This window comes from Neisseria sp. P0013.S005 (assembly GCF_051958425.1).
Lineage (GTDB): Bacteria > Pseudomonadota > Gammaproteobacteria > Burkholderiales > Neisseriaceae > Neisseria > Neisseria subflava.
This window is the reverse complement of sequence record NZ_JBQCVL010000012.1, coordinates 1-44254: the sequence shown is the minus strand read 5'-3', so window position 1 is coordinate 44254 and position 44254 is coordinate 1. Positions and strand designations below refer to the sequence as shown.

Annotated in this window: 44 protein-coding genes and 3 tRNA genes; 17 read left to right on the top strand and 30 right to left on the bottom strand. The window is 50.3% G+C overall.

Going from position 1 to position 44254, the window contains the following annotated elements:
- Window positions 1-201: 201 nt before the first annotated feature.
- Window positions 202-1392 carry a succinyldiaminopimelate transaminase gene (gene dapC / locus ACTHTA_RS10115; RefSeq protein WP_308888463.1) on the top strand — a complete coding sequence of 397 codons (1191 nt, stop codon included), beginning with the start codon at window positions 202-204 and terminating at the stop codon, window positions 1390-1392.
- Between the two features lie 47 nt (window positions 1393-1439).
- Here the strand turns inward: dapC and ACTHTA_RS10110 are convergent, their stop codons facing one another.
- From ACTHTA_RS10110 to ACTHTA_RS10080, 7 genes are all read right to left on the bottom strand, one after another.
- Complete coding sequence (locus ACTHTA_RS10110) at window positions 1440-1610, bottom strand: rubredoxin (protein WP_003680460.1); 171 nt, start codon at window positions 1608-1610, stop codon at window positions 1440-1442.
- A gap of 84 nt (window positions 1611-1694) precedes the next feature.
- Window positions 1695-2786 carry an acyl-CoA dehydrogenase family protein gene (locus ACTHTA_RS10105; RefSeq protein WP_308888465.1) on the bottom strand — a complete coding sequence of 364 codons (1092 nt, stop codon included), beginning with the start codon at window positions 2784-2786 and terminating at the stop codon, window positions 1695-1697.
- 125 nt (window positions 2787-2911) lie between these two features.
- Window positions 2912-3460, bottom strand: a complete 549-nt coding sequence (locus tag ACTHTA_RS10100) for a carboxymuconolactone decarboxylase family protein (protein WP_154954121.1) — start codon at window positions 3458-3460, stop codon at window positions 2912-2914.
- Window positions 3461-3609: 149 nt separating this feature from the next.
- Window positions 3610-4032: a YidB family protein gene (locus ACTHTA_RS10095; RefSeq protein WP_154954120.1), complete on the bottom strand. Its 423-nt coding sequence runs from the start codon at window positions 4030-4032 to the stop codon at window positions 3610-3612.
- A 163-nt stretch (window positions 4033-4195) separates the two neighbouring features.
- Window positions 4196-4651, bottom strand: coding sequence for a Holliday junction resolvase RuvX (ruvX, locus tag ACTHTA_RS10090; RefSeq protein WP_308888468.1), 456 nt, complete (start codon window positions 4649-4651; stop codon window positions 4196-4198).
- A complete protein-coding gene (locus ACTHTA_RS10085; protein ID WP_308888469.1) occupies window positions 4644-5192 on the bottom strand; it encodes a YqgE/AlgH family protein in 549 nt (182 codons plus the stop codon). The genes ruvX and ACTHTA_RS10085 overlap by 8 nt, the downstream gene beginning before the upstream one ends.
- 27 nt (window positions 5193-5219) lie before the next feature.
- Complete coding sequence (locus ACTHTA_RS10080) at window positions 5220-5765, bottom strand: CreA family protein (RefSeq protein WP_313971384.1); 546 nt, start codon at window positions 5763-5765, stop codon at window positions 5220-5222.
- Between the two features lie 173 nt (window positions 5766-5938).
- Here ACTHTA_RS10080 and ACTHTA_RS10075 point away from each other — a divergent pair, with 173 nt between their 5' ends.
- The 4 genes from ACTHTA_RS10075 (at window position 5939) to ACTHTA_RS10060 (ending at window position 11969) form a co-directional block, all read left to right on the top strand.
- A complete protein-coding gene (locus ACTHTA_RS10075; RefSeq protein ID WP_440364294.1) occupies window positions 5939-7855 on the top strand; it encodes a peptidoglycan DD-metalloendopeptidase family protein in 1917 nt (638 codons plus the stop codon).
- 214 nt (window positions 7856-8069) lie between these two features.
- Complete coding sequence (locus tag ACTHTA_RS10070; protein ID WP_440364293.1) at window positions 8070-9542, top strand: S41 family peptidase; 1473 nt, start codon at window positions 8070-8072, stop codon at window positions 9540-9542.
- 93 nt (window positions 9543-9635) lie between these two features.
- Entirely contained in the window at window positions 9636-11012 is a 1377-nt protein-coding gene (gene radA, locus ACTHTA_RS10065; RefSeq protein WP_440364292.1) for a DNA repair protein RadA, read from the top strand.
- 150 nt (window positions 11013-11162) lie between these two features.
- Complete coding sequence (locus ACTHTA_RS10060; protein WP_308888393.1) at window positions 11163-11969, top strand: DUF4198 domain-containing protein; 807 nt, start codon at window positions 11163-11165, stop codon at window positions 11967-11969.
- A gap of 55 nt (window positions 11970-12024) precedes the next feature.
- On the opposite strand, the gene ACTHTA_RS10055 is transcribed toward ACTHTA_RS10060, so the two are convergent.
- Both ACTHTA_RS10055 and ACTHTA_RS10050 read right to left on the bottom strand, forming a co-directional pair.
- Window positions 12025-12585 carry a pseudouridine synthase gene (locus ACTHTA_RS10055; protein WP_308888394.1) on the bottom strand — a complete coding sequence of 187 codons (561 nt, stop codon included), beginning with the start codon at window positions 12583-12585 and terminating at the stop codon, window positions 12025-12027.
- Window positions 12586-12665: 80 nt separating this feature from the next.
- A tRNA-Ser gene (locus tag ACTHTA_RS10050) sits at window positions 12666-12758 on the bottom strand.
- Window positions 12759-12957: 199 nt separating this feature from the next.
- On the opposite strand from ACTHTA_RS10050, the gene ACTHTA_RS10045 reads away from it, so the two are divergent.
- From ACTHTA_RS10045 to ACTHTA_RS10010, 8 genes are all read left to right on the top strand, one after another.
- Window positions 12958-13470, top strand: a complete 513-nt coding sequence (locus ACTHTA_RS10045; protein WP_308888395.1) for a hypothetical protein — start codon at window positions 12958-12960, stop codon at window positions 13468-13470.
- 52 nt (window positions 13471-13522) lie between these two features.
- A complete protein-coding gene (locus tag ACTHTA_RS10040) occupies window positions 13523-14140 on the top strand; it encodes a 4'-phosphopantetheinyl transferase family protein (protein WP_308888396.1) in 618 nt (205 codons plus the stop codon).
- Window positions 14141-14233: 93 nt separating this feature from the next.
- Window positions 14234-16552 carry an MMPL family transporter gene (locus ACTHTA_RS10035; protein WP_308888397.1) on the top strand — a complete coding sequence of 773 codons (2319 nt, stop codon included), beginning with the start codon at window positions 14234-14236 and terminating at the stop codon, window positions 16550-16552.
- A gap of 134 nt (window positions 16553-16686) precedes the next feature.
- Complete coding sequence (locus tag ACTHTA_RS10030) at window positions 16687-17925, top strand: NAD(P)/FAD-dependent oxidoreductase (protein WP_308888398.1); 1239 nt, start codon at window positions 16687-16689, stop codon at window positions 17923-17925.
- A gap of 97 nt (window positions 17926-18022) precedes the next feature.
- The gene (locus tag ACTHTA_RS10025) at window positions 18023-18541 is read left to right on the top strand and encodes a hypothetical protein (protein WP_308888400.1); all 519 of its coding nucleotides are present in this window, start codon (window positions 18023-18025) and stop codon (window positions 18539-18541) included.
- Between the two features lie 3 nt (window positions 18542-18544).
- Window positions 18545-19747 (top strand): beta-ketoacyl-ACP synthase, encoded by a 1203-nt coding sequence (locus ACTHTA_RS10020; protein ID WP_313971586.1) that lies wholly within the window; start codon window positions 18545-18547, stop codon window positions 19745-19747.
- Between the two features lie 173 nt (window positions 19748-19920).
- Window positions 19921-22143, top strand: coding sequence for an NADP-dependent isocitrate dehydrogenase (locus ACTHTA_RS10015; RefSeq protein WP_440364291.1), 2223 nt, complete (start codon window positions 19921-19923; stop codon window positions 22141-22143).
- 58 nt (window positions 22144-22201) lie between these two features.
- Window positions 22202-22795, top strand: a complete 594-nt coding sequence (locus ACTHTA_RS10010) for a LolA family protein (RefSeq protein ID WP_003685091.1) — start codon at window positions 22202-22204, stop codon at window positions 22793-22795.
- 55 nt (window positions 22796-22850) lie between these two features.
- Here the strand turns inward: ACTHTA_RS10010 and ylqF are convergent, their stop codons facing one another.
- The 17 genes from ylqF to ACTHTA_RS09925 all read right to left on the bottom strand — a co-directional run bounded on the left by ylqF (window position 22851) and on the right by ACTHTA_RS09925 (window position 37198).
- Window positions 22851-23792, bottom strand: coding sequence for a ribosome biogenesis GTPase YlqF (gene ylqF / locus ACTHTA_RS10005; RefSeq protein WP_308888333.1), 942 nt, complete (start codon window positions 23790-23792; stop codon window positions 22851-22853).
- A gap of 93 nt (window positions 23793-23885) precedes the next feature.
- Window positions 23886-24122, bottom strand: coding sequence for a lipoprotein (locus ACTHTA_RS10000; RefSeq protein WP_003684875.1), 237 nt, complete (start codon window positions 24120-24122; stop codon window positions 23886-23888).
- Between the two features lie 34 nt (window positions 24123-24156).
- Entirely contained in the window at window positions 24157-25011 is an 855-nt protein-coding gene (gene rapZ / locus ACTHTA_RS09995) for an RNase adapter RapZ (protein WP_308888332.1), read from the bottom strand.
- The gene (gene hprK, locus ACTHTA_RS09990; protein ID WP_003685274.1) at window positions 24992-25954 is read right to left on the bottom strand and encodes an HPr(Ser) kinase/phosphatase; all 963 of its coding nucleotides are present in this window, start codon (window positions 25952-25954) and stop codon (window positions 24992-24994) included. The genes rapZ and hprK overlap by 20 nt, the downstream gene beginning before the upstream one ends.
- A gap of 3 nt (window positions 25955-25957) precedes the next feature.
- Entirely contained in the window at window positions 25958-26407 is a 450-nt protein-coding gene (gene ptsN, locus ACTHTA_RS09985) for a PTS IIA-like nitrogen regulatory protein PtsN (protein WP_003680500.1), read from the bottom strand.
- 294 nt (window positions 26408-26701) lie between these two features.
- On the bottom strand, window positions 26702-27541 hold the full coding sequence (gene ubiA, locus ACTHTA_RS09980) for a 4-hydroxybenzoate octaprenyltransferase (protein WP_372340633.1): 840 nt from the start codon (window positions 27539-27541) through the stop codon (window positions 26702-26704).
- Window positions 27542-27769: 228 nt separating this feature from the next.
- On the bottom strand, window positions 27770-28264 hold the full coding sequence (locus ACTHTA_RS09975; RefSeq protein WP_308888331.1) for a chorismate--pyruvate lyase family protein: 495 nt from the start codon (window positions 28262-28264) through the stop codon (window positions 27770-27772).
- The gene (gene bioD / locus ACTHTA_RS09970) at window positions 28254-28910 is read right to left on the bottom strand and encodes a dethiobiotin synthase (protein WP_308888330.1); all 657 of its coding nucleotides are present in this window, start codon (window positions 28908-28910) and stop codon (window positions 28254-28256) included. Before bioD ends, ACTHTA_RS09975 begins: the two co-directional genes overlap by 11 nt.
- Window positions 28907-30196 carry an adenosylmethionine--8-amino-7-oxononanoate transaminase gene (gene bioA / locus ACTHTA_RS09965; RefSeq protein ID WP_308888329.1) on the bottom strand — a complete coding sequence of 430 codons (1290 nt, stop codon included), beginning with the start codon at window positions 30194-30196 and terminating at the stop codon, window positions 28907-28909. The genes bioD and bioA overlap by 4 nt, the downstream gene beginning before the upstream one ends.
- Before the next feature lie 52 nt (window positions 30197-30248).
- Window positions 30249-31154, bottom strand: a complete 906-nt coding sequence (locus ACTHTA_RS09960; protein ID WP_308888328.1) for a DMT family transporter — start codon at window positions 31152-31154, stop codon at window positions 30249-30251.
- A 194-nt stretch (window positions 31155-31348) separates the two neighbouring features.
- A complete protein-coding gene (gene trpB / locus ACTHTA_RS09955; protein ID WP_308888327.1) occupies window positions 31349-32551 on the bottom strand; it encodes a tryptophan synthase subunit beta in 1203 nt (400 codons plus the stop codon).
- 111 nt (window positions 32552-32662) lie between these two features.
- On the bottom strand, window positions 32663-33073 hold the full coding sequence (locus ACTHTA_RS09950) for a hypothetical protein (RefSeq protein ID WP_283121897.1): 411 nt from the start codon (window positions 33071-33073) through the stop codon (window positions 32663-32665).
- Between the two features lie 4 nt (window positions 33074-33077).
- On the bottom strand, window positions 33078-33680 hold the full coding sequence (locus tag ACTHTA_RS09945) for a DNA glycosylase (RefSeq protein ID WP_283121896.1): 603 nt from the start codon (window positions 33678-33680) through the stop codon (window positions 33078-33080).
- 36 nt (window positions 33681-33716) lie between these two features.
- Window positions 33717-34337: a phosphoribosylanthranilate isomerase gene (locus ACTHTA_RS09940; protein ID WP_308888326.1), complete on the bottom strand. Its 621-nt coding sequence runs from the start codon at window positions 34335-34337 to the stop codon at window positions 33717-33719.
- 303 nt (window positions 34338-34640) lie between these two features.
- On the bottom strand, window positions 34641-36866 hold the full coding sequence (locus tag ACTHTA_RS09935; protein ID WP_440364290.1) for a DNA internalization-related competence protein ComEC/Rec2: 2226 nt from the start codon (window positions 36864-36866) through the stop codon (window positions 34641-34643).
- 168 nt (window positions 36867-37034) lie between these two features.
- Window positions 37035-37109, bottom strand: a tRNA-Glu gene (locus ACTHTA_RS09930).
- 12 nt (window positions 37110-37121) lie between these two features.
- Window positions 37122-37198, bottom strand: a tRNA-Arg gene (locus ACTHTA_RS09925).
- A gap of 115 nt (window positions 37199-37313) precedes the next feature.
- Here ACTHTA_RS09925 and ACTHTA_RS09920 point away from each other — a divergent pair.
- On the top strand, window positions 37314-38705 hold the full coding sequence (locus ACTHTA_RS09920) for a 3'-5' exonuclease family protein (RefSeq protein ID WP_308888324.1): 1392 nt from the start codon (window positions 37314-37316) through the stop codon (window positions 38703-38705).
- 196 nt (window positions 38706-38901) lie between these two features.
- The gene (locus tag ACTHTA_RS09915) at window positions 38902-39693 is read left to right on the top strand and encodes a Cof-type HAD-IIB family hydrolase (RefSeq protein ID WP_154954091.1); all 792 of its coding nucleotides are present in this window, start codon (window positions 38902-38904) and stop codon (window positions 39691-39693) included.
- A gap of 66 nt (window positions 39694-39759) precedes the next feature.
- On the opposite strand, the gene ACTHTA_RS09910 is transcribed toward ACTHTA_RS09915, so the two are convergent.
- From ACTHTA_RS09910 to ACTHTA_RS09895, 4 genes are all read right to left on the bottom strand, one after another.
- Entirely contained in the window at window positions 39760-39966 is a 207-nt protein-coding gene (locus ACTHTA_RS09910) for a DUF2788 domain-containing protein (protein WP_003680520.1), read from the bottom strand.
- Between the two features lie 86 nt (window positions 39967-40052).
- Window positions 40053-41222 carry an O-succinylhomoserine sulfhydrylase gene (gene metZ / locus ACTHTA_RS09905; RefSeq protein WP_308888323.1) on the bottom strand — a complete coding sequence of 390 codons (1170 nt, stop codon included), beginning with the start codon at window positions 41220-41222 and terminating at the stop codon, window positions 40053-40055.
- Between the two features lie 113 nt (window positions 41223-41335).
- On the bottom strand, window positions 41336-41896 hold the full coding sequence (locus tag ACTHTA_RS09900; RefSeq protein ID WP_107769264.1) for a DUF3465 domain-containing protein: 561 nt from the start codon (window positions 41894-41896) through the stop codon (window positions 41336-41338).
- 121 nt (window positions 41897-42017) lie between these two features.
- Window positions 42018-42818 (bottom strand): hypothetical protein, encoded by an 801-nt coding sequence (locus ACTHTA_RS09895; RefSeq protein WP_308888322.1) that lies wholly within the window; start codon window positions 42816-42818, stop codon window positions 42018-42020.
- Between the two features lie 162 nt (window positions 42819-42980).
- Between ACTHTA_RS09895 and ACTHTA_RS09890 the strand changes: the two genes are divergently transcribed.
- Together ACTHTA_RS09890 and ACTHTA_RS09885 are read left to right on the top strand one after the other, a co-directional pair.
- Window positions 42981-43232 carry an NGO1151 family protein gene (locus ACTHTA_RS09890; RefSeq protein WP_003680526.1) on the top strand — a complete coding sequence of 84 codons (252 nt, stop codon included), beginning with the start codon at window positions 42981-42983 and terminating at the stop codon, window positions 43230-43232.
- 76 nt (window positions 43233-43308) lie between these two features.
- Entirely contained in the window at window positions 43309-44112 is an 804-nt protein-coding gene (locus ACTHTA_RS09885) for a basic amino acid ABC transporter substrate-binding protein (RefSeq protein WP_308888321.1), read from the top strand.
- Window positions 44113-44254: the final 142 nt, after the last annotated feature.

The window sequence follows — 44254 nt, the reverse complement described above, 5'->3', positions numbered from 1 at the left end:
TGCAGGTAGTGGAGTACGGCTTGGTATTTGAAGTGTAATGTATATTTGCTCATAAAAAAACTGCACCTTGTGAGTTGAAGGGGGTGTGTCCAACTTTTGGGGTGCAGTTCACATTTAAACCCTGTTTTCAGACGGCCTTTTTATCCCAATCTATCTAAAAAATGCTAAGATTGTTGCCTGAATTTATCCGGCTGAAACATCATGAACCCATTATTGAACCATCTCAAACCCTATCCTTTCGCCCGCCTGCGTGAAGCTATGCAAGGCATTGATGCACCCGAGGGTGTAACGCCCATTCATCTGCAAATCGGCGAGCCGAAACACCCGACGCCCAAAGTCATCACCGACGCGCTAACCGCCTCCCTGCACGAACTGGAAAAATATCCGCTGACCGCAGGCCTGCCCGAACTGCGCCAAGCCTGTGCCGAATGGGTGGGCCGCCGTTATGATGGTTTGAGCCTCAATCCCGACAATGAAATCTTGCCGGTATTGGGCAGCCGGGAAGCTTTGTTCTCTTTTATCCAAACCGTTTTAAATCCGGCTTCAGAAGGCCCCAAACCGGTCGTTATCAGCCCCAATCCTTTCTATCAAATTTACGAAGGCGCGACTATTTTGGGCGGCGGCGAAATCCATTTTGCCAACTGTCCGGCGCCCAGCTTCAACCCTGATTGGAGCAGTCTGCCCGAAGACGTATGGCGGCGCACCAAAGTCCTGATCGTCTGCTCGCCCAACAACCCGAGCGGCAGCGTCCTGCAATTAGAAGACTGGAAAGAAATTTTTGATTTGCAAGACAAATACGGCTTCGTTATTGCCTCTGACGAATGCTATTCCGAAATCTATTTTGACGGTAACAAACCAATCGGCGGCCTGCAGGCTGCGGCGCAATTAGGACGCGGCACGCGCAACATTATTATGTTTACCAGCCTGTCCAAACGCTCCAACGTCCCCGGTTTGCGTTCCGGCTTTGTCGCAGGCGATGCCGAGTTGCTCAAAAACTTCCTGCTCTACCGCACCTACCACGGCAGCGCGATGAGCATTCCCGTCCAACGCGCCAGCATTGCCGCTTGGAACGATGAAGAACACGTCATTGACAACCGCCGCCTCTACCAAGAAAAATTCGACCGCGTCATCCCTATTTTGCAACAGGCGTTTGATGTCAAACTGCCTGACGCGTCGTTCTACATTTGGCTGAAAGTTCCCGATGGCGACGACTTAGCATTTACGCGCAACCTGTGGCAAAAAGCCGCTATCCAAGTGTTGCCCGGCCGCTTCCTCGCCCGCAATACCGAACAAGGCAATCCGGGCGAAGGCTACGTCCGCATCGCTCTGGTTGCCGATGTGGAAAGCTGCGTCAAAGCGGCTGAAACCATGGTTGCTTTATACCGCCGATAAAACAAAGGCCGTCTGAAATTTCAGACGGCCTTTTTAAATCAACCAAGTTATATCACGAAATCCAACAGATAAAAATCTTCTTTGCCTACGCCGCACTCAGGGCATTTCCAGTCGTCGGGAATGTCCTCAAACTTGGTTCCGGCAGGCAAGCCGTGCTCAGGGTCGCCGAGGTCTTCGTCATAAATCCAGCCGCAAGGGCCGCACATATATTGAGCCATTTTGTGTTCCTTCTATTTTAAAAGGCCGTCTGAAACCGTATTTTCAGACGGCCTTTCGTGTGTTTTATTGTTGATATTTTGAATTTATTGCGCTGCTTCCAAAGCGGCGATTTCTTTACGCAGGTGTTTGATGGCCGGTGTTACGATGGCGACGAACATGGCCTCGCGGACGCGGCGTTGCGCCGGACTGCGCATCAGATAACCTTTCGCGCCTGCATGCAATGCGGCAGATTGAGTGGCGTTCAGTGCCAATACAGCAGCGGCTTCACGCAGTTTCAAAGTTGCCAACGTATCAGGTTTATTGTTCCATGCATTATCGGCAAGGCGTTCGGTTTCCGCCCATGCGCCGTCCAACGCGGCTTTCAAATCATCGTAGCTGTGGTCGAGGTAAGCGTTCACTTCCGCGTTCACTACATTGGCTATGCGGATAATGTCAAGCGCACCGTCAATCACACCGGCGCCGATACCTATTTGCAGCAAGATGAAACCGGCTTTAATGGTTGGAATATAAGACTGGAACTGCTCAGGCGTAGCAATCACATCTTCATCGGGAATAAACACGTCTTTAAAATTCAGGCTGTAAGTGCGCGTGCCTTCCAAACCGCAAAACTCAGGGCAATCTTGCAGGGTAACGCCTTCCCATTGACCGCCGGTAATAAACATCACATAGCTGTCGCCGACTTGGGCGGTATTCGCCCAAATATGGTCTTCGCCGATATTGGATACCCAAGGCAAAGCGCCGTTGACTTTGTAGCCGCCCTCGACGCGCTCGGCTTGCAGGTTGTGTTTTTCAATGCCGGCAAGGTGTTTAACGGTATTGGACATGCCCGTACCGGCCAAAACTTTGCTCTGCAGAATATCGGCAAAATATTTGTCTTTAACTGCTTGATTGGGCGATTGGTGCAGATACCACGCGCAAGCCGCCTGACACCATGCGCTGAACGAAGTGGCGCCGCATTCTTTACCGATTTCGCGCAATACGGCGATTTGCGTTGCCAAACCCAAACCGTTACCGCCTTCTTCAACCGTACCGGTCGCGGCAAAACCGCCGATTTTGCCCAATTCCAGCATAAATTCTTTCGGGTACAGGCCTTTGCGGTCGATGTCGTCCACCAATGGTTTCAGCTTACTTTTAACGAGTGCGGCAACATTGTTCAGTAAAGCTTCGCGTGTCATGATTTTTTCCTCTGAATAAGGTTTGAAGCGTAGATGGTTCTACTCATGAATTATTCTTGGCAACAAGGATATCCCTTGCTTTTTACTAAAAGGCCGTCTGAATTTTCAGACGGCCTTTGATGAAATTAGGCAAATGCCTGCAATTCAGGGTTGATTTCAGTTTTGGCAAGGTTGTTGACGTAGTTGCACAAGGTTGCCAAAGCAACGCCCATGACGACTTCAACGGCTTGCTGTTGGTTGTAGCCTGCATCAAAGAAAGCTTTCAGCTCGTCATCGGATACCGCACCTTTTTTCGCCATAACGGCTTGGGTGAATGTCGCCAAAGCACCCAGTTTGGCATCGTCAAACTCGCCTGCAGCCAATGCGCGTGCGGCTTTGATGGATTGTTCGGACAGCAGTTTTTTCAGGGTAGCCAGTTTGGTGTGGCCGGCAACGCAGAAACCGCATTCGTTGGTACGGGCAGCAATGATTTGAATAACTTCAACTTCGCCGTCAGTCAGGCTGTTGGCCGCATTCAGCTTGCCAACTTCTTGGTAAAACGCCAAAGCTTCGGGCGCATTGGCCAAAACGCCGATCAGGTTAGGAATAAAGCCGTTGTTTTTCAATACGGCTTCAACGCGTGGTTTAGCAGCTTCAGGAGCGGTTTCAACTGTGTGTATGGTCAAGCGGGACATGTGTATAACCTTCTTATCTGGTGAAATGAAGTGCCCATCATAAGCCATCCGCCTTCATCAGAAAAAGACTTATTGGTTATTTACCGCGAACCAAAAGTTATAAGGCCGTCTGAACGGATTCAGACGGCCTTATCAAATGATTCAACTCATTATTTCATAAAGTTTTTCAGCAGCATAGAAGCGATGTCGTCCAAGCCGAAGCCATCCGCATCTTGAGCCGTGCCGTTAGGCGTGGCTTTATCGACCAAGTCAGGCAATACTTTTGCCAACAAATCGCCTGCTTGACCGGCATCCACGCCGAATTTTTGCGCGATTTGGTTTACCGTATCGCTGCCCAAAGCATTTTGCAGATCGCTACCGGACACAGGCAGATTGCTGGATTGGTTGGAAACCCAGCTGCTCAGGGTATCGCCCAAACCGCCTTGTTGCAGTTGGTTGATCAGGTTGCCCACGCCGCCTTGTTGTTTCACCAAATCCATCGCCATATCGGTCAGAGAACCTTGTGCGCCGTTTTCGCTGTTGCCACCCAACACTTGAGTAGCCGCATTCAAAAGATTATCCATGAGTGCCATGACTTTTTCCTTGTATTTGTGTCTAAAAAAGAAAACGGAGTGTAGCAAAATTTGCACTGGAAAAAATCAGGCTTAACCAAACTAAACTTCTTTTATCCCCAAGCCGTAACAAAACAAAGGCCGTCTGAAACCCGGTTTCAGACGGCCTTTATAATGAATAATGCTATTCTTCGCGGCCATTGAAATACTCGGCCGCGCCACCTTCAAAAAACCCTTGCAAAATCGCCTGCGCCGCTACTTGGTCAAGTACGGATTTTTGTTTTCGGCCAAATACTTGAGCTTCAGCAAGCAGGCTTTCCGCGTATAGGGAAGACATCTTTTCATCCACCCAATAAACCGGCAAATTAAAACGTCCGTGCAACCGGCGGCCAAACTTGCGGCTCAAACGGGTCAGCTCATGCTCCGTGCCGTCGGTATGTGTCGGCAGTCCAACCACAAAATACTTGGGTTGCCATTCTTTGACCAGCTTGGCAATAGCCTCGAATTTTTCATCATTGCTGTTGCCAGTTACCGTTGCCAACGGATGGGTCATGCCCAACTCGGCATCCCCCTGCGCCACGCCGATACGCGCCTCGCCGAAGTCAAAGGCCAAAACCGTGCCTTTAGGTGCATCAGGCATGGCCGACTCCTGAAACCAAGGCATTCGGATTGACGCCCAATTTTTCAAAAGCGGCGGCATAACGGAGTTCGTAAGGCACATCAAACAGAATATGCTCGTCCGCAGGGACGGTCAGCCAAACATTTTCTGCCAGCTCGCGTTCCAACTGCCCTTTACCCCATTTTGAATAACCAATGCTGATCAAAGCCTTATCAACCGCACCTTCTTTAGACAAGTTTTCAATCACATCGCGCGAAGAAGTCAGCGCCACGTTATCGGTTACCACCATGCTGTTTTGCCAGCGGCCGATCGGCGTATGCACGACATAGCCGCGCTCAATCTGAACCGGCCCGCCCATCATCACGTTTTCATGTTGCAGGCGCAACGGGATATTGCGATCTGCGGCGGCGAAAATCATGTCCATGGTAATCGGCGAAGGCTTGTTGATGATGATGCCCAGCGCACCTTCTTCATCGTGTTCGCACACATAAATAACCGTATCCGTAAAAAACGGATCGTCCATATGAGGTATGGCAATCAGGAAATGGTTGGCTAAATTCATATTCTTTTAATCTATAAGCTGATTTTATTATTTTTGTCCGTCGGCAACCGGCGCGTCCACCACGCACGCACCGTAAACCGCACCGCCTGCCGGTACCGGCGTATCGGTTTTCGCATGGGCAAAACACGATACCGCGCTCAAAGAGTTTTTCGGAGAGCCTTGAACGATTTTATCGCTGTACACCAAATAAGCGAAAGACTTACGTTTCGGGTCGTAATAGCGGATAATCTGCTGGCTCTTAAATGCTATGCTGGCGCTGCGTTTGAACACTTGTCGCGGTTTCAAAACCGCAGCCTCGTTATAACGGATGACTTCCGCACTTTGCACGCAGGAAACCGATGCGTCGCTGGCATCTTCTTCCAGATTGACCGTTTCTTTCAAACCGCCTTTTTTCGCGTACGAAATATAACAGGCAACCCCCTGCACATCAGGATCGTCAAAACCTTCCACTTCAATACGGTCGTTTTTACCCAGCATATGAAACACCGTACTGGCGCGTCCGATTTTATCGGTATTGTCACCGCAAGCCGCCAAAACCATGGCACCCAACACTACTAATAAACATTTTTTCATAATATCCTGTCGATGCAGACTGTCAGTTTCCAGGCAGACTAAACCCTGTCCGCCCACTCTATCGTTACTATATAAGACCGTTCGTCCATATTGCAACCCGATATTATTTTCAGACGGCCTGACAGACAGTATAATCCGTCCTATTGTTCCTACTTTGATAGCAAGATCGAACCATGCGTTACAAACCCCTCATTCTCGCCCTGTTGCTCAGTTTCTCCCTGCCAACCTATGCTGCCAAAGACGCGCCGAAAGAAAAAGCGGCCGCCGTCAAAAAAACTGCGCCCATAAAAAAAGAGAAAGAAGCCGCTAAGGCAGATGTAAAAAAAGAAACCTCAAAAAAACAAGCGGTAAAAGAAAAAGAGGAAGACAAAAAAGCGGTTAAAGCCAAAGCTTCCAAAGAGAAGGAACCCTCTGACAAAAACGAACGCGCTTCAGCCAAAAACAAAACGGCTAAATCCGCCGAAGCAGCTGCCGACAATAAAAAGGCCAACCGCAAAGCCGAAGAGCCTAAAGAAACGGCAAAAGACAAAAAAGCCGCAGCCGCAAAATCCGGCAAAGCCAAAGAACAAGACAAGAAACCTGTTGAAGATAAAAAAGACAGCAAAGCCAAAGAACCCGTAAAAAAAGCAGACACGAAGGAAACCAAAGCTAAAGAGCCTGCTAAAAAAGCGGCCGAGGATAAAAAAGACGGCAAAAAAACCAAAGAGCCCGTAAAAAAAGCAGCCGAAGACAAAAAGGCCGACGCTAAAGAAGCCAAAGAGCCTGCTAAAAAAGCTGTTGAAGACAAAAAAGACGCTAAAAAAGACACAAAAACCAAAGAGCAAAACAAAAAAGCCGAGCCTAAAGTTGAGCCTAAAGCCGCTTCTTCAGCCGAAAACGATTTCAAAGCAGCCGTAACTGCCGCCGCCAACGATATGGAAACCAAAAAATCCTTTGCCAAACGCAACGAGGGTTTCATTATCCATGTCAATGCCACGCTCAAACAGCTGCAACAAACACGCAACAACCTCTCCGGCATCAACCGCAAACAACGCGACGCATGGGAAAAATTCCAAAAACTTAATGCCGATGCCAACCAGTTGAAAGCCGAAGTTTCCAACACGCGCGCCCAAATTTCGCGCTTTGTGTCCGGCAACTATAAAAACAGCCAGCCCAACGCGGTCGCCCTCTTCCTGAAAAACGCCGATGCCGGTCAAAAGACCCGCTTCCTGCGTTACACGCGTTATATCAACAACGCCAACGACCAAGTCATGAGAGACTTGGAAAAACAACAGAAAGAGCTGGCCGCGCAAGAGCAAAAAATCAACAATGAATTGGCTTACCTGAAAAAACTGCAAGCCAATATCCAAGCTTCGTTACGTCAACAAGGCGTAACCAATACCGCAGAACAAGCCGAAAGCCGCCGTCAAAACGCGCAAATGGCCAAAGAAGCGCAAAAGAAAATCAACCACAGAGAAAACGAGCAACGCCTCAACAATCTCTTGAAAGATTTGGAAAAACGCAAAGCCGAGCAACGCAAAGCCGAAGCCGAAGCACGTAAAAAAGCCGCAGAAGCCCGTTTGGCCGCCGCCGAAAAAGCCCGCAAAGAGCAGGCTGCCGCCCAACAAAAAGCCGAAGCCGAACGCGCCGCCATGTCCACGCTCACTGACGAAGACATGAAACTGCAAGCCCCGAACACCCAAGGCTTTACCGTCAGCAACGCCAACAGCTTCAGCCGTATGCAAGGCCGTCTGAAAAAACCGGTCAACGGCACATTGGCAGGCCTGTTCGGTCAAGACCGCGGCGATGGCGAAGTTTGGAAAGGCGTGTTCTACAATACCGTTCCTGCTCCGGTCAGCAGCATTGCCTCAGGCACGGTTACTTTTGCCGGCGAACTTGAAGGCTACGGCAAAGTAGTCGTCCTCGACCACGGTGACGGCTATGTCAGCATTTACTCCGGCCTAAACGAAATCGACATCGCCCAAAACTACGCCGTCAATGCCGGCAGCAAGATTGGCACCAGCGGCACTTTGCCGTCGGGCGAAACCGGCCTTTACCTTGAAGTCCGCTACAACGGACAAGTCATGAATCCGCTTTCCTGGATTAACTGATGTTTCAGACGGCCTGAGTGAGTTTTCCCCTTCAGGCCGTCTGAATTTCATCATAAACTACAATAAAACACGATTTTCACGCCTGTTCAGCACATTAAACAACAAACTTTTACCTTAAACTTATTGTTCCAAGCGTTTAAATCACATAAAGTCAACGGGTTCAGAGAAAACAAAAACCACTTTGCTTACCGTACACAAAAAGAAAGTCAAACGAATGTCAACAAAATCCACTTTGAAAAAAGTTGCAATCTACACTCTCGGCGCGTTTAGCGGCATCGCCCTCAGTCTGAGTGTACAAAGTTTTGCCGCCGAAAAAGACAAAAAAGACAACGAGGCCCTGCCCGTGCAAACCATCCGCACCATGGCAGAAGTGTACGGCCAAATCAAAGCCAATTATTACCAAGACAAACCCGACGCCGAGCTCTTTGAAGGCGCAATGAAAGGCATGGTGTCCGATCTCGATCCGCATTCCGAGTATATGGACAAAAAAGGCTATGCCGAAATGAAAGAATCCACCAGCGGCGAATTCGGCGGTCTGGGCATGGAAATCGGACAAGAAGACGGCTTCGTCAAAGTCGTTGCCCCGATTGAAGATACTCCGGCAGAACGCGCCGGCGTGAAAAGCGGCGACTTCATCGTCAAAATCGACAATACCTCTACGCGCGGCCTGACCGTCAGCGAAGCCGTCAAAAAAATGCGCGGCAAACCGGGTACCAAAATCACCCTGACCCTTTCACGCAAAAATGCCGACAAACCCATCGTCGTCAACCTGACCCGCGCCATCATCAAAGTCAAAAGCGTACGCCATCACCTGCTTGAAAAAGACTACGGCTACATCCGCGTCTCCCAATTCCAAGAGCGCACCGTTGCCGCGCTCAACGAAGCCGCACAAGCCCTTGTCAAAGAAAACAAAGGCCCGCTCAAAGGCATCATCCTCGACTTGCGCGATGACCCGGGCGGCCTACTCAATGGCGCAGTCGGCGTATCCGCAGCCTTCCTGCAACCTGACGTAACCGTTGTCAGCACCAAAGGCCGCAACAAAAAAGAAGGCATGATACTCAAAGCAACTGCCGAAGACTACATCACCACCAGCGGCAAAGACCCGTTGGCCGGATTACCTGCCGAGCTGAAAACCATTCCTATGACCGTCCTGATTAACGCAGGCTCTGCCTCCGCTTCCGAAATCGTTGCCGGCGCATTGCAAGACCACAAACGCGCCGTCGTCGTCGGCACACAAAGTTTCGGCAAAGGCTCAGTGCAAACCCTGATTCCGCTTTCCGGCGGCAGCGCAGTCAAACTGACCACCGCCCTTTACTACACGCCAAACGACCGCTCGATTCAGGCGCAAGGCATTGTTCCTGACGTTGAAGTCAAAGACAAAGACCGCGCCTTTGAAAGCCGCGAAGCCGATTTGGTCGGCCATATCGGCAATCCGTTGGGCGGCCAAGACGTCAACAGCAGCACTGAAACACCTGCCAACGCAGAAACCAAAGCCGATAAAGACAAGTCTAAAAAAGACAAAGACGAAGACATCTCCAGCCGCCGCATTCCAAATCCGGCCAAAGACGATCAACTCCGTAAAGCCCTGGACTTGGTGAAAAATCCAGCCGAATGGCAAAAATCTTTGGGCTTAGCAGCGAAAAAACCTGCACCGAAAAAAGATGCAGATAAAGACAGCAAAAAATAAACCTGTTATTTCTCAATAAAAAAGGTCGTCTGAAAACGATATCAGTTTTCAGACGACCTTTTCACACATCAAATATTCCACAGGGAAAACATCATGGCAAAAGCCCCCAAAACCATCTACCAATGTTCCGAATGCGGCGGCACTTCCCCGAAATGGCAAGGCAAATGCCCGCATTGCGGCGAGTGGAACACGCTTCAGGAAAGCCTTGCCGCGCCCGAGCCGAAAAACGCCCGTTTCCAATCTTGGGCGGCGGACACTTCGACCGTCCAATCCCTCTCCGCCGTAACCGCCACCGAAGTGCCGCGCAATCCGACCGGCATGGGCGAACTCGACCGCGTATTGGGCGGCGGTTTGGTCGACGGCGCGGTCATCCTGCTTGGCGGCGACCCCGGCATCGGCAAATCCACGCTGCTGTTGCAAACCATCGCCAAAATGGCACAAAGCCGCAAAGTGCTGTACGTTTCCGGCGAGGAATCCGCCCAACAGGTCGCCCTGCGCGCGCAGCGTTTGGAACTGCCCACCGAAGGCGTGAACCTGCTTGCCGAAATCCGCATGGAAGCGATTCAAGCGGCGTTGAAACAGCATCAGCCCGAAGTCGTCGTTATCGACTCCATCCAAACCATGTATTCCGACCAAATCACTTCCGCCCCCGGCTCCGTGTCGCAGGTACGCGAATGTGCCGCCCAACTGACCCGTATGGCGAAACAAATGGGCATCGCCATGATACTGGTCGGACACGTTACCAAAGACGGGGCGATTGCCGGCCCGCGCGTGCTGGAGCATATGGTCGATACCGTACTGTATTTCGAGGGCGACCAGCATTCCAACTACCGCATGATACGCGCCATCAAAAACCGCTTCGGCGCGGCAAACGAACTGGGCGTGTTCGCCATGACCGAAAACGGTTTGAAAGGCGTGTCCAACCCGTCCGCCATCTTCCTCGCCAGCTACCGCGACGACACGCCCGGTTCGTGTGTTTTGGTCACGCAGGAAGGCAGCCGCCCGCTTTTAGTCGAAATTCAGGCATTGGTCGATGATGCACACGGCTTCACCCCCAAACGCCTCACCGTCGGCCTCGAACAAAACCGCCTCGCCATGCTGCTCGCCGTCCTCAACCGCCACGGCGGCATTGCCTGCTTCGACCAAGACGTATTCCTCAATGCCGTCGGCGGCGTCAAAATCGGCGAACCTGCCGCAGACCTAGCCGTCATCCTCGCCATGCTCTCCAGCTTCCGCAACCGCCCCATGCCTGAAAAAACCGTCGTATTCGGCGAAATCGGCTTAAGCGGCGAGGTCCGCCCTGTTGCACGCGGACAAGAGCGGCTCAAAGAAGCGGAAAAACTCGGCTTCAAACGCGCCATCGTTCCCAAAGCCAATATGCCGCGCAATGCCAAAGAATTTCCAAACCTGAAAATATACGGCGTCAGCAGTTTGCAGGAAGCGATTGACGTTTGTCGTGATGGGGACTAAACCGTTTCGATAATCTGATTCAAAAAACAATCAACTAAAAGGCCGTCTGAAAACTTTCAGACGGCCTCTCTTTAAATTTAAATAATTTTGTTATATTATAACGAACGATTTATTCTATCTTTTCTACACATCGAAAATCGGAGAGAAATCTTGAAAAACACTGCTTTGCTTATCGCATCCGCCTTCCTGTTCAGCACTGCCGCACACGCACATCGCGTTTGGGTTGAAACCGCCCACACACATGGCGGCGAATACCTTGAAGCCGAATTGGGCTATGGCGAATTCCCGGAGCTTGAGCCGATCGCCAAAGACCGCCTGCACATTTTCAGCAAACCCATGCAATTGGTGACTGAAAAAGGCAAAGAAAACATGATTCAAAAAGGCACATACAATTACCAATACCGCAGCAAATTGCCGGTCAAAGACGGCAGCTACTTGGTAACCGCCGAATACCAACCGACTTTCTGGTCAAAAAACAGCGCGGGCTGGAAGCAGGCAAGCATCAAAGAAATGCCTGATGCAAGCTATTGCGAGCAAACCCGTATGTTCGGTAAAAACATTGTCAATGTCGGCCATGAAAGTGCGGATACCGCCATCATCACCAAGCAAGTCGGCCAACATTTAGAAATCGTACCTTTGGACAACCCTGCCAACATCCACGTCGGCGAACGCTTCAAAGTCCGCGTCCTCTTCAATGGCGAGCCGCTGCCCAACGCTACCGTTACCGCTACATTTGACGGCTTCGACACCAGCGACCGCAGCAAAACCCATAAAACCGAAGCCCAAGCCTTCTCTGATACCACCGATGACAAAGGCGAAGTCAGCATCATTCCATTGCGCCAAGGTTTCTGGAAAGCCAGCGTAGAACACAAAGCCGATTTCCCTGATCAAAGCGTGTGCCAAAAACAGGCGAACTACACTACTTTAACCTTCCAAATCGGTCATTCACATCATTGATTTTTCCATAACAAAAGGCCGTCTGAATATTTCAGACGGCCTTTATTCATCCTATTTAAGGACGATGCGGCGCAAACTGCCATTGTCCCAATTCCAAATTCAAATCAAACAGATTCAGACGGCCTATTGCCACACGGACCAAGCGTAAACACGGAAAGCCTGCTTTCGCCGTCATCCTTCGCACTTGACGGTTTTTCCCTTCCAAAATTTTGATTTCCACCCAAAAATCAGGCACAGATTTGCGCACGCGAATCGGCGGCACGCGTGGCCATAAAACATCCGCTTCGCCCTCTTCCAATACCCTGACCTCGGCCGGACGGGTGACAAAATCACCTAAATCTACGCCATGGCGCATCAAATCCAATTTGGCTTCATCAGGAGAACCCTCCACCTGTGCCCAATAAGTTTTAACCTGCTTAAATTTCGGGTCGGCAATCTGCGCCTGCAAACGGCCATTATTGGTCAGCAGCAACAAACCCTCGCTGTCCGTATCCAAACGTCCGGCCGGATAAAATCCCGGTTTCTCGACAAAATCCTTAAGACACTGATGTTTTTCATGTGCAGAAAACTGGCAAATCACGCCATAAGGCTTGTTTAGAATAATCAAATCGTTCATTTCATACTTTCAGACGGCCTTGGTTTTCAAGAAATTCCGGATAATAAAAAAGACACCGTATAAACGGTGTCTTTCATATTTGGCGGAGTAAGAGGGATTCGAACCCTCGATGCAGGTTGACCCCACATGCTTCCTTAGCAGGGAAGTGCCTTCAGCCTCTCAGCCATTACTCCTAAGGAAGACCGCAATATACGCTTTCTCCCTTCCTTCGTCAAGCATTACCGCCTCAAACTTTCTTAACGCCATGAAATCATTTAAATAAAAATATAATATTTTTTTGCATAACCCTATTTTTATACTTCTTTCATATATGTTAAAATGATTCTGCTTTCTGTAAACTTTTTCTACGCCCATTATTACAAAGGAGTTCGTATGTTACGTTTTTCTGCTTTGGTTGCCGTATCCGCCCTGATGCTTGCCGCCTGCTCACAATCCGGCAATTCCCAACCATCTACTTCCTCCTCTCAAACTTCTACTCAAAAAACAACTGCAGCCGGTTCTGCCTGCCGCAGCATGGGTGAAGGCTATAAAGTCAATGGCAAAGGTCAAAACGATATCTATATGTGTAAAGTCGATGTGGCTTTGAACTCTGCCGAAGCCAAATCCGCTTTGGATCCTAGCATCCGCGTTCACTACGGCAGTACGTCCGGCGCGACTTTGACTTCCCGTCAAATCTCCAACTCAGTCGGCAAAACCCCTGATGAAACCTGCCAACGCGCATTCTTAAGCGCGGTTAAACGCTTCCAAAGCACTGCACTTCGTAAAAAAGCCAAATCCGTTCATCTGGTTAGCTACTTTGACAAAGTAACCAAAGGCGGTAACGAGTACGAATGCCACATCGCTACATTCAACAGCCGTGTGGTTTTGAAAGGCAGCTTCCACTAAGCAATGTCAAAAATGCCGGACTTCAATATGAAGTTTGGCATTTTTCTATTTTATGGATACAACACCCCTTCACTGCCTGCTGGCCGATCCGTCTTTTGCCGCCTGCTACGACCATGCGTCTCTAAACGCAGCCGATTCCCAACGTTTGGCTGCCACGCCGCAACTGGCGCAGCGTCAAGACTGGCAAGTCAGCCGCGCGTTAAAACAGCAAACCGATTTAGCGACTGTATCGCTGAGCCACAGCCAAGGCTTTGCCGCTTTATTGTGCGCGCCTCAGTCCTTAACAGCCGGAGTCGATATCGAATTTATCCGCCCGCGCGATTTCAAAGCGTTGTCGGCTTTGGTCTGCACACAGGAAGAACAAGACTACTTGGAAACGGCAAACTGGCCGTCTGAAACGTTTTACCGATTGTGGTGTTTCAAGGAAGCATTGATTAAAGCGGCGAATTTGGATTTCCCGTCAGACATGAAATCGGTCGGCTATGTTTTCGATTCAGGGCAACCCGTCGGTTTACGCGCAGGAAAGCAAACCGATTGGCACGGCACAAGCGTGATTTTGGCGGATACGATGGCACTTGCCTGCGTTTGGAAGGGAAAAGCCATCGCCCTGCAATGGCAGTTTTTCGGTTCGCTCAAGCCCAATGATTTAACCGACCGGCAAACTATCTAACAACTGACAAAATAATAATAATCTGATTTAATTTACTGCACTTTTACTTATTCCACACCCCAACAGCAGCATTTGCAAAAGGCCGTCTGAACGATGAATCTTCGCCTCCTAAACCGCCTCTATACTGCCCTTATCCTGTTTCTTACCCTGTTTTTGGTTTATGCCTTTGCTTCACAAGCGCGCATCCAAACCGATTTGACCGCGTTGTTGCCAAGCGAGCAGCAACCCGATGCCTTACTGACGGCCGCGGATAAAGCCGCAGAAGCGCAGCTCAATTCACAAGTCATTTTGCTTGCAGGCAGTACCGATGCCGAAACCGCTTTTCAGACGGCCTCACAAATTGCCGACGCATGGCGCAAAAGCGGCGTATTTGAACAAGTCGACAGCAGCATTACGCCGAATTTGGACAAAGTGCGGGCAGATATGCAGAAACTGAGCTTGGCGGTTTTGCCGCAAGATGAAATACGCCTGCTGTTTGAGCAGCCGCAAGCCTATTTTCAAGCGCGTGCAGAAGCCGCGGCCAATCCGTTTGCCGCCCCCTCGCCTTTGTCTTTAGAACAAGACTGGCTGGGCTTCGGACGCTTTGTTGCCGACAAAGCCAATCCACAAAGCCGTTTGCAGTGGGACATGAATAACGGCATGCTGTTTGCCGAAGACAAAGGCAAAACTTGGGTATTTTTACGCGGACGGCTCGCCGGCGGCGATCAATTTTCCGGCAACGATGCCCTCTTGCCGCTGATGACGCAAAGCCGTCAAATCGCTTCGGAAAACGGCGCGGAAACCTTAAGCGCAGGTGGCGCATTGTTCGCCGCCGTATCCAAAGCAGCCGCAGAAAAAGAAAGCCGACTGATGAGCATGGTCGGGCTTGGGCTGACCTTTGCGCTGCTGTTGTGGGTCTTCCGCAGCGGCCGGGTATTTTTGCTGTCCTTGCCACTGGCAGCCGGTATGTTGACCGGATTGGCGGTTGCGCTATTAACCTTCGGCGAAGTGCATATCCTGACCATCGTCATCGGCACCAGCCTGGTGGGTATGTTGGTAGATTTTCCATTGCACTGGCTTGCTCCGTCGGTATTCGGGCCGTCTGAAAAGACCGTTTGGCAGGCTGAATCGGCAATGAAACATGTCTTGCCGAGTTTTGCCGTCAGCCTGACGATTACCGTCTTGGGCTACGCACTGCTGTGGTTCACTCCTTTACCTGTATTACGCCAAACTGCGGTATTTTCAGGCTTCGCTTTATTTGGCGCGTTTGGTGCCACCGTTTTATGGCTGCCGCCGCTGCTTCACCGCTACCGTGCCAAAACCGTGCCTTTTGCCGCATTAACCGAAAAGCTCTATTCCTTGTCAGGCCGCCTGAAAAACCGCCTGCACAAACGCGGCTGGTTAATCGTGGGCGGAATTTTGCTGACAGTCGGACTGTGGCGCAGCGACTGGCGTGACGACATCCGTCAATGGGTCAATATGCCGACCGCGATGTTGACCGAAGTACAACAAATCGGCCAGTTGAGCGGCACAGATTTTGGCGGCAAATATTTGGTGGCCGAAGCACAAAGCGAAGATGCCCTGTTGAAAAAAACCGCCGAACTCAGCCGCTCCCTGCAGCCCTTAATCGCGCAAGGCAAACTGTCCGGCATCCAATCGCCCGACCAATTCATCCTGCCAACAACGGAACAACAAAAACTGCAAAACCGCCTGCGCGAATTGACTAAGTTGCCTGATAGCTGGAAACCACTTACAGAAATCGGTATTCCGCGCAAAACCGTGCGCGATGCTCTGCTGCAAGCTGCCAATACGCAACCATTGTCGCTTTCAGACGGCCTGAATACCGATTTGGCAGAAGCTTGGCGTTCCTTGTATTTGGGCGAAGTGGAACCAGGCCGTTTTGCTGCCGTCGTGCGTTTGAACGGCATGACCGATGAAGCCGCCGTACGCGCCGTAGCGCAACACGTCTCCGGCGTACACTGGGCAGACAAACGCGCCCACTTAAATGAGCTGTTCCACCACACGCGCAATCAGGCCGCATGGTTGAAACTGGCTTCCTATGCGTTGGCATGGCTGCTCTTGTGGAAAATGTTTGGTTTCAAACGCGGCAGCAAAATCCTTGTCGTACCGCTGGCTGCGGCCATTTGCACCATTGCCGTACTCGGTTTGGCAGGCATTCCCGTCAGCCTGTTTGCCATGTTCGGCCTGCTTTTAGTGTCCGCCATCGGCGTGGACTATGCCGTTTATGCCGCTACTGCACACCACAGCGCCCCGGCAAAATTAGGCGGTATGCTGCTTGCCGCCGCGACGACAGCCATTTCCTTTGCCCTGCTCGCCATCAGCAGCACACCCGCCGTTGCCGCGTTCGGCATGACGGTTACCATCGGCGTGGCATTCAATATTTGGCTGGCAGGCACATTGTTGAAAAATTAGACAAAAGATGAAGACGATTGAAATTGAAGCGATATTTTGTTTCAACTTCTATCGCCAAATTGCAAAAGGCCGTCTGAAAAATTTCAGGCGACGGATTAAACATTATTTATCATTAAAATCAAAGGCATTTTCAAATGTCTGTAGAATTTGACGTTGCCGTTATCGGCGCAGGCCCTTCAGGTTCGGTTGCTTCTGCTTTGCTGAACAAACAAGGCTTTAAAGTTTGCGTATTGGAAAAACAACATTTCCCGCGCTTTGTCATCGGCGAAAGCCTGTTGCCGCATTGTATGGAAATGTTGGAAGAAGCCGGTTTTGCCGACGCAGTGCATGCCGAGCCCAGCTTTCAATTTAAAGACGGCGCGGCGTTTTCATGGGGCAGCCGTTACACAGATTTCAACTTTACTGAAAAATTTTCAGACGGCCCCGGTACTATTTATCAAGTGCGCCGCGGCATCTTCGACAAAATCCTGATTGATGAAGCGGCAAAACAAGGCGTCGATGTCCGCTTCGGATATGGTGTAACCGCGTTTGACAACAGCGGCGATGTAGCACGTTTGAGCGTTGCGACCGATACAGGCGAAAACTATGAACTGACCGCCAAATTTGTTTTGGATGCCAGCGGTTACGGTCGTGTCCTGCCCCGCCTTTTGGACTTGGAAAGCCCGTCCGAGCTACCTCCGCGCCAAGCCCACTTCACACATATCGACGACAACATCACCAGCCCGAAATTCGACCGCAATAAAATCCTGATCAACACGCATCCTGAACATCGCGATGTTTGGATTTGGCTGATTCCTTTCGGCGACAACCGCTGCTCCATCGGCGTTGTCGGCACACCCGACAAACTGGCAGGCGAATCAGAAACCGTGTTGAAAAAATTTGTGTACGAATGCCCGATGCTGGCGGAAATCTTGGATAAAGCCATTTGGGAAAACGACTTCCCATTCCGCTCTATCCAAGGCTACTCCGCCAACGTGAAAACCTTATACGGCAAACATTTCGCCCTTTTGGGCAATGCTGCCGAATTTCTCGACCCTGTCTTCTCCTCCGGTGTGACCATTGCCCTGCACTCTGCCAAACTGGCTGCCGATTTACTGGGCAAACAGCTCAAAGGCGAAGCCGCAGATTGGCAAACCGAATTTGCCGACCAACTGATGATCGGCGTGAACGCGTTCCGCACTTATGTAACCGGCTGGTACGATTTCCGCTTCCAAAACGCCATCTATGCGCCCAACCGCAGCCCTGAAATCAGCCGCATGATTTCATCTATTCTGGCAGGCTACGCTTGGGATACGGACAATCCATTCGTGGAAAAATCCGAGCAACGCTTATCCACACTTGCCGCATTGGTGGGCGATTTGAAGGTAGAATAAGGACGAATGCCTTTCAGACGGCCAAACCCGAAAACAGAACAGGCCGTCTGAAACTTTATCCACACCATTAAATATTTTGACCGATAGATAAAACCTTATGCGATTTATCCCTTTGCTTGCCGCACTGCTGCTTTCCGCATGCATGACCTCGCTCCCCCATCCGCAAACGCTGCCGCCGCTTTCCAAAGAAGGCCAATGGTTTAAACTCGAGCAGACCAATGCGGCGGGGCAGACCGTTCAAACCAATCTCTTGGCAGTCGAGCCTCATTCAGACGGCATCCGCTTTGTCCAAACCGATGCACTGGGTGCGCCGGTATCGCGTCAATCGGTCAGCACCAAAGGCTGGAAAAACGACGGTTTTGTGATGCCCAATGCCGCTTCGCGCCGACTATTTGCCGCCCTGTTGCCGCTTTTGGCCGCCGAACACGCCGCCACGCTTTACCCTGAAGCCCGTCAACAAAATGCCACTAATCAAGGCTTCTGCCCTGATGGCAAAGGTGCGGTATTCAGCTATCGCGAGCGTGATTTGTGGTGTGTCGCCCATCATTCCGAACAATTCCTTATCGGCTTCCCCGACCAAACTTTCTGGACGGTCAGCCCGATTGCAGAAGACTAATCCATGAATACTCCTGTTTATCTTAGCCGTCCGGCACTGACCAGCGCATTGGGCAGCGGCTTGCAAGTTCATGCCGATGCCTTACTTAGGCCGTCTGAAAACACGCCCTTGACTTTTTCAGACCAATGGGTAAAAGGCAAAACGCATGCTTTCGGTGCAGTCAAAGAAACCCTGATGCCTCTGCCCGACAACATTCCCGAAGCGCATCGCAGCCGCAACAACCAGCTTATCCTGCACGCGCTTTCGCAAATAGACGGACTGATTCAGACAGCCATTGCCCGTTACGGTAAAGAAAGGGTTGCTGTCGTTACCGGTACGTCCACCAGTGGCGCAGACGAAAATATTCCCTTGTTCCAACACGTTGTCCAAGGTGGTGAGTGGACGGATGTTCCGTTCAAACAGCAGCAACACACCATGGCTTCGCCCTCCGAATTTATCACCCAAGTTTACGGTTTGGACGGCTTGCGCTATACCGTCTCCACCGCCTGCACTTCCGGCGCACGCGCGCTCATCAGCGCAGCCCGACTGCTTCGTGCCGGATTGTGTGATGCCGTGATTTGCGGCGGCGCGGATACGCTTTCTCCGCTGACGATTAATGGTTTTGCCTCTTTGGAAGTGCTTTCAGACGGCATCGCCAAGCCCTTTTCCGCCAACCGCAACGGCATCAATATCGGCGAAGCGGCCGCATTTTTCGTGATGACGCGCGATGCCGATTTTGACGGCGAAATGCAATTGCTCGGCTATGGTGCAAGCAGCGATGCCTACCATATGTCTTCGCCCCGCCCCGACGGTTTGGGTGCAGCACAATCTTTTCAGGCCGCTTTGGATAAAGCCGGTTTGAAAGCGGAAAACATCGGCTGGATCAATCTGCACGGTACCGGCACGCAACACAACGACAGCATGGAAAGCCGAGCCGTTGCCGAAGTATTTGGCAGCCACACCCTTTGCACCTCAACCAAACCGTCCACCGGTCACACTTTAGGCGCAGCCGGAGCGATCGAAGCCGCATTTGCCTGGTTGATGGCCAACTGCCAATACAATCCGGAAGGCAAACTACCACCGCAACAATGGGACAACGTACCCGATTCCGAGCTACCAAACATCGCTTTGACCGACGAAAACAGCCGCTGGCCGTCTGAAAAACGCATTGCCGCCAGCTCGTCATTTGCCTTCGGCGGCAGCAATGCCGTTTTGATTATCGGATAAGTCCTTAATATTTAGGTCGTCTTTTCAGACGGCCTTTTTCTTTTCCGCAACTTAAAAAACAATAACATCAAAACAACAACCAAATCCGCCGAAATATGCCATAATAGGCTTAGCACGTTTCATCTCGCGATGTGCCCGAAAAGAAAAACTTAACCTACATAGAGAATAATCCCATGACTAAATCCACCATTATCTATACCTACACCGACGAAGCTCCTGCATTGGCCACTCAATCCCTATTGCCAATCGTGCAGGCGTTTACCCGCCATGCCGGTATCGAAGTCAAAACCAGCGACATCTCTCTCTCCGGCCGTATTTTGGCGACGTTTCCAGAATACCTGACCGAAGCGCAACGCGTACCTGATGCGCTTGCCGAATTGGGCGAACTGGTGAAACAACCTGATGCAAACGTAATCAAACTGCCGAACATCAGCGCATCCGTACCTCAACTGACCGCCGCGATTAAAGAATTGCAGTCTAAAGGCTTTGCCGTTCCCGACTATCCTGCCGACCCTCAAACCGATGAAGAAAAAACCGTACGCGAACGCTACGACCGCATCAAAGGCAGCGCGGTAAACCCTGTCCTGCGTGAAGGCAACTCCGACCGCCGCGCGCCTAAGGCAGTGAAAAACTTTGCGAAAAAACATCCGCACAGCATGGGCGCATGGACGAAAGACTCCAAAACCCACGTTGCCACCATGCAAAGCGGCGACTTTTTCCATAACGAACAATCCGTTACCGTACCCGATGCGACTTCCGTATCCATCGTGTTCACCGACAAACAAGGCAACAAAAAAGAGCTGCGCGAGCCCGTTGCCCTGAAAGCCGGCGAAATCATCGACGCGACCGTGATGAGCAAAAAAGCCCTGCTCGCCTTCCTTGCCGAACAAGTAAAAGATGCGAAAGCAAAAGGCGTATTGTTCTCGCTGCACATGAAAGCCACCATGATGAAAGTGTCCGACCCGATTATCTTCGGACACGCCGTCAAAGTATTCTTCGCACCCGTCTTTGAAAAATTCGGCGACAAACTGGCTGCCGCAGGCGTCAACGTCAACAACGGCTTCGGCAACCTGCTTGCCAATCTGGACAAACTGGATGCGGACACCCGCGCTGCCGTCGAAGCCGAAATCGCCGCCGTTTACGCCGCCAACCCTGATTTGGCGATGGTCGATTCCGACAAAGGCATTACCAACCTGCACGTTCCTAGCGATGTCATCGTCGATGCTTCTATGCCTGCGATGATTCGTAACTCCGGCCGTATGTGGGATAAAGACGGCAAAGCGCAAGACACCAAAGCCGTGATTCCTGACAGCAGCTACGCCGGCGTTTACCAAGCAACCATCGACTTCTGCCGCGAACACGGCGCATTTGACCCGACAACCATGGGTACCGTTCCTAACGTCGGCCTGATGGCGCAAGCAGCCGAAGAATACGGTTCACACAACAAAACTTTTGAAATCGAAGCCGACGGCCAAGTTCAAGTCATTGATGCAGCAGGTAATGTCCTGATGCAACACGACGTTGAAGCCGGCGATATCTGGCGTATGTGCCAAACCAAAGACGCTCCGGTTAAAGACTGGGTACAACTCGCCGTCAACCGCGCCCGTCTGAGCAACACGCCCGCCGTATTCTGGCTCGACGAAAACCGTCCGCACGATAAAAGCCTGCTCGCCAAAGTCAAAGCCTACCTTGCCGAACTGGATACCGACGGCCTCGACATCCGCGTTCTCGCCCCCGAAGAAGCCGCCAAGTTCAGCTTGGGTCGTCTGAAAAACGGCGAAGACACCATTTCCGTAACCGGTAACGTCCTGCGCGATTATCTGACCGACCTGTTCCCGATTTTGGAACTCGGCACCAGCGCGAAAATGCTGTCTATCGTTCCATTGATGAATGGCGGCGGTATGTTTGAAACCGGCGCGGGCGGCTCCGCACCGAAACACGTCCAACAATTCCTCGAAGAAAACCACTTGCGTTGGGACTCTTTGGGCGAATTCCTCGCGCTCGCCGTATCGTTTGAACATCTGGCGCAAAAAACCGGCAACGCCAAAGCCCAAGTCCTCGCCGACACGCTGGATGCCGCCACCGAAAAACTGCTGTTGAACGACAAATCGCCTAAACGCAAAGCAGGTGAACTCGACAACCGCGGCAGCCATTTCTACCTCACCCTCTATTGGGCGCAAGAATTGGCAGCGCAAGACAAAGATGCCGAACTGAAAGCCGCATTTGCGCCATTGGCAGCAGCTTTGACTGCCGACGAAGCCAAAATCGTTGAAGAACTCTCTGCTGTACAAGGCAAAGCGGTCGACATCGGCGGCTACTACGCAGCCAATCCTGAAAAAGCCGCACAAGCGATGCGTCCAAGCGCAACCTTTAATCAGGCCTTGTCAACCTTATAATTAAAGCAATAAAAGGCCGTCTGAACTTTCAGACGGCCTCAGACCTTATGGAAGCACAATGAAAAAAACCATTCTTTCTCTTACTCTCCTCATCAGCGCTCCGGCTTTGTGGGCATTTTCCCCTGCCGAATTGGCACAAACCCTGCAAAAACCGCAAAACGTGCAAGGCAATTTTGTCCAACAACGCCAGCTAAAATCCCTCAGCAAACCCATGACCACCAGCGGCAGCTTTACCCTTGTCCCACAAAAAGGCCTGCTCTGGAAAATGCAAAAACCATTTGAAACCACCCTGCGCGTGCGTTCAGATGGCATCATGCAATGGAACGGCAGCCAATGGGTCAACCCAAACGCCAGCAAGCTCAACGGCCAAAGCCGCCAAATCAAACTCTTCCTCGACCTTTTGGGCGGCAATACCCAAGGCTTGGAAAAACAATTTGATTTGAAATTAAACGGCAACGAGAAAAAATGGACGTTGACCTTAACTCCGAAAACCGCCATTACCCGTCAGATCTTCAACCGTATCGAAATCAACGGCGATACGCTGGTACGAAAAATCGAATTGGACGAAAAGCAAGGCGACAAAACCATCATGCAGTTCAACCAAATCCAAACCGATAAAACCTTGGACAGCTTCAGCCGTACCGCCCTCTAAATTGTCTATTCCAACAAAAGGCCGTCTGAAAATAGATTTCAGACGGCCTTTTATATTAATCGGCTGAAGGCTGCTGCCCTTTTCTTTCCGCCTTTCTGGCTTCGCGAATGGCTTTAAGTTCGGCCTCTTTCTGTCTGGCTTTTTTCAGCCAAGTTTCCCATTGGTTTGGCGTTTCCAGCGTAATTCTGCCAATTTTGCCTTCGCGGAAATCGATCAGGATATTTTCAGCGGCCTTTTGGTAGTTGACCCGTCCGCCGCTCAAAACCGCACCGCGTTTCTTGGCAATCCACTCCAGCCAAGAAGTATCGTCCCAATGGCTGCTTGGATCTTTGTCGGCTTGATAGCGCTCTTGCAACAGGGCCAGATAATGGCGGCGGAGGTAATCCAAAAGCTCAAGCGCCACTTCTTCTTCGTCCAGCGCGTTGCGTCCGACTGCACCGCCGGCCGCAAGGTTGTAGCCGCCTTCTTCAACAATAATTTTCGGCCACAACATACCGGGGGTATCGTAAAGCCAGAAATCGTCGGCAAGGAAAAGGCGCTGTTCGGCTTTGGTAATACCGGGTTCGTTACCGGTTTTGGCAGATTTTTTGCCGATCATGCCGTTAATCAAGGTAGATTTGCCGACGTTGGGGATACCGCAAATCAGGACACGCAGCGGCTTCTCGATACCTTGGCGATGCGGAATCATGGCGCGGCAGGCTTGGGTAATTTTGCCATGCGCGCCGGTTTCGGAAGAATCAAGCGCAATGGCGCGGGTATCTTGGCGGCTGTTGTAATGTTCGAGCCAAACTTTGGTGCGCTCGGGATCGGCAAGGTCTTGTTTATTTAAGATTTTCAGTTTTGGCTTGCCTTTGGACAACTGGGCAAGCAAAGGGTTTTCGCTGGAGGCAGGCATACGCGCGTCCAACATCTCAATCACCATATCAACGCTTTTAATGCGTTCGGCAATGGCTTTTTTTGCCTTGTTCATGTGGCCGGGAAACCATTGGATAGCCATGTCTTTTTATTCTTTCTATTCGTATCTGAGGCCGTCTGAAAAATCATTGTTTTTCAGACGGCCTCAGTATTTGGATAATCGGTCAATCAGGATTTAGAGGTTGCCATGCTCGTAGCTGTAATAACCTGCTTCATCCATACATTGCTCAAACGTTTTGGATGTATTGCCACGTTTGGTTCCATTTTGAACTTGTGATTTGCAGGTATTGATTTGGCGGGAAACTTCGGCTTCGCTCGCGCCGGTACGGTGCCAACGGTAAGCAGTGACAGGCTCTGTTGCACAGGCGGTCAAGATAAGCAGGGATAATGCGGTCAGACTGATTTTTTTCATGGTTTCTTCCTTTAAGGCCGTCTGAAACGGCAAGTTAGCGTCCTGCCAAGCTCTGTGCCTGACGGTGGCGGACAAGGAGTTCGTAACGGCCTTTGAGGCGCTCGGCCAGTTTTTCCACAACATAAACGGAGCGGTGCTGACCGCCGGTACAACCAATGGCAATCGTCACATAACTGCGGCTCTCTTGTTGCAGGCGCGGCAACCAGCGGCTAATAAAATGGTCGATGTCATCAACCATTTCTTGAGCCAACGGCTGCTGACCCAAATAATCTTGAATGGGCTTGTCCATGCCGGTAAAGGGGCGTAATTCCGGATCGTAATACGGATTGGGCAGGCTGCGCATGTCAAACATAAAGTCGGCATTGTTGGGAACGCCGTATTTGAAACCAAAGGATTCAAGAATGACCAGCAAACCGACACGTTCAATATTGAGCCATTGTTGCACGGCATAACGCAACTGCTGTGCGTTCATTTTGGACGTATCGATACAATATGCGATGTCTCTAAGCGGGAAGAGCCATTCGCGTTCTTTTTGCAGGCTTTCCACCAAAGTCAGGTTTTGACCGGACAAAGGGTGTCCGCGACGGGTTTCTGAGAAGCGGCGAACCAAAACGCCCTCTTCCGCTTCAACAAACAGGACTTCGACTTGATGCCCTTCATTACGCAAATATTGGATTTGCTCTTGCGCTTCCTGAATATTGATACCGGAACGAATATCAACGCTGACACCAAGCTGAGTTTCTTCGCCGCGTTCAATATGGTACAACACCAGCGAAGGCAACATTTCCAAAGGCAGATTATCAACGCAATAAAAACCTGAATCTTCGAGTTGTTTGAGGGCTACGGATTTTCCTGAGCCGGATAAGCCGCTAATCAGGACGATTTTCATGATTTTGTTCGTTTTCTTTGAGTTGTGTTTGATGGCGTTCGAGGAATTCTTTGGTGCTGTCTTTACCGCGCAATTGAAGGATGTAATTGCGCACTGCAGCTTCAACCAATACTGCTAAATTTCGACCGATTGCAACAGGCAGGGTAACGGAACGGACGCTGACGTTGAGGATAGATGCTGTTTCGGTACGGATGCTCAATCGATCGAGTTGTTTCATGTATCCGTCGTCGGCCGGAACCAAATTGATAATCAGCTGGAGGATTTTTTTCGGACGGATAGAGGTTTCGCCAAAAATATGGCGGATATTGAGTATGCCCAAACCGCGTACTTCGAGGAAATCACGCAGCATAGGCGGACAACGGCCTTCCAGCATTTCCGGGCCGGTACGGAAAAGTTCGACCGCATCATCGGCAATCAGGCTGTGGCCGCGCGAAATCAGCTCCAATGCCAATTCGCTCTTACCCAAGCCGGATTGTCCGGTAATGAGTACGCCCACTTCAAATACATCCAAAAATACGCCGTGCTTGATGGTGGAAGTAGCCAATGTACGTTGCAGATAAATCCGCAAAACGTCCATCAGGTGCGGACTTTCCTGCTTGGAAGTCAGCAAGGGGATACTGTTGGTATGGCAATAATCGCGCAATTTGGGCGAAACCGGCAAGCCGTTGGCGACGATAACCAAAGACATGGGAATATCGAAAAGCTCGCCGAAATCATAGTTGAGCTCGCCCGTTTCCAAGCGGCGCAAATATTCGGCTTCAGCTACGCCGACAACTTGAATTTGGTTGGGATGGATAAAGTTTAAGTGGCCGACCAAGGCCAAGACGGGTTTATCGGCTTCGACACCGATACGGTTGTCCGCGCCGGAATTACCGGCAGCCCAAGCAAGTTCGAGTTTGTGCTGATTGTCGGAAAACAGGCGGCGGACAGATATGCTGGGCATGAATTACTCTTCGCTCAGGAGTGTACGTACTTCTTCGGCAGAAGTAGCGGCCATCAATGCTTCACGGATGGCTTTTTGAGAGAATCTGCCGGCAAGTTTGGACAAGACTTCCAAATGTTCGCCGGTAGCGTTTTCAGGCACAAGCAGGATGAAAATCAGGGAAACGGGTTTGCCGTCGGGCGCATCAAAGGCAACCGGCTCTTTGGTGCGGATAAAAGCACCGGTGGCTTTTTTCACGCATGCGTGACGGCCGTGAGGAATCGCCACCCCCTGCCCCAAACCGGTCGAACCAAGTTTTTCACGGGCAAACAGGCAGTCGAACACGTTGGTATTCGGTAATTCTGCTTCATTCTCCAGCAGCTGTGCGGCCTCTTCAAACAGACGCTTTTTGCTGCTGACTTCCAAATCCAAAACGATATGGGACAAAGGTAAAATTTCGCCGATCAGGCTCATGTGTATCTCTTTTAAATGTCGCAAAACAATGGGATTGTACCGATTGTCGGTGCAAATCTCAATCCTGAAGGCGTAATTTACACTCGCCCTGCTAACATTTTCCATGTTGTTTTTGATATTTTTTAACGAGCCAAAAATAATCCAACTATTTGTTTATATAGAATTTAAAATAAAAATCCTATCACTAGCCAAACTATACTTCAAATGAAAAGGGGTATGTCCGGCATACCCCTTTTCCCTTTTTTCAGACGGCCTCAACCTAGTTTTTTAAAACAGTTTGGAAACCAAAAACAACTAGAAATAATGGCAGACCAATCCGCAAAACCACGCCAAACCGATGCGGTTGTTGGCCAAAAACGTTTGGAAACACAACTGGCGGTCGCGCGTACGGATGGCGGCATACTGCTGATACTGCCAATAAACGGTTACCGGCAATACCAGCCAATAAGGCCAAGTTGCGCCGATTTTGATACCCAATACCGCCATCAATACGGTAAACCAAAAATGGCAAAGCATAGAGGCGGTAATATCGTGATGGCCAAATGTGATTGCCGAAGTTTTAATGCCGATTTTCAAATCGTCTTCTTTGTCCGCCATGGCATAAATGGTGTCGTAAGCCAGCGTCCATAAGGCATTGGCGGTAAACATCAGCCATGCTTCGGGAGGCACTCGGTCTTGTACGGCGGCAAAGGCCATGGGAATGCCGAACGAAAATGCCAGCCCCAAATAAAACTGCGGCAACGGGAAAAAGCGTTTGGTAAAGGGATATGTGACGGCCAAGAACAAGGCCGGAAGGCTCATCAGCCAAGTAAAGCGGTTAAGCGGCACCAAGCATAAAGCCGCCATAAGACACAGCATAACGGTTAAAAGCAGCGCTTCAGTTTTGGAAACCAAACCTTTGGCAAACGGGCGGTTTTTGGTACGCTCTACTGCGCCGTCAAAATTGCGGTCGGCAAAGTCATTCACGACGCAACCTGCGCTGCGCATCAAAAATGTGCCTGCGGTAAAGGCAATAAAAATATCCGCGTCAGGAACGCCTTTAGACGCAATCCACAATGCCCAATAAGTCGGCCACAGCAAAAGCAGTGTGCCAATGGGTTTGTCGACGCGCATCAGCTTGGCGTATATCACCATCCGTCCGACAGCGTAACGCGGTAGAAATTGTAGGAAAAAGCGCCTTATGTTCATTGATGTAATGTGTCGTTGTTTATGTGTCGATTCGGAAGGAAAGGCTTTTTTAGAGCCTTAGCTCTTATTATAATTTATTGCCGTCTGAAATTAAACAGATCTTAACAATTTAATTTATTGTATTATAACAGAATTATGACAAACATCGGTGATTGGTTTTATTTTCAGACGGCCTTAGCGGTATAAATCTATTAATTTCAATAAGAAATATTCTGTTAATTCCAATGTTTCACCATTCCAATCGAAATACGAACGGCGCGCGGTAACAGGCCGTCTGAAAGATGGATGGTCGGAATCTTCAAAACGAAGAAACTCAAAATCCGAACGTTTCAACGGCAATGTACCGTCAAACAGGCGCTCGCCCAAAGGCTGCGTTCCGCAATCCAATAATTCTGTCCATAGACGGCTATCCGGCCGGCACGCGCTTCTGGCTTGTATCACTGTTTCGCCGTCCAGTTTGAGCAAAACATCGCGCACAAAGATTTCATCGCTATTGTCCGCACCCTTCGTCAAACCCAAATACACAGGCTCAACTGAAAAATCCTTGCCGGAAGCACGCAGAGCGGCAGTTAGCGAAGAAACAGTTAGTAGATGTTCAGCATTAGACGACAAAAGACTTGAAGCTTCGGCATACGAACAAAGCGTGCCACGCGGTATATCAAGCTCCATCTGACACCTCTGTCTTGGCCAACTCCTGCCATTTGGCTTCGGGAAACTCATCTTTCAGACGGCCTTTAAGGTATTCCAAAGTGTCGCCGGCAACGGTTTCATCTTTGCTGTCGTGAATATGGTTGAAAATCAGGCTGTACAACTGGATGCCGTATTGTTTGAGCGCGGCGAAGCTGAGTAGGGTGTGGTTGATGCTGCCGAGCCGTCCGCTGGTAACGAGGATGACGGGATAAGCCTGTTGCTGAATATAATCAATGGTTAACAGATTTTCCGTCAGTGGCACCATCAATCCACCTGCACCTTCAACCAACACGATTTCGTATTGCGCCGCCAATTCTTGCGTGGCGGTACGGATTTTCTCCAAGTCCAAATCCCTGCCGTCCAGTCGGGCAGCAAGGTGGGGCGAAGCCGGATAGCTGAAGATTTCGGGCATGGTCAGCCCTTGTTTGTCGGCTTCCTGCATGGGTATGCCCATGATTTTGCGGTGGACGGCGATGTCGTCGGCGATGTTTTGGCAACCGGTTTGCACGGGCTTTTGCGTGATCACGCTTTTGCCCTGCTGCAACAATTTTTTTGCCAATACACCGGTGGCGACGGTTTTGCCGATGTCCGTGTCGATACCGCTGACGAAGTAAACGCCTTTCATTTGCTGTGTTCCTTCAAGATTTGCACGGTTTTGTCGGCAAGTTCGGTTAAGAGGTCGTCTGAAATAATATAAGGCGGCATGAGGTACACCAGCCTGCCGAATGGGCGCACCCAAATGCCCTGCGCCACGCAGTCCGCTTGAAAACGCGCCATATCCACGCCTTTTTCCAGCTCGATCACGCCGATGGCACCCAAAACGCGCACGTCTTTCACGCCGCGAATGTCCCATGCGGTTTTCAGACGACCTTTTAAGATGCTTTCGATGCGGCGGATATTTGCCTGCCAATCTTGTGACAAAAGCAGCCTGACCGAAGCGCAGGCAACGGCACACGCCAGCGGGTTTGCCATAAATGTCGGTCCGTGCATGAACACGCCCGCTTCGCCGCGCGAAATTGTTTCGGTAACTTTTTGCGAAGTGACTGCTGCCGCCAGCGTCATATAGCCGCCGCTCAAACCCTTGCCGATACACATAATATCCGGCACGACCTCCGCGTGCTCGCAGGCAAACATCTTGCCCGTGCGCCCGAATCCGGTGGCGATTTCGTCAAAAATCAACACAATATCAAATTCATCACACAAATCGCGCAAACCGCGAAGATACTGCGGATGATAAAAATACATGCCGCCCGCACCCTGCACGACCGGCTCTAAAATAAAGGCGGCGATATCCGCATGATGCGCTTCAAACAAGGCGCGGACAGGCTGCAAATCCGCCCCGTCCCATTCATCGTTAAAACGGCTTTTCGGATTATCGACAAAATAACGCTGCGGCAGAGCGCTGCCGAAAATATGGTGCATTCCCGTTTCCGGATCGCAGACGGACATCGCGTTCCAAGTATCGCCGTGATACCCGCGCCGCACCGTCGCAATATTCTGTTTCGCCGTCAAACCACGCGCCTGCTGGTACTGCACCGCCATCTTCAGCGCGACTTCCACCGAAACCGAACCCGAATCTGCATAAAAAATACGATCCAGCCCCTGCGGTAAAATCCCGACCAACAACTTGCCCAGCTCCACCGCCGGCTCGTGCGTCAAACCGCCGAACATCACATGCGACATTTGCTTAATCTGCGCCTCAACCGCCTGATTCAAAACAGGATGATTATAGCCGTGTATCGCACACCACCAAGACGACATCCCGTCAATCAGCCGCGTGCCGTCCGCCAATTCGATATGCACGCCCTCCGCACGGCGAACCGGATAAACAGGCAACGGGTCGGTCATGGATGTATAGGGATGGAGCAGATGGGCGCGGTCGAAATCGAGCAGGGAGGAATGTTCAGACATGTTTAAAACAATGGTTTGATTAGTCTCATTATTATATAACATATTTCCTATTTCAGACGGCACGTCTTCCGTACTGCATCAACGCCAATCCGACCACCGCCGCCAAACAGCCGGCAACCAAGGAAACATGCAATGCTTCGCCCAAAAACCAAGCGGAACACAAAATGCCGAATACCGGCACCAAAGTAATGTACGCCGCTGCGCTGCCTGCGCCCAAAGTCTTCACGCCTTCAAAATACCACGCATAGCTCAAGACCGTTGCCCCGACAGACAGGCCAATCAAAGCAAACCAGCCCCTGCCGTCCATTTCGGCAAGCATACCAAACGGCAGGCCGTCTGAAATCAGCGCAGGCGGCAACAACATCATTGCACCCAGCCAAGCAGTAGCCACGGTGACCGTCAGCGCATCAATCCCCCGCAACACCGCCCTGCCTATCATCGTATAAGTAACCAAGCAACAAAGGCTGCAAAATACCAGCACTTCGCCCCACCCTATGCCGCTACCCGACAAAAATGCCGCAATCTCGCCATGAGTGACCGCCCATATCGAGCCTGCCACTGCCAACAACATACCCGACACAATCTTGCCGTTGAGTTTCTCACCAAACAACAAAGCCGCAAAAAACATCGTCAGCACAGGATTGAACGTGACCAATACCGTCGCCCTTGAAGCAGGAATCCGCTGCAAACCCAGCATAGACAATACGGTAAAACCAAATACGCCGAATGCCGCTGCCAATGCCAATCCAAGCCATTGTTTGCGCGATACAACCGCCAAAGTACGCAACCGATACCGTGCAAACAGCCAGCCCAAAAGCAAGATTGCCGCCGTCAAAAAGCGCAGCATACCGCCCGTTAAAGGCGGCAGAGCTTGTCCCAGCATCCGCCCCATCGGCCAAGATGCGCCCCAAAACGCCGCCATGCCCAATAGTTTTAGATGGATTGCTAAATGTTTCATGGTGATGGATAACTTGAATAATTGGTTTAGAAAGCGTACAAGATCGGTTTGGAAGGATAAATTTCCTTAGCCGCCGACACTTGATAGAGTTTGCGCGGATAAAATACTACGCTGAATCATTATGGAAACAAAGGCCGTCTGAAAGACTGAAATCCAGCTTTTTCAGACGGCCTTTACTGCTCAATCAATAAGGCTTACAACTCAATGCCTTTGAGTTTCGCCACGGTATTAATGTCTTTGTCGCCGCGGCCGGACAGGTTGACCAGAATCACTTGGTCTTTGCCCATTTTCGGCGCGTTGGCGACTGCCCATGCGAGGGCGTGGCTGGACTCCAGCGCAGGAATAATGCCCTCAAAACGGCAGAGCAAATCAAAGGCTTCGAGTGCTTCGTCGTCTTTGGCGACGGTGTATTCGACGCGCTTGATGTCGTTCAGGTGGCTGTGTTCCGGGCCGATGCCTGGGTAGTCCAAGCCTGCGGAAACAGAGTGCGTACCCAAGACTTGGCCGTTTTCGTCCTGCATCAGGTAGCTGCGGAAACCGTGCAATACACCGATGGGGGCTTTGCTGGTAATCGGCGCGGCGTGGTCTGGCGTATCCACACCCAAACCGCCGGCTTCTACGCCGACCAAGCGCACGTTTTCTTCTTCGATATAAGGGTAGAACAAACCGATGGCGTTGGAGCCGCCTCCCACGCAGGCAACGGCAACATCAGGTTGGCGGCCGATGGCTTCCAACATTTGTTCTTTGGCTTCATTGCCGATCACGCATTGGAAATCGCGTACCATTTCCGGATACGGCGCAGGACCGGCGGCGGTGCCGATAATGTAGAACGTATCGTCCACACGTGCCACCCATTCACGCATGGCTTCGTTCATCGCGTCTTTCAGCGTGCGGCTGCCGCTGTCCACGCTGACCACGTTCGCACCCAATAATTTCATGCGGAACACGTTGGGCATTTGACGTTGGATATCGTCCGCACCCATGTACACGTCGCAAGTCATGCCGAAGCGTGCGGCGACGGTAGCAGAAGCCACGCCGTGCTGACCCGCGCCGGTCTCGGCAATCACGCGTTTTTTGCCCATACGGCGGGCGAGCAATGCCTGACCGATGGTGTTGTTGACTTTGTGCGCGCCGGTGTGGTTCAAATCTTCACGCTTCAGCCAGATTTGCGCGCCGCCCAAATGCTCGGACAATCGCGCGGCATGGTAAACAGGGCTGGGGCGGCCGACATAGTGTTTCAAATCATGGCGGAACTCTTCCCAAAATGAAGGATCTTCTTTCACTGCTTTATAGGCTTCTGCCAATTCTTGCAAAGCCGGAATCAGGGTTTCGGAAACATACAGGCCGCCGTGTTCGCCGAAAAAGCCGTTCTCGTCGGGAGCGTAATAATTTTTCATGGAATTTTTCCTTGTTCGTTTTATGGTTTCAGACGGCCTGATTCAGTACAAGGCCGTCTGAAAGTAAAATTGTCAGCAATTATAGCCGTTTTCCATTCATTTTGTCGGCAACTAATTGAATAATAATATCAGTAGACAAAATAGAAACAACAGCGTACAGCTCGATGTTGCAATCAATGCCGTACCTAACGGCGGCGCAATATGTTTTTCTTCGCTTTTGTTTCTCAAGCATATTTTTAATGCCAACATTCCGAGCCACAGCGCCAGTAACCAACAACCCAGAAAGTTAAGCACCAGTAAAGCAATAATCAACTCATTGGTATTTATAGTGCTTACGTTCAAAAATATCCAATTGAGGCCGTTAACAGACATAATGACTGCAGATATTTGTATCACATATAAAAGCGTTCCGCCCAACAATACCCTGATATGCCATTGTTTGGCCTTCAGCCACACTGAGACGACATTAAAAAGCCACCACAAAGCCATAAACGTCATTAAAGAGATTTCATAACGGTCCATCGCTCTACTCCTGAAAAACAGTCAATCCAGCCATTTCAAAAAAAGCCCGATATGCCGCCGCTTTTTTCGCCAAACTCAAAGGATAGGCACGCGAAGTCGAAGGCAGGCGCGTCAGAGTCAAATCACGCCCCGCATAGGGGAACGGTACTGTTTCGCCGGTCTTCGGCATTTTCATGCCGCTGCCTTGAATCTCCAACAAAACTTCGGTTGCCTTGCCGCCGGTGGTGCAAAGATGGCGGCACTTGGGCATTTGCGCCAATACTGCCGCCAAATCGACGGTTTCTATCACTTTTAAAAACTTATCCGAAGCATTGCCATGCTCGCGTATTGCCTTCAACACGGTCGGACAGGATGCAATCCCCTTCTCACTCAAAAACGCTTTGATTTTATCGGCATCAAACGCTTTTTCGCCCTGCTTTTGAAAATACGCCGCATCGCCGAAAAACACCAGCCCGTACACACGCCACATATCGTTTTGAAAATTCGGATAATGAAACTGCATCGCGTGTTTTTCTTCTTTAGGCGGAAACGTCCCCATCATCATGACTGTTGCCTGCGGGGGCAACAAGGCTGCGAAGGGGTGGGACTCAACGATTGGCTCTTGCATATCTGTATTCCGGTTGTTTTTCATTCAAACAAAATTTCAGACGGCCTTTACTGCCTGAATAAACGCCGCCATTTTCTCCCTGCTCTTAATCCCGCCGGAGATTTCCACGCCGCCGGACACATCCACCGCCGCCGCGCCACTGATTTTTACCGCTTCGGCAACGTTTTCCGCCGTCAATCCGCCGGCAAGTATCCACGGTTTGCCGATATTGCCATGCAACATGGTCCAGTCGAAACTTTGTCCCGTACCGCCGTATTCGGTCGGATGATAAGCATCAAACAGCAAAGCGCGGGCATTCGGGAATTTGGCACAGGCCGTCTGAATATCGGCAGCGGACTGTACGCGCACAGCCTTCAAATACGGGCGGTCAAACCGACGGCAAAAATCATCGTCTTCATCGCCGTGAAACTGAATCACATCTATCGGCACCTGACGCAAAATCTCGCGGATGGTTTGCTCGTTTTCATTCACAAACAAGGCCACCACCGATACAAACGGCGGCAGGTTTTTCACAACCTCCTGCGCCTGCTCAATACTCACTGCCCGTTTACTCTTGGCGTAAAACACCAGCCCGATGGCATCTGCACCCAATTCGGCCGCGGCCAGCGCGTCTTCAGGTCGGGTAATGCCGCAAATTTTGGTGCGTATGGTGTTCATGGGGATTGCCTTTTTAAACAGATAGGTCGGATATTATATAAGTTTAAGGCCGTCTGAACATGAAATATCAGGTTCAGACGGCCTTAAACTTTAAAACAAACATCAGCCGATAATTACTCATAACTTTGTGATTATTACCCTATTTTTAAACTGCCTATTTTTTCATCAAAATTAATTTATTCTTTATTATCAAATATCAAACCAAACTATCCACAATTGGATTCACACAAAATTTGGATAATGCCCGTTAATAAAAAATATTAAGGCCGTCTGAAAAATCTTTCAGACGACCTTTGATCCTTTTTACTCAAACGGTTTCTTCTGCCAATAAAACTTATCCTTTTTCAGACGGCCTTGAAATATATCGCCCTGTCCCAAAGCAAATACCAACGCGCCTGACAAATCCGTTCTCAATAAAGTAATGCCGTGCGCGCGGACACGATTTTGTACGGCAACGGTCGGATGTTTGTAGGCATTGGCATAGCCGCTGGATGCTACGGCATATTGCGGCGAAACCGTATGCAGAAAGCTGCCCGACGAAGCCGTGCTGCTGCCGTGATGTCCCAATATCAACACTTGGCTATACAGCGCATTGCCGTATTTCTCAATCAAACCGGCCTCGCCCTTCACGCCCAAATCTCCGGTTATCAACAAGGCTTTGCCGTTTGCCACGACACGCAATACGCAGCTTTGGTCGTTATCTTCCTTGCCCGTATTTTCAGACGGCCTGAGCAACTCGAAATCTACGCCGTCCCATCGCCATTTGTCTTCTTGGCAAAACTCTGCATTCGGATAAAACTCAGGTTGTCCGGCAAGCAACTTATCGGTACCGACAGCCGCTATACTTTGAAAACCACCGTCATGGTCAATATCATGGTGCGACAAAATCAGGCTGTCCAAACGGCGCACACCCATAGCGTTCAAACTCGGCACAATACCTGTTTGCGCCACTTGCTCCGTTCCCGTATCAAACAAAAGATTGCGGTTACGCGTTTGCACCAACACCGACAAACCTTGTCCCGCATCCATCACGGTAACTCTTGCCACTCCCTCCTCCAACTTGGCAGGATGATAAAACACAAAACCCAATAAAACCAGACATGCCCAAGGTTTTAAGCCCATTCCTTTAGGTAGCAATAACAGCAAAGCCGCCATCATCGCCAACACAAGCAAAGGTACAGGCGCTGCTGCGACGGCAAATTCAGGCGATACCGTAGCCAGCCATACCAAACCGCGTAAAGTATATTCCGCCAAAAATGCCGCTACCAACTGAACAAGCTCAAACGGGAAAACCGAACCCAGCAAAGCCAACGGCGTCAACACCCAAGAAAACCAAGGAATAGCCAGCGCATTAACCAACGGACTGAGCAAAGGTAACGAAGCAAACAAATAGCCCAGCAATACCACCGACAATACCGTTGCCGCCCATTGTCCCCGTACAGCCAAACGCCAGCCCGACTCTTTCAGACGGCCTGATGAAGCCCAAATCAAAGCAGCAACCAAACCGAAAGACAACCACGTTCCCACGCCCAATACAGCCAACGGGTCCAACAACAAAACAACAGCCAAAGCCTGCCACCACGCCGTCCAGCCCGAGCCGCTACTGCCGCGCCACCATGCCCATGCAAACGCAGCCAACATCAACACACTGCGTTGCGTCGGCACGGAAAAACCTGCCAAAAGCGCATAAAACAAAGCACCGGCAACACCGCCGGCCAATATCCACACACGCGGTTTCGCCGGAATCCACGGCAAATAACGGAAAATTCGCTTAATCAGCCAAGCAAACAATACCGCCACCATCATCACATGCAAACCCGAAATACTGACCAAGTGCGTCAGCCCCAAAGGGCGGAATGCCTGCCACAAAGGCGGCCTCAACGCCGATTGCTCGCCAATACTCAAAGCACGCATCAGCCCTATGCCGTCTGAAAACTCAGGATACTTATCCCCTGTTCTCTGCCAACTCCGGCTGACCGCATCACGCATATCAGCCAAACCGAAACCGCCGCCTTGCCGCGCGAGTTTCCTGTCGCGTCCCAAAGTACCCATGCCATCAATGCCATTGGCCAAAGCCCATGTTTCACGGTTCAAACCGCGCACATTCACTTCACCAATCACCGGCTTTACCCGCGCCGATACAGACCACCGACTGCCCACCGCCCAATCACGCCGCTGATAATCCGACAACATCAAATCAAATGCCTGCCCACGTTCATCCCAAGCCCTTGCCGCAAACTGCACACGCCGACCATCATCACGCGGCATATCCGCCACTTCAACCGTCAAAACTTTAGCCGCCGCCTCCCCCACAGGCCATTGACCAGCCAAAACCAGCCCGGTCCGCCACACTCCAAACACCATGCCTACACAGACGGCCAGCACCAACCAAGCTACAGCAAATCTTCGACACAACGCAAGCACGCCAATGATTACAGACAACCAAGCCCACCATGGCGGTACAAACGGCAACGCAAACGAAAGCACTACACCCACCACCCAAGCAGGCAACACAAACCGCCACGCCATGAACATTTTCCCTTAAATTATGATTATTAGATATGCAATAATAAATGCTTTTAGTAGATTATGACAAACGCCAACCAGCATTAGCAGATAAAAGATAGGTTCAAATCATTTCAAAACCGATAGACGCAAAAAAGCGCAATCCGAAACAGATTGCGCTTTTTTATAAACTGGCACGCCCACGGGGAATCGAACCCCGGTTACCGCCGTGAAAGGGCGATGTCCTAACCGCTAGACGATGGGCGCGGAGATTTTCTGTGGCGCACCCGGAGCGATTCGAACGCCCGACCCTCTGGTTCGTAGCCAGATACTCTATCCAACTGAGCTACGGGTGCATCAAGAAAGATTTGAATTATAAAGAGAGGGCTATTTACTGTCAAGCGTTTTATTTGGAAAACTTACAGACAGCGTGTAAAATGCGCACTTGCTATTGAATTTACAGAGAATAAAATGTCAGATTTCGCACGCTGGCCGCTCTTATCCGAAGCATTTTCCCGTTTGGGACGGCCTGTGGTCGTGGTGGATTTGGAGACGACTGGTGGAAATTTCTATCAAGACAGGATAACGGAAGTCGCCCTTGTTCGTTTTGAGCAAGGACGCGCCACACATTACGAGCAATTGGTCAATCCTTGCCGCAGCATTCCCGAATTTGTTGCCAGACTGACCGGAATTCATGATGAAACGGTGAAAAACGCGCCCGTCTTTGTCGATATTGCAGCCGATTTGTTGCCGCTATTGCAAGGTGCAGTGGTTGTTGCCCACAACAGCCGCTTTGACTATACCTTCCTACGCCACGAGTTTGCCCGTATCCATACTGACTTTGCCGCACCCTCCCTCTGTACGGTTCAACTGTCGCGCCGCCTGTATCCTGAGTTTTACAAACACAGTCTCGACAGTATTATCGAACGCACCGGCATTCAGACGGCCAACCGCCACCGCGCTATGACCGATGTTGCCGCATTGTGTGATTATCTCGAATTAAGTCTGGCAGAAAAAAATCATCAACAATGGGACGAACACGTCCGTGTATTGATGAATCCGAAAATGTTGCCCATTTGGTTGCCTGATTCGCTTGCCCAACAGCTCTATGCCCTGCCCGACAGTTACGGCGTATTGGTTTGGCTTGACCATTTCGGCAAAGCCCAAGCCATTGAAGCACACGAACGCGCATACAGTGAAACCGCCACCCTGCTGCACAGCAAAAAACTGCCACCGTACATCAAAGCCGCAGCCTCTATCCGTTTTATTCCGGCAGTCGGACAGCTTCATACATTATGGCTCAAAGCCCAGACCATGCAGGAATACCAACTGATGCCGTCTGAAAAGTCCACATCGTTTTCTACCGTCCGCTTTATCGCTGACGAACACGGCAGCCTTCAAGCACGCATCGTCTTGTTAAACAGCGGCACCAGAAATTGGCGCCCTTACGGTTTGTTTGCCCACAAAAAAGCAGCCAAACGTGCTTTGACGCAATGGTCGCAAGAACACAAACTCTGCCCAGATTCTCTCAATATTTTGCCGACCAGCTACGCAAAAGGCGAACCCTGCCCTGTCGAGGCCGTCGGAAAATGTAATGGCAACTGCCGCCAGCCAAACGGTATCAAACATCAAAACCAACGCATTACCGAGCTTGCCGCCCTACTCCCCGTAACCGATTGGGGCAAAGCACACGAAATTGAAATTACCGAAACCGATCCCCTGACCGGAAACAGCATTACCCTGCTCTGCGCCGGCGGCGCGTTGGCATTGCCTGATGGAAGCTGGTATTTCGACAGCAGCCTGCCTATCGTGATTAAAAACAAATTCAGGCAAGACAAAGAAAATATCCGTTTGATTGCTTAAAACAAGGCCGTCTGAAAACCAAATTTTCAGACGGCCTATTGTGAATAACTTTTCGCTTTATTCTCAAAACAAAACTGCCTAAATTTTAATCAGAACTTATTTTTATAATAGCAATCAAATACTAAACCGATTTATACACAAGCTGTTCACACAATTTTCAATGAAAGCTGTGTATACCCAGCCCAACGAGTAAACCATGAACAACCCTGAAATCATCTTCTTTGACATCGACGACACCCTCTACCGCAAATACACGGATACCCTGCGTCCTTCGGTTGCCCAAGCCATGCACGCATTGAAAGCCAAAGGCATTTTGACTGCCATTGCCACCGGCCGTCCGGAAGCCGCCATGCCTGCCAAAGTCAAAGCCTTGATTCAAGAATGTGGTATCGACATGCTCGTTACCATCAACGGCCAATATATTTCCTTTCGCGGTGAACCCCTGCAAAGTTACCCCTTGGACATTGCCGACATCGAAACCGCCATCAACCTGCTTGAACAACACAAAATAGACTACGCCTTTGTCAACAACCAAGAAATTGCCGTTTCCTCCCATTCGCCGCGCGTTGCTGAAGGCTTATCGCATATCCTGCCCAATTTCCTGACGGACAAAGAATATTTCCGCAAACAACCTGTTTATCAAATGTTGGTCTTTGTGGATAAGGAAGAAGAAAAAATCCTGCAACCGCTGATCCAGCAACACGGCTTCAAAACCGTCCGCTGGCATGAATATGCTGTGGACCTGCTGCGCAAAGAAGGTTCAAAAGCACGCGGCATCGCCCATGCAGTGGAAAAACTGGGCATTGATATGAGCAAAGTGATGGCATTCGGCGACAGCTTCAACGACTTGGAAATGCTGTCAACCGTCGGCTTTGGCGTTGCCATGGGCAATGGCGAAGAAGCAGCCAAAGCGGCCGCACAATTCGTCTGCCCAAGTGTCGATGAAGACGGCGTACTGCGCGGCTTGCAAGAATTGGGCGTCATTTAAACCATCAAATCAAAAGGCCGTCTGAACATTTTTCAGACGGCCTTGTTCTATCTATAAACGTTCTGCTTACTTCGGCAATACCAAAAAGCTAATCAGCAACTCTTTAAATACGAATCCAAACACACCCAAGCCCAAAACCAAGAAGAGCATGGCAATGCCGAATTTGCCGGCTTTGGATTCTTTACCCAAGTTCCAAACGATAAAGCCCAAAAAGATAATCAGGCCGCTCAGTAGGATTTTCATTGCCCATGAGGCGAATTCTGCTTCAGTCATATTCTTTCCTTGTATGATTCAGATGTGTGTTCATAAACTTCAGACGGCCTTATCGCAACAGGCCGTCTGAAATATCTTTTTTAAACTTATTTGTTCAAGACTTGCTTCAAATCTTCAATCAAATCGTCAACGTATTCCAAGCCGACAGACAGGCGCACCAAGCCCGGGCGGATATTGGCAGCAAGTTTTTCTTCAGGCTGCATACGGCCGTGGGTCGTTGTCCACGGGTGGGTAATGGTTGAGCGCACGTCGCCGAGGTTGGCAGTACGGGAAAAGAGTTCTACGCCGTCCACGATTTTCCATGCAGCTTCCTGATCGGCGACTTCAAAACCGATGACGATGCCGCCGCCGTTTTGCTGTTTGCGGATCAGTTCGGCTTGCGGATGGTCGGGCAAACCAGTGTAGTACACGGCTTGGACTTGCGGCTGTTGTTGCAGCCATTGGGCGATTTTTAACGCATTATCAAACTGTTTTTCCATACGCAGCGATAAGGTTTCCACGCCGCTCAACAGCTGCCATGCGTTAAACGGAGACATCGCCAAACCGCAAGAATTGCAATACATGGCAACTTGCGTCATCAATTCTTCCGAACCTGCCAACACGCCGCCCATCACGCGGCCGTGACCGTCAATCGCTTTGGTTGCGGAAGACACGGAAATATCCGCACCGTGTTTCAAAGGTTGCGAACCGGCTGGCGACAACAGGCTGTTGTCCACCACCAAAAGCGCGCCGATGCTGTGGGCCAGTTCGGCCAAAGCTTCCAAGTCGGCCACTTCGCCCAAAGGGTTGGACGGGGTTTCCAAGAAAAACAGTTTGGTATTGGGCTTGATTGCCGCTTTCCATTCATCTACATCAACCGGCGATACATGGCTGACCTCGATGCCGAACTTAGTTACGATGTTATTGATAAAACCGACAGTTGTACCAAACAGACTGCGGCTGGAAATAACATGATCACCGGCTTTCAAGAAGGTAAAAAATGCTGCTTGAATCGCGGACATACCGGTCGAAGTGGCCACTGCGCGCTCTGCGCCCTCCAATGCGGCAATGCGTTTTTCAAAGGCGGCAGTAGTCGGATTGGCCGTACGGGTATAAGTAAAACCTTTGATTTTTTTAGAAAACAAATCAGCCGCATGTTGGGCGTTTTCCCACATGAAGCTGCTGGTCAAAAACAGAGCCTGATTGTGTTCATAATATTCGGTTTGCTCTTTGCCACTGCGGATGGCAAGCGTTTGAGGATGAAGTTTTTTGCTCATTTTTTTCAATCTACCGTATGTTTCGATGGGCGCAGTAAACAATACGCCTGTTTAATTTGTTAACATTTTGCGCTTATTCCTGTCATCTTTCAAGCAGGAGGCCGTCTGAACAATTACTGGTAAACCTGTCCGCCGTGCTTCAGCCAACCGTCTTCATGACGACCTGCCGGATCATGATGCGTCCAATGGATAACGCCGCCCTGCTCCGACCATTCATATTCGCCGTAAAACGCTACTTTATCACCTTTTTTCAAGCCTTTGATTTTGTCGGCCAAATCGATATTATGCGCCACCAAAAGCGTTTGACCACTGGAAAGCTTCAAGATAAAGCGTTGATGGCGCGTACCTTTGTTGTCATCCGGCAGGGTTTTCCATACCGTGCCCTCGCCCTCAACCTGAATATCGCTTTGCTCGTTTTCAAACGCCTGTTTCAAAACCGCTTCGGCTGATTCTTTGCCCGAACCGATTTGCTGCTGAGCCGTATCGGCATTCTTTTTGCCCGCATTATTTTGTTTTTGAACAGCTTCTATTTTCTGCTGATTCTGCGATTGTACCGGCTGCTTGTTTTGCATTTTGTTATAGGCAAATACGGCAACCAAAGCAATCAGCAATACAATGATTTTATTTTTATTCATAACAATCTCAAAAAAAATGCCCGATTCTGCATCGGGCATATCAACTATTTAGAAAGGATATTTATCACGAAAACGTGAGCCGCTATTATACACGCTTCGTAAAATTTTAAGGGAAATTTACTCCGAAGGCCGTCTGAAATTTTTCAGACGGCCTGGATACTCAACGGCGATATTTCATTTCAGTCTTCATATCGTCCAAAATACGTTTGACGTTGTGTTCCAACACATCCTCCACCAAGCCCGGCGCCTGCTCGTTCAGCATTTGCTGCAACTGGTAAGTGAACAAGGCCATTTGTTTTTGCACGGCAATCCGAATCATGCCGTTGACCGCATCGGCCACATGGGGACGCAAACGCTTAATCAGACGCTCGGTTAACTCTTTTTCAGAAACACAGAATACTTCCCGACGGCCGATCGCTTGCGGGTTCAATACATTGATATGGACATTGATGGCCGGTTCTTGTTCAAGGCCGTCTGAAACCGCCTCTTCAGCCACTTGCGCATCATCATTTTCCGGTTTTTCCGTTTCTTCCACTTCAGGCACATCAAAATCTACGGCACCTGATTTCGGATTCAGTCTAACGGTGCGGATTGATTCGATATGACGCTCTGAAGCCTCGGCCTGCAATGCCGATTGCGCGCTCAACCAGTTGTCCTGCAAAACCACCATCGCATCGGTTTCCACTGCTTCACCCTCGTCGGCAAGGGCAGTATTGTGTTCCAACTGCCAGCGGTACAAATACTCTTCCAGCACTTTTTCACGATTGCCCGCATCCAGTTTATATTCTTTTTTAGGCGCGGTTTTGGGTGCAGCTTCGACAGCTTCGTCCGATTTTTTGACCAATGGCGCATGAGTCGGCGCGGTATTAAATTGTCGCGCCTGACGCAATCTTTCCAGGCGTTTTTCCCAATTCAGGTCTTCTTCCTCGAGGGCTGTGGGGTCAAGACGGTTGTTTTCCATAATAATCTCGTTTTTTCATTTTTATTGTGAATCGCATTCAAACCTAAAATCACTTGAAATACGGCCGATGGTTGAACATATCCGGCAAGCCGGCGCAAGCGTCACATTTTAATATTAATTCGCTATATAATCACTATTTTATTTAATACCCAAGGATACATCATGAGTAGCATCGAACAACGCCTCGAATATCTGGAAGAGGCCAACGACGCTTTGCGTATGCAAAACCACGTCCTCGCCACCGCACTCAAAGGCCTCATCCGCTCCCTACCCTCCGACATGGCCAACGATGCCGTAGAATCCATCCAGCTTGCCTTTGAAGACGCGTTGGCGGAATTAAGCTATGAAGACAGTCCGCACACCGACCTCTTCCATGACGTAACCTACGCATTTTTCCGAGAAAAAGACCACTGATTTCGGCTAGTATGTTCGCAAAATTATGCTAAACTAAGATTTTATCCGTTAACATTTTATTAAGAAAGCACATATCATGAACATGAAAAAATGGCTGGCCACTGCCCTCGCTTGTTCCGCCCTTGCCCTGACTGCCTGCGGCGGTCAAAGCGACAATGCCTCTGCTCCTGCCGATAAAGTGTACCGTGTCGGCTCTAATGCCGAGTTTGCCCCATTTGAATCTTTGGATTCTACCGGCAAAGTAGAAGGTTTTGACGTTGACTTAATGAACGCCATGGCTAAAGCCGGCAACTTCAAAGTCGAATTCAAACACCAGCCATGGGAAAGCCTCTTCCCTTCTTTGAACAACGGCGACGTCGACATCGTTATGTCCGGCGTAACCATCACTGACGACCGCAAACAAAGCATGCTCTTCAGCGATCCATACTTTGAAATTACCCAAGTTGTCCTCGTTCCAAAAGGTAAAAAAGTGGCCTCTTCCGAAGACCTGAAAAACATGGCCAAAGTCGGCGTGGTAACCGGCTACACCGGCGACTTCTCCGTTTCCAAACTCTTGGGCAACGACAATCCGAAAATCGCTCGCTTTGAAAGCGTTCCCCTGATTATCAAAGAATTGGAAAACGGCGGTCTGGATTCAGTAGTCAGCGACAGCGCGGTTATTGCCAACTATGTGAAAAACAACCCGACTAAAGGCTTGGATTTCATCTCCCTGCCTGACTTCACCATCGAAAACTACGGTATCGCTGCACGCAAAGGCGACGAAGCAACCATCAAAATGTTGAACGATGCGCTGAAAAAAGTACGCGAAAGTGGCGAATACGACAAAATTTACGCCAAATACTTTGCTAAAGAAGGCGAAAAAGCCGAAGCAGCCAAATAATTCTGGTATGACTTCTTGAACTAAAGGCCGTCTGAAAACTTTGAACTGGCCCCCAAATCTTGGATACTCATAAAAGCCTTTTCAGGCGCTCTGTGTAAGCTGGGTTCTGTATGCGACAGGACTCAGCTTTTTCAATTTCAAA

Coding starts and splice junctions, on each gene's coding strand:
- dapC (WP_308888463.1), top strand. CDS start 202: ATGAACCCATTATTGAACCATCTCAAACCCTATCCTTTCGCCCGCCTG.
- ACTHTA_RS10110 (WP_003680460.1), bottom strand. CDS start 1,610: ATGGCTCAATATATGTGCGGCCCTTGCGGCTGGATTTATGACGAAGAC.
- ACTHTA_RS10105 (WP_308888465.1), bottom strand. CDS start 2,786: ATGACACGCGAAGCTTTACTGAACAATGTTGCCGCACTCGTTAAAAGT.
- ACTHTA_RS10100 (WP_154954121.1), bottom strand. CDS start 3,460: ATGTCCCGCTTGACCATACACACAGTTGAAACCGCTCCTGAAGCTGCT.
- ACTHTA_RS10095 (WP_154954120.1), bottom strand. CDS start 4,032: ATGGCACTCATGGATAATCTTTTGAATGCGGCTACTCAAGTGTTGGGT.
- ruvX (WP_308888468.1), bottom strand. CDS start 4,651: ATGCCTGATGCACCTAAAGGCACGGTTTTGGCCTTTGACTTCGGCGAG.
- ACTHTA_RS10085 (WP_308888469.1), bottom strand. CDS start 5,192: ATGAATTTAGCCAACCATTTCCTGATTGCCATACCTCATATGGACGAT.
- ACTHTA_RS10080 (WP_313971384.1), bottom strand. CDS start 5,765: ATGAAAAAATGTTTATTAGTAGTGTTGGGTGCCATGGTTTTGGCGGCT.
- ACTHTA_RS10075 (WP_440364294.1), top strand. CDS start 5,939: ATGCGTTACAAACCCCTCATTCTCGCCCTGTTGCTCAGTTTCTCCCTG.
- ACTHTA_RS10070 (WP_440364293.1), top strand. CDS start 8,070: ATGTCAACAAAATCCACTTTGAAAAAAGTTGCAATCTACACTCTCGGC.
- radA (WP_440364292.1), top strand. CDS start 9,636: ATGGCAAAAGCCCCCAAAACCATCTACCAATGTTCCGAATGCGGCGGC.
- ACTHTA_RS10055 (WP_308888394.1), bottom strand. CDS start 12,585: ATGAACGATTTGATTATTCTAAACAAGCCTTATGGCGTGATTTGCCAG.
- ACTHTA_RS10045 (WP_308888395.1), top strand. CDS start 12,958: ATGTTACGTTTTTCTGCTTTGGTTGCCGTATCCGCCCTGATGCTTGCC.
- ACTHTA_RS10040 (WP_308888396.1), top strand. CDS start 13,523: ATGGATACAACACCCCTTCACTGCCTGCTGGCCGATCCGTCTTTTGCC.
- ACTHTA_RS10035 (WP_308888397.1), top strand. CDS start 14,234: ATGAATCTTCGCCTCCTAAACCGCCTCTATACTGCCCTTATCCTGTTT.
- ACTHTA_RS10030 (WP_308888398.1), top strand. CDS start 16,687: ATGTCTGTAGAATTTGACGTTGCCGTTATCGGCGCAGGCCCTTCAGGT.
- ACTHTA_RS10025 (WP_308888400.1), top strand. CDS start 18,023: ATGCGATTTATCCCTTTGCTTGCCGCACTGCTGCTTTCCGCATGCATG.
- ACTHTA_RS10020 (WP_313971586.1), top strand. CDS start 18,545: ATGAATACTCCTGTTTATCTTAGCCGTCCGGCACTGACCAGCGCATTG.
- ACTHTA_RS10015 (WP_440364291.1), top strand. CDS start 19,921: ATGACTAAATCCACCATTATCTATACCTACACCGACGAAGCTCCTGCA.
- ACTHTA_RS10010 (WP_003685091.1), top strand. CDS start 22,202: ATGAAAAAAACCATTCTTTCTCTTACTCTCCTCATCAGCGCTCCGGCT.
- ylqF (WP_308888333.1), bottom strand. CDS start 23,792: ATGGCTATCCAATGGTTTCCCGGCCACATGAACAAGGCAAAAAAAGCC.
- ACTHTA_RS10000 (WP_003684875.1), bottom strand. CDS start 24,122: ATGAAAAAAATCAGTCTGACCGCATTATCCCTGCTTATCTTGACCGCC.
- rapZ (WP_308888332.1), bottom strand. CDS start 25,011: ATGAAAATCGTCCTGATTAGCGGCTTATCCGGCTCAGGAAAATCCGTA.
- hprK (WP_003685274.1), bottom strand. CDS start 25,954: ATGCCCAGCATATCTGTCCGCCGCCTGTTTTCCGACAATCAGCACAAA.
- ptsN (WP_003680500.1), bottom strand. CDS start 26,407: ATGAGCCTGATCGGCGAAATTTTACCTTTGTCCCATATCGTTTTGGAT.
- ubiA (WP_372340633.1), bottom strand. CDS start 27,541: ATGGTGATATACGCCAAGCTGATGCGCGTCGACAAACCCATTGGCACA.
- ACTHTA_RS09975 (WP_308888331.1), bottom strand. CDS start 28,264: ATGGAGCTTGATATACCGCGTGGCACGCTTTGTTCGTATGCCGAAGCT.
- bioD (WP_308888330.1), bottom strand. CDS start 28,910: ATGAAAGGCGTTTACTTCGTCAGCGGTATCGACACGGACATCGGCAAA.
- bioA (WP_308888329.1), bottom strand. CDS start 30,196: ATGTCTGAACATTCCTCCCTGCTCGATTTCGACCGCGCCCATCTGCTC.
- ACTHTA_RS09960 (WP_308888328.1), bottom strand. CDS start 31,154: ATGAAACATTTAGCAATCCATCTAAAACTATTGGGCATGGCGGCGTTT.
- trpB (WP_308888327.1), bottom strand. CDS start 32,551: ATGAAAAATTATTACGCTCCCGACGAGAACGGCTTTTTCGGCGAACAC.
- ACTHTA_RS09950 (WP_283121897.1), bottom strand. CDS start 33,073: ATGGACCGTTATGAAATCTCTTTAATGACGTTTATGGCTTTGTGGTGG.
- ACTHTA_RS09945 (WP_283121896.1), bottom strand. CDS start 33,680: ATGCAAGAGCCAATCGTTGAGTCCCACCCCTTCGCAGCCTTGTTGCCC.
- ACTHTA_RS09940 (WP_308888326.1), bottom strand. CDS start 34,337: ATGAACACCATACGCACCAAAATTTGCGGCATTACCCGACCTGAAGAC.
- ACTHTA_RS09935 (WP_440364290.1), bottom strand. CDS start 36,866: ATGGCGTGGCGGTTTGTGTTGCCTGCTTGGGTGGTGGGTGTAGTGCTT.
- ACTHTA_RS09920 (WP_308888324.1), top strand. CDS start 37,314: ATGTCAGATTTCGCACGCTGGCCGCTCTTATCCGAAGCATTTTCCCGT.
- ACTHTA_RS09915 (WP_154954091.1), top strand. CDS start 38,902: ATGAACAACCCTGAAATCATCTTCTTTGACATCGACGACACCCTCTAC.
- ACTHTA_RS09910 (WP_003680520.1), bottom strand. CDS start 39,966: ATGACTGAAGCAGAATTCGCCTCATGGGCAATGAAAATCCTACTGAGC.
- metZ (WP_308888323.1), bottom strand. CDS start 41,222: ATGAGCAAAAAACTTCATCCTCAAACGCTTGCCATCCGCAGTGGCAAA.
- ACTHTA_RS09900 (WP_107769264.1), bottom strand. CDS start 41,896: ATGCCCGATGCAGAATCGGGCATTTTTTTTGAGATTGTTATGAATAAA.
- ACTHTA_RS09895 (WP_308888322.1), bottom strand. CDS start 42,818: ATGGAAAACAACCGTCTTGACCCCACAGCCCTCGAGGAAGAAGACCTG.
- ACTHTA_RS09890 (WP_003680526.1), top strand. CDS start 42,981: ATGAGTAGCATCGAACAACGCCTCGAATATCTGGAAGAGGCCAACGAC.
- ACTHTA_RS09885 (WP_308888321.1), top strand. CDS start 43,309: ATGAACATGAAAAAATGGCTGGCCACTGCCCTCGCTTGTTCCGCCCTT.